The 57,671-nt window shown below is 58.7% G+C and carries 48 protein-coding genes and 1 pseudogene (1 of these 49 running past the window's edge); 29 read left to right on the forward strand and 20 right to left on the reverse strand.

Going from position 1 to position 57,671, the window contains the following annotated elements; translation table 11 throughout:
- Window positions 1-235: 235 nt before the first annotated feature.
- Window positions 236-1,513 (reverse strand): serine/threonine transporter, encoded by a 1,278-nt coding sequence (locus GIV35_RS09290; RefSeq protein ID WP_213154262.1) that lies wholly within the window; start codon window positions 1,511-1,513, stop codon window positions 236-238.
- A gap of 550 nt (window positions 1,514-2,063) precedes the next feature.
- Here GIV35_RS09290 and GIV35_RS09295 point away from each other — a divergent pair.
- From GIV35_RS09295 to GIV35_RS09315, 5 genes are all read left to right on the forward strand, one after another.
- On the forward strand, window positions 2,064-2,564 hold the full coding sequence (locus GIV35_RS09295) for a DUF4822 domain-containing protein (RefSeq protein WP_057703502.1): 501 nt from the start codon (window positions 2,064-2,066) through the stop codon (window positions 2,562-2,564).
- A 53-nt stretch (window positions 2,565-2,617) separates the two neighbouring features.
- Window positions 2,618-3,052 (forward strand): hypothetical protein, encoded by a 435-nt coding sequence (locus GIV35_RS09300; RefSeq protein ID WP_034126010.1) that lies wholly within the window; start codon window positions 2,618-2,620, stop codon window positions 3,050-3,052.
- Window positions 3,053-3,196: 144 nt separating this feature from the next.
- A complete protein-coding gene (locus tag GIV35_RS09305) occupies window positions 3,197-4,150 on the forward strand; it encodes a 2-hydroxyacid dehydrogenase (protein ID WP_236265331.1) in 954 nt (317 codons plus the stop codon).
- Window positions 4,151-4,279: 129 nt separating this feature from the next.
- Window positions 4,280-5,347, forward strand: a complete 1,068-nt coding sequence (locus GIV35_RS09310; protein WP_034126012.1) for a phosphotransferase family protein — start codon at window positions 4,280-4,282, stop codon at window positions 5,345-5,347.
- A gap of 21 nt (window positions 5,348-5,368) precedes the next feature.
- Window positions 5,369-6,136 (forward strand): SDR family oxidoreductase, encoded by a 768-nt coding sequence (locus tag GIV35_RS09315; protein WP_034126013.1) that lies wholly within the window; start codon window positions 5,369-5,371, stop codon window positions 6,134-6,136.
- Window positions 6,137-6,177: 41 nt separating this feature from the next.
- Here the strand turns inward: GIV35_RS09315 and GIV35_RS09320 are convergent, their stop codons facing one another.
- Together GIV35_RS09320 and GIV35_RS09325 are read right to left on the reverse strand one after the other, a co-directional pair.
- Window positions 6,178-7,923 (reverse strand): hypothetical protein, encoded by a 1,746-nt coding sequence (locus GIV35_RS09320; RefSeq protein WP_236304396.1) that lies wholly within the window; start codon window positions 7,921-7,923, stop codon window positions 6,178-6,180.
- Window positions 7,924-7,950: 27 nt separating this feature from the next.
- The gene (locus GIV35_RS09325) at window positions 7,951-11,319 is read right to left on the reverse strand and encodes a calcium-binding protein (protein WP_236265328.1); all 3,369 of its coding nucleotides are present in this window, start codon (window positions 11,317-11,319) and stop codon (window positions 7,951-7,953) included.
- A 197-nt stretch (window positions 11,320-11,516) separates the two neighbouring features.
- Between GIV35_RS09325 and pdxR the strand changes: the two genes are divergently transcribed.
- Together pdxR and GIV35_RS09335 are read left to right on the forward strand one after the other, a co-directional pair.
- Window positions 11,517-12,950 (forward strand): MocR-like pyridoxine biosynthesis transcription factor PdxR, encoded by a 1,434-nt coding sequence (pdxR, locus tag GIV35_RS09330; RefSeq protein WP_198716395.1) that lies wholly within the window; start codon window positions 11,517-11,519, stop codon window positions 12,948-12,950.
- Between the two features lie 84 nt (window positions 12,951-13,034).
- Window positions 13,035-13,436 carry a cupin domain-containing protein gene (locus GIV35_RS09335; RefSeq protein ID WP_019820196.1) on the forward strand — a complete coding sequence of 134 codons (402 nt, stop codon included), beginning with the start codon at window positions 13,035-13,037 and terminating at the stop codon, window positions 13,434-13,436.
- A 66-nt stretch (window positions 13,437-13,502) separates the two neighbouring features.
- On the opposite strand, the gene GIV35_RS09340 is transcribed toward GIV35_RS09335, so the two are convergent.
- Complete coding sequence (locus GIV35_RS09340; protein ID WP_054921304.1) at window positions 13,503-14,132, reverse strand: DNA-3-methyladenine glycosylase I; 630 nt, start codon at window positions 14,130-14,132, stop codon at window positions 13,503-13,505.
- A gap of 215 nt (window positions 14,133-14,347) precedes the next feature.
- On the opposite strand from GIV35_RS09340, the gene GIV35_RS09345 reads away from it, so the two are divergent.
- From GIV35_RS09345 to GIV35_RS09355, 3 genes are all read left to right on the forward strand, one after another.
- On the forward strand, window positions 14,348-15,673 hold the full coding sequence (locus GIV35_RS09345) for a C4-dicarboxylate transporter DctA (protein WP_169855370.1): 1,326 nt from the start codon (window positions 14,348-14,350) through the stop codon (window positions 15,671-15,673).
- A 158-nt stretch (window positions 15,674-15,831) separates the two neighbouring features.
- Window positions 15,832-16,533 (forward strand): FadR/GntR family transcriptional regulator, encoded by a 702-nt coding sequence (locus GIV35_RS09350; protein WP_236265666.1) that lies wholly within the window; start codon window positions 15,832-15,834, stop codon window positions 16,531-16,533.
- Between the two features lie 16 nt (window positions 16,534-16,549).
- Complete coding sequence (locus GIV35_RS09355; RefSeq protein WP_223024489.1) at window positions 16,550-17,236, forward strand: GntR family transcriptional regulator; 687 nt, start codon at window positions 16,550-16,552, stop codon at window positions 17,234-17,236.
- Between the two features lie 183 nt (window positions 17,237-17,419).
- Here the strand turns inward: GIV35_RS09355 and GIV35_RS09360 are convergent, their stop codons facing one another.
- Complete coding sequence (locus GIV35_RS09360; RefSeq protein WP_105227007.1) at window positions 17,420-22,288, reverse strand: NAD-glutamate dehydrogenase; 4,869 nt, start codon at window positions 22,286-22,288, stop codon at window positions 17,420-17,422.
- A gap of 482 nt (window positions 22,289-22,770) precedes the next feature.
- On the opposite strand from GIV35_RS09360, the gene GIV35_RS09365 reads away from it, so the two are divergent.
- Entirely contained in the window at window positions 22,771-23,124 is a 354-nt protein-coding gene (locus tag GIV35_RS09365; RefSeq protein ID WP_202691906.1) for a hypothetical protein, read from the forward strand.
- 627 nt (window positions 23,125-23,751) lie between these two features.
- Here GIV35_RS09365 and GIV35_RS09370 read toward each other — a convergent pair.
- Window positions 23,752-24,132 (reverse strand): RidA family protein, encoded by a 381-nt coding sequence (locus tag GIV35_RS09370; protein ID WP_014718423.1) that lies wholly within the window; start codon window positions 24,130-24,132, stop codon window positions 23,752-23,754.
- A 71-nt stretch (window positions 24,133-24,203) separates the two neighbouring features.
- Window positions 24,204-25,472: a beta-ketoacyl-ACP synthase II gene (fabF, locus tag GIV35_RS09375; protein WP_236304639.1), complete on the reverse strand. Its 1,269-nt coding sequence runs from the start codon at window positions 25,470-25,472 to the stop codon at window positions 24,204-24,206.
- Between the two features lie 107 nt (window positions 25,473-25,579).
- On the opposite strand from fabF, the gene GIV35_RS09380 reads away from it, so the two are divergent.
- On the forward strand, window positions 25,580-26,056 hold the full coding sequence (locus tag GIV35_RS09380) for a winged helix-turn-helix transcriptional regulator (RefSeq protein ID WP_105226810.1): 477 nt from the start codon (window positions 25,580-25,582) through the stop codon (window positions 26,054-26,056).
- Window positions 26,057-26,060: 4 nt separating this feature from the next.
- On the opposite strand, the gene GIV35_RS09385 is transcribed toward GIV35_RS09380, so the two are convergent.
- The 3 genes from GIV35_RS09385 to GIV35_RS09395 form a co-directional block, all read right to left on the reverse strand.
- On the reverse strand, window positions 26,061-26,930 hold the full coding sequence (locus GIV35_RS09385) for an isocitrate lyase/PEP mutase family protein (RefSeq protein ID WP_072446687.1): 870 nt from the start codon (window positions 26,928-26,930) through the stop codon (window positions 26,061-26,063).
- A 110-nt stretch (window positions 26,931-27,040) separates the two neighbouring features.
- Window positions 27,041-27,709, reverse strand: coding sequence for a DUF3313 domain-containing protein (locus tag GIV35_RS09390; protein ID WP_236265803.1), 669 nt, complete (start codon window positions 27,707-27,709; stop codon window positions 27,041-27,043).
- Complete coding sequence (locus tag GIV35_RS09395; protein WP_034127413.1) at window positions 27,709-28,020, reverse strand: hypothetical protein; 312 nt, start codon at window positions 28,018-28,020, stop codon at window positions 27,709-27,711. Before GIV35_RS09395 ends, GIV35_RS09390 begins: the two co-directional genes overlap by 1 nt.
- A 165-nt stretch (window positions 28,021-28,185) precedes the next feature.
- Between GIV35_RS09395 and GIV35_RS09400 the strand changes: the two genes are divergently transcribed.
- The 9 genes from GIV35_RS09400 (at window position 28,186) to GIV35_RS09440 (ending at window position 39,405) form a co-directional block, all read left to right on the forward strand.
- Window positions 28,186-28,896 (forward strand): response regulator, encoded by a 711-nt coding sequence (locus tag GIV35_RS09400; protein ID WP_419789570.1) that lies wholly within the window; start codon window positions 28,186-28,188, stop codon window positions 28,894-28,896.
- The gene (locus GIV35_RS09405) at window positions 28,893-30,221 is read left to right on the forward strand and encodes an ATP-binding protein (RefSeq protein WP_105226813.1); all 1,329 of its coding nucleotides are present in this window, start codon (window positions 28,893-28,895) and stop codon (window positions 30,219-30,221) included. The genes GIV35_RS09400 and GIV35_RS09405 overlap by 4 nt, the downstream gene beginning before the upstream one ends.
- A gap of 279 nt (window positions 30,222-30,500) precedes the next feature.
- A complete protein-coding gene (locus GIV35_RS09410; RefSeq protein WP_198715761.1) occupies window positions 30,501-31,457 on the forward strand; it encodes an ABC transporter substrate-binding protein in 957 nt (318 codons plus the stop codon).
- Between the two features lie 22 nt (window positions 31,458-31,479).
- On the forward strand, window positions 31,480-32,811 hold the full coding sequence (locus tag GIV35_RS09415; RefSeq protein WP_223023617.1) for an LLM class flavin-dependent oxidoreductase: 1,332 nt from the start codon (window positions 31,480-31,482) through the stop codon (window positions 32,809-32,811).
- Between the two features lie 101 nt (window positions 32,812-32,912).
- On the forward strand, window positions 32,913-33,752 hold the full coding sequence (locus tag GIV35_RS09420) for a helix-turn-helix transcriptional regulator (protein ID WP_200647871.1): 840 nt from the start codon (window positions 32,913-32,915) through the stop codon (window positions 33,750-33,752).
- A gap of 36 nt (window positions 33,753-33,788) precedes the next feature.
- On the forward strand, window positions 33,789-35,171 hold the full coding sequence (locus GIV35_RS09425; protein WP_105226817.1) for an aspartate aminotransferase family protein: 1,383 nt from the start codon (window positions 33,789-33,791) through the stop codon (window positions 35,169-35,171).
- A 146-nt stretch (window positions 35,172-35,317) separates the two neighbouring features.
- On the forward strand, window positions 35,318-36,697 hold the full coding sequence (locus tag GIV35_RS09430) for an APC family permease (protein WP_236304320.1): 1,380 nt from the start codon (window positions 35,318-35,320) through the stop codon (window positions 36,695-36,697).
- A gap of 153 nt (window positions 36,698-36,850) precedes the next feature.
- Entirely contained in the window at window positions 36,851-38,341 is a 1,491-nt protein-coding gene (locus GIV35_RS09435) for an aldehyde dehydrogenase (protein WP_105226819.1), read from the forward strand.
- A 131-nt stretch (window positions 38,342-38,472) separates the two neighbouring features.
- A complete protein-coding gene (locus GIV35_RS09440) occupies window positions 38,473-39,405 on the forward strand; it encodes a cupin (RefSeq protein ID WP_236265676.1) in 933 nt (310 codons plus the stop codon).
- Between the two features lies 1 nt (window position 39,406).
- Here GIV35_RS09440 and GIV35_RS09445 read toward each other — a convergent pair whose 3' ends face one another.
- From GIV35_RS09445 to GIV35_RS09455, 3 genes are all read right to left on the reverse strand, one after another.
- Window positions 39,407-40,312, reverse strand: coding sequence for a LysR family transcriptional regulator (locus GIV35_RS09445; RefSeq protein ID WP_236265675.1), 906 nt, complete (start codon window positions 40,310-40,312; stop codon window positions 39,407-39,409).
- A gap of 117 nt (window positions 40,313-40,429) precedes the next feature.
- Window positions 40,430-40,690: a metallothionein gene (locus GIV35_RS09450; RefSeq protein ID WP_236265674.1), complete on the reverse strand. Its 261-nt coding sequence runs from the start codon at window positions 40,688-40,690 to the stop codon at window positions 40,430-40,432.
- A gap of 56 nt (window positions 40,691-40,746) precedes the next feature.
- Window positions 40,747-40,974, reverse strand: a complete 228-nt coding sequence (locus GIV35_RS09455) for a hypothetical protein (protein WP_003191203.1) — start codon at window positions 40,972-40,974, stop codon at window positions 40,747-40,749.
- Between the two features lie 217 nt (window positions 40,975-41,191).
- Here GIV35_RS09455 and GIV35_RS09460 point away from each other — a divergent pair, with 217 nt between their 5' ends.
- The 3 genes from GIV35_RS09460 to GIV35_RS09470 all read left to right on the forward strand — a co-directional run bounded on the left by GIV35_RS09460 (window position 41,192) and on the right by GIV35_RS09470 (window position 44,055).
- A complete protein-coding gene (locus tag GIV35_RS09460; protein ID WP_223023614.1) occupies window positions 41,192-42,919 on the forward strand; it encodes a hydrogenase maturation protein in 1,728 nt (575 codons plus the stop codon).
- Window positions 42,920-43,062: 143 nt separating this feature from the next.
- Complete coding sequence (locus tag GIV35_RS09465; RefSeq protein ID WP_223023613.1) at window positions 43,063-43,671, forward strand: dTMP kinase; 609 nt, start codon at window positions 43,063-43,065, stop codon at window positions 43,669-43,671.
- Window positions 43,672-43,806: 135 nt separating this feature from the next.
- Window positions 43,807-44,055, forward strand: a complete 249-nt coding sequence (locus GIV35_RS09470; RefSeq protein WP_014718439.1) for a CsbD family protein — start codon at window positions 43,807-43,809, stop codon at window positions 44,053-44,055.
- 72 nt (window positions 44,056-44,127) lie between these two features.
- On the opposite strand, the gene GIV35_RS09475 is transcribed toward GIV35_RS09470, so the two are convergent.
- On the reverse strand, window positions 44,128-45,558 hold the full coding sequence (locus tag GIV35_RS09475; protein WP_236304321.1) for an amino acid permease: 1,431 nt from the start codon (window positions 45,556-45,558) through the stop codon (window positions 44,128-44,130).
- 105 nt (window positions 45,559-45,663) lie between these two features.
- On the reverse strand, window positions 45,664-46,698 hold the full coding sequence (locus GIV35_RS09480) for a histone deacetylase family protein (protein ID WP_236265750.1): 1,035 nt from the start codon (window positions 46,696-46,698) through the stop codon (window positions 45,664-45,666).
- Window positions 46,699-46,817: 119 nt separating this feature from the next.
- Here GIV35_RS09480 and GIV35_RS09485 point away from each other — a divergent pair, with 119 nt between their 5' ends.
- Both GIV35_RS09485 and GIV35_RS09490 read left to right on the forward strand, forming a co-directional pair.
- Window positions 46,818-47,318, forward strand: coding sequence for an Lrp/AsnC family transcriptional regulator (locus GIV35_RS09485; protein WP_216091352.1), 501 nt, complete (start codon window positions 46,818-46,820; stop codon window positions 47,316-47,318).
- Between the two features lie 258 nt (window positions 47,319-47,576).
- Entirely contained in the window at window positions 47,577-48,740 is a 1,164-nt protein-coding gene (locus GIV35_RS09490) for an epoxide hydrolase N-terminal domain-containing protein (protein ID WP_236265752.1), read from the forward strand.
- A gap of 1,111 nt (window positions 48,741-49,851) precedes the next feature.
- On the opposite strand, the gene GIV35_RS09495 is transcribed toward GIV35_RS09490, so the two are convergent.
- Both GIV35_RS09495 and GIV35_RS09500 read right to left on the reverse strand, forming a co-directional pair.
- Complete coding sequence (locus GIV35_RS09495; protein ID WP_236265749.1) at window positions 49,852-51,348, reverse strand: FRG domain-containing protein; 1,497 nt, start codon at window positions 51,346-51,348, stop codon at window positions 49,852-49,854.
- A gap of 392 nt (window positions 51,349-51,740) precedes the next feature.
- Window positions 51,741-52,328 carry a hypothetical protein gene (locus GIV35_RS09500; protein ID WP_236264565.1) on the reverse strand — a complete coding sequence of 196 codons (588 nt, stop codon included), beginning with the start codon at window positions 52,326-52,328 and terminating at the stop codon, window positions 51,741-51,743.
- Window positions 52,329-52,408: 80 nt separating this feature from the next.
- Between GIV35_RS09500 and GIV35_RS09505 the strand changes: the two genes are divergently transcribed.
- Window positions 52,409-53,566, forward strand: a complete 1,158-nt coding sequence (locus GIV35_RS09505; protein WP_236264564.1) for an ATP-binding protein — start codon at window positions 52,409-52,411, stop codon at window positions 53,564-53,566.
- Between the two features lie 2 nt (window positions 53,567-53,568).
- Complete coding sequence (locus tag GIV35_RS09510) at window positions 53,569-55,803, forward strand: hypothetical protein (RefSeq protein ID WP_236264563.1); 2,235 nt, start codon at window positions 53,569-53,571, stop codon at window positions 55,801-55,803.
- 139 nt (window positions 55,804-55,942) lie between these two features.
- Here GIV35_RS09510 and GIV35_RS09515 read toward each other — a convergent pair whose 3' ends face one another.
- Together GIV35_RS09515 and GIV35_RS09520 are read right to left on the reverse strand one after the other, a co-directional pair.
- Window positions 55,943-56,266: a hypothetical protein gene (locus GIV35_RS09515; protein ID WP_236264562.1), complete on the reverse strand. Its 324-nt coding sequence runs from the start codon at window positions 56,264-56,266 to the stop codon at window positions 55,943-55,945.
- An 11-nt stretch (window positions 56,267-56,277) separates the two neighbouring features.
- Window positions 56,278-56,706: pseudogene (locus tag GIV35_RS09520) on the reverse strand (site-specific integrase); the annotation flags it as partial.
- Between the two features lie 227 nt (window positions 56,707-56,933).
- On the opposite strand from GIV35_RS09520, the gene GIV35_RS09525 reads away from it, so the two are divergent.
- The gene (locus tag GIV35_RS09525) at window positions 56,934-57,488 is read left to right on the forward strand and encodes a hypothetical protein (protein ID WP_236264560.1); all 555 of its coding nucleotides are present in this window, start codon (window positions 56,934-56,936) and stop codon (window positions 57,486-57,488) included.
- 90 nt (window positions 57,489-57,578) lie between these two features.
- Here the strand turns inward: GIV35_RS09525 and GIV35_RS27460 are convergent, their stop codons facing one another.
- A protein-coding gene (locus GIV35_RS27460) for a methyl-accepting chemotaxis protein (RefSeq protein ID WP_442962632.1) crosses the window boundary here: on the reverse strand, window positions 57,579-57,671 show its final stretch. Its footprint extends 771 nt past the window's final position; only the last 93 of its 864 coding nucleotides appear in the window; its start codon lies beyond the right edge, outside the window; the stop codon is at window positions 57,579-57,581.

A 57,671-nucleotide genomic window follows, 5' to 3' on the forward strand; every position in this document is an offset into this window, starting at 1 on the left:
GCAAGCCAGCTCCCACATTGGATCGCGGGGCATCAGTTATATCTGTGTCGGCTGCCAGGCCGTCACGGGAGCAAGCTCCCTCGCCACAGATTTAGCGTCGTGCCGAAGTTGTGTAGATACCTATGCTGCGATGGCGTCAGTTCAATCACCTCTCTAGTGACTGATACAACGCTATCGCAGGCAAGCCAGCTCCCACACTTTTAGAGCCGTGCAGTCAGATAGACCGCATCAGGGCTCAAGCAATCAGCGAATACACCAATGCCGTAATGGCAACCAGGCCAACTGCAGTCACAAACACATTCGACGCCTGCCCACGGTACTTGGCCATGGCCGGCACTTTGCGGATGGCGTACATCGGCATCAGGAACAGAATCGACGCAATCACCGGCCCACCCAGAGTCTCGATCATGCCAAGGATGCTCGGGTTAAGCGTGGCGACGATCCAGCACACCACCAGCATGAAGGCGGCGGTCATGCGGTCCAGGGTCTTGGGTGCCGGACGGCGGCCAGTCTTGACCACCAGGCCCTTGAGGCCCTCGCTGGCGCCGATGTAGTGGCCCAGGAACGACTTGGCAATCGCCACGAACGCAATCAACGGTGCGGCAAAGGCAATCGTCGGGTTATCGAAGTGGTTGGCCAGGTACGACAGGATCGACAGGTTTTGCGCTTTCGCTTCCGCCAACTGCGCGGGCGACAGGGTCAGCACGCAACTGAACACGAAGAACAGCACCATCGCCACCATCAGCAAGTGCGCGCGGGACAGGATCTGCGAACTGCGCTCCTCGGCGTGAGCGCCATACTGGCGCTTCTGGTCCACCGCAAAGGCCGAGATGATCGGCGAATGGTTGAACGAAAACACCATCACCGGAATCGCCAGCCACAGCGTGTTGAGCAAGGCTGAAGGCGCGGGGACTTCACTGGCGGTGCTGAGGATGCCGCCGGTCCAGTGCGGCACCAGGTACACCGCCAGGAACAGCAAGGCCACAATAAACGGGTACACCATCAGGCTCATGGCCTTGACGATCACCTGTTCACCGCAGCGCACAACGGCGAGCAGGCCGAGGATCAATACAAACGCCAGGATCGCCCGGGGCGGCGGCAGGATGTGCAGTTGGTGCTCCATGAAGCTGCTGACGGTATTGGTCAGCGCCACGCTATAGATCAGCAGGATCGGGAAGATCGCAAAGAAGTACAGCAAGGTGATCAGTGCACCGGCCTTGATACCGAAATGCTCTTCCACCACGTCGGTGATGTCGGAACCTTCGCGGCCGGACAGCACGAAACGGGTCAGCCCACGGTGGGCAAAGAACGTCATCGGGAAGGCCAGCACCGCCAGGATCACCAGCGGCCAGAAGCCCCCCAGGCCCGCGTTGATCGGCAAGAACAAAGTACCGGCGCCAATGGCGGTACCGAACAGCCCGAGCATCCAGGTGGTGTCCTGGCGGCTCCAGCTTGTGAGCGTTGCAGGTGTCGTTGCATAGCGTTCGTCGACGCTATTGGCCTGATCATTCATCCGGTCGGATCTCCGCATTCACACGGCCAGGACGAGTCAGAAAAACCTGACAGGCAGCGCCCTGACCTTAACAGGGGCGCGATTGTCCGGGATTCTTGTGAATAAGCAAAGACTTAGCTGAGGAACGGCAATGCAGTGCAAAGGCTGGAAGGCGGTCCATGGGCAGCTCAGTTGAGTCAACGCCAGATGCGCACCGCCTTTACCCACCTCACGAGTGCCCCTGCCGGGTGGCATTGGGAGGGTCGATCACGCAAGGCCGGCGAAGCTGTGTTTAAACAAACCCAGTCGCTCAGAGTTCTCCAGTGGCAAGCCGCTGACAGAAACCCAACGTCAATTAAAATTACGCACTCTTACATATAAGAATGCTCTTACAGACAGTTAATCAACGCATCTGGACTGAAACTCTAATTATTGCGACTTTTGTTACAGGGGTTTTCCCAAGCATTGAGACCCCCTCCTATCACGTCTATATTCCAGCTCAGCTCAAAAAACAAAGTCCTCTAAACCCACGACAGCAGAATTAAAAACCTCACTCGCCAGGAGCGACTTGATGAAAAAACACAACCTTATTTTCTCACTGATACTTGCCACCGGAATGCTCAGCCCATTGGCCAGCCAAGCACAACCGGCAGTAGAAAACTCCGACGCAAGTGCCCTGGGCACATCCCCCCGCTGGCTGACGACAAAAGTTTATATAGAAGGCGCCCCAGAGATCGATGTAAAGGACAAGTACCCAGGTGTCGTTGGAATATCAGCGTGGGACCCTGAACGTAATCGCTACGAATTTTTCTACACCGATACCGGGCTATCAAAATATGACAACGGCGGCGGCGGTTACTTCATGGTAACAGGGGACAAGAAAAACCATATCCTGATACCCGATAAAGGTGCAACGAGAACCATCGTCAGAAAACTTGAGACGTTGAACAATCAGGAGTTCACTTATTCTCGTGAAGTTCCGCGCGACATGATCGACGCCAACCCTCTTGTTCGAATACATGTGGTTCATGCGCCCTATACCGGATCAGTAAAAACCACCCCCACCCACTAACCCTCAACACTCACCCCACGAGTAGCGACAATACTCATAAAAGGCCTCACTCAATGAAAACGCTATTAAAGCCTTTATTGGCGTCTGTTTTATTGTTCTCTACCCTTGTTGCAGGCGGCCTTCATGCGCAGGCTTCCACATCAGGAAAACCTGTCGCCATCAGCGCTGACAATGCGGTGCTGCTGACCGTTTTCCTCAAACATGACCAATCTCGCAACTTGAACGAAATAAGAACAAAACTCACCGAACAGGAACTCTTTAAAGTATTCCCTCCTGAAGGGGTAGAGATCGTCAGTTGGACCATCGCCATGGGGATCGGCCACGTCATCGTTCTACGCTTCCCCGCCTCGCGCCTGCGGGAGGTCAATCTCGCCATCGAACGCTCTGCATGGGGGCCCTTCAGGACAGAGTTCTTTCCTACCTACGATTACATGGACATCGTAGCGGCCGAACAGAGCAAGGTACGCAAGCCCGCACCTGCTAAATAATTCGCCCGCGTGCAAACAGCGTCTCCCGCTCGCCGAGACGCTGGCACTTTTCGCAAAATCAGTGGCGCTTTCTCGGGCCCTCGGCATTTCGCGCAACAAAAATGCAGCATACTCCGAGCATCGAACTCACCGGAGAGCTGCCCCATGCCCACCACCGTTCTGGTCCTGGTTGAAACCATCAACGAGTACCTGCAAATCATCGAGAGCAATGACTTTCATGTGATTCTGGCGCCGACGCCCGCCGAACGCGCTCAGGCGATAAAGTTGCACGGTGGGCAGATCAAGGCCGTGCTGACCCGTGGCCCGCTGGGGCTGTACGCCGATGAAATCGCGGCACTGCCGTTGTTGGAAATCATCTGCGTGATCGGTGCCGGCTACGAACACGTGGACCTGCAGGCCGCGAGCAATCGTGGGATCGTGGTGACCAACGGCGCCGGGGTGAATGCGCCGTCGGTGGCCGACCATGCCATGGCGTTGCTGCTGTCGCTGGTACGTGGCGTTCCCCAGACGGATGCGGCGGTGCGGCGCGGGGAATGGCCGAAAGTGATGCGCCCTTCCCTGAGCGGTAAACACCTGGGGATTCTCGGGCTGGGTGCGGTGGGGATGGAGATTGCCCGGCGCGCCGCCCTGGGGTTCGGCATGGAGGTGAGTTATCACAACCGCCAACCCCGCGATGACGTGGATTACACCTACTGTGCGACGGCTGTCGAGCTGGCGCGTACCTCGGATTTCCTGGTGCTGGCTACGCCCGGCGGTGCCAGCACCCGTCACCTGATCGACCGTCACGCCCTGGACGCCCTGGGGCCGCACGGTTTTCTAGTCAACATCGGCCGCGGCAGCGTAGTGGTGACCGCCGACCTGGTCGCCGCGCTGGAGCAGCGCCGCATCGGCGGTGCCGCGCTGGACGTGTTTGACGATGAGCCTGCAGTGCCCGATGCCCTCAAGCGCCTGAGCAATACCGTACTGACGTCCCACGTGGCCGGCCTGTCCCCGGAAGCGGCCCATGACACGGTGCAGCGCGTCGCTGATAACCTGGTGGAATACTTTGCCGGCCGCCCCTTGCTTACACCGGTGACCTTGCCAGCGCCCGCAAAATGACCAATCAGGCACGCTGATCACCCTTCAACACGCTAACCTATTAAACCGCCCCGACCTTGTCGCTGGGCGGCTATGCGCATTAGATTAGGAAATAGTCCAAGGCCTTTAGAATAAGCAGAAGGGATAAGCATGGCGCTGAACGACCAATCGACCCAGATTCGCCCAGGCGAAGAACTTGATGCCAGCCTGATCGATCCCTACCTCAAAGCTCATATTCCGGGCCTGAGCGGTACCGTCAAAATCAGCCAGTTCCCTGGTGGCGCGTCGAACCTGACTTACCTGCTGGAATACCCCGACCAGGAATTTGTGCTGCGTCGCCCGCCGTTTGGTCACAAGGCCAAGTCTGCCCACGACATGGGCCGCGAATACCGCATTCTCAACCAGCTCAAAGATGGCTTCCCGTACTGCCCCAAGGCTTATGTGCACTGCACCGATGAATCGGTGATCGGCGCCGAGTTCTATGTGATGGAGCGCGTCAACGGCATCATCCTGCGTTCCGACCTGCCGGCTGAACTGGGCCTGGACGCCACCCGCACCGAAGCCTTGTGCAAGAGCTTTATCGACAAGTTCGTCGAACTGCACCAGGTCGACTACCACGCCTGCGGCCTGGCCGACCTGGGCAAGCCCGAAGGCTATGTGGCGCGGCAGATTCGCGGCTGGGGCGAGCGCTATGAAAAAGCCCTGACGCCCGATGCGCCAAAATGGGAGGCGGTACGCGCCTGGCTCAACGACAAGATGCCTGCCGACCACCCCACCTCCAGCATCGTGCACAACGACTACCGCTTCGACAACGTGATCCTCGACCCGCACAACCCGATGCAGATCATCGGGGTGCTGGACTGGGAGCTGACCACCCTGGGCGACCCGCTGATGGACCTGGGCAACACCCTCGCCTACTGGATCGAGGCCGCGGACCCGGCGCCGGTGCAATTGATGCGCCGCCAGCCGAGCAACGCCCCCGGCATGCTCACCCGCCGCCAGTTTGTCGACTACTACGCCGAGCGCTCCGGCATCCAGATCGACAATTTCGATTTCTATTACACCTACGGCCTGTTCCGTCTGGCCGGGATTGTGCAGCAGATCTACTACCGCTTCTTCCATGGCCAGACCCAGGACAAACGCTTCGCGCAGTTCATCCACATGAACAAACTGCTGGAGCAGATGAGCCTGAATGTCATCGGCAAATCAGCGCTCTGAGTGCAACTACAAGGAACCCTCATGTCCAAGACCAACCTGTTCGACCTCGATGGCAAGATTGCGTTTGTTTCCGGCGCCAGCCGTGGCATCGGTGAAGCCATCGCCAAGTTGCTGGCCCAGCAAGGCGCCCATGTGATTGTCTCCAGCCGCAAGCTGGAGGGTTGCCAGCACGTGGCCGATGCGATCATCGCCGAGGGCGGCAAAGCCACGGCCATCGCCTGCCATATTGGTGAAATGGAGCAAATCACCCAGGTGTTCGCCGGCATTCGTGAACAGTTCGGCCGCCTGGATATCCTGGTCAACAACGCCGCTACCAACCCGCAGTTCTGCAACGTACTGGACACCGACCTGGGCGCATTCCAGAAGACCGTTGACGTGAATATCCGTGGTTACTTCTTCATGTCGGTGGAAGCCGGCAAGCTGATGCGCGAGAACGGCGGCGGCAGCATCATCAACGTAGCCTCGATCAACGGCATCTCGCCGGGCGTGTTCCAGGGCATCTACTCGGTGACCAAGGCCGCCGTGATCAACATGACCAAGGTATTCGCCAAGGAGTGCGCGGCGTTCGGTATCCGTTGCAACGCGTTGCTGCCGGGCCTGACCGATACCAAGTTCGCCTCGGCACTGGTCAAGAACGATTCGATCCTGAAAGTTGCCCTGGCGCAGATCCCGCTCAAGCGCGTGGCTGACCCCAGCGAAATGGCTGGCGCGGTGTTGTACCTGGCCAGTGACGCATCGAGCTACACCACGGGCGTTTCGCTCAACGTGGACGGTGGCTTCTTGTCCTGAAGCCGCCGGCACTGTCGGTGGCGAACGGGCTCGCCTGTTTGTCACCGCGCACGTACAGCGCTCATGTCGATCTTAAATAGCACCAGTTTGCCATCTGGCAGGGTCGCACCAATGACCTTGAAAAGCCGTTGACGTGCCAGTGCATCCGCAACCTGCTGCCCGGCACCTGGATCGTGACTGTCCAGTTTGCTCAGGACCCGTGTGACCCAGCCATCCTCCATCTGGAAGTGCTGATTGACCCTGGCCATGCTGACGTGGCCGGATTTGGCATGTTTGACTTCAAGCACATAGACATCGCCCGCCGGCCCCATGAATACCAGATCGAAGCCATTCTGGCTGCCGCCGTAGGTCCCACCTGGAATGATTCGATAGCCATCATTTTTAAGTAACTCACGGTACATTTGCTCATTGGCCGCCCCACGCTGCCTGGTCTGCTTAATGTCCAACGCCCTCCATTGATCAAAAAAATCCTGCTCATCCCCGCGCCTGCCGCGATAGGGATAATGAAGCTGATCATTGACGGCAACGGCCTCTAGATTGAACGTTCCCTCACGACGAGCCGCCACGGTGGCCATGCCTTGAAACGCATCAAACTGCACAACACCCGGTGGTAGTGCGACGCCCTCAGCCCTGGCGTGCATCCCGAGCAACAGGCGCTCATACGGGTAGCCATGGGTCCAGATGTGTGCATCAATCATGCGATCTCGCTGCTGCACGGGCGCGTTGCGGATACGCGGGTTATCGAATGCAATCATCTGCCGCGCATATTGGCGCATATAGCAGTACGTCTGCTTGTCCACGGTCGACATCAAGCCCTGGCTCATATCACTGGTAACACCGGAGTAGCCCAGCGATTTTCGGGCGGCGTTAATGATTGCGCCGATGCTGTCCAGGCGCATTTCGGGCACCCACGATGCCCGGCTGCCGCCAGTATCCAGGTAAATACCCGGCGCGCTGTTGGAACCATTCGGGATCAGTTGGTATTTATTTCTCGTGCTATCAAGCTCGACGCGAACCAGCACGCTCCCCACCTCCAAATAGGCGACGGCCGGGTCACCAGAGAGCTGAATCATCCCGTCTTCGCTGATGGAGCCGCGAGGCTGCAACACACCACTCGCATTCTGCATGTAGAGCCTGTTATCGCCTGCCTTGTAGTGGTCCAACGAAAACAGTTCATCACCGTAGTAGTTTTGCCCGCCAATGACGTACTGTTTTTTCCCCGGGATAGGAGTCCCCGTCGCTGCACCAGCACCTCGCGCATCGTAGAGCTGCAGATCCCACTGCGGATCTCGCGGCCCGGGTGTTGGCATCGTCACTGGCGTGACTATCGGAACACTGGAATGCGCTGCGGTCGTCACGTTTGCCCAGGTTGAAGTATTCCCAACCCTCTGTACCACAGCTGAGCCGGCAGCCAGTTGATGCGCCAAGCGCGGGTGATAAGTACCACTGGCCGGCTGATGGATCACTTGCACCGTTTGCCCGGTATCCAGATTGACGTAACTGCGGCCGTTCACATCATGCATACCCTCGGCATTGACGGCTCCAAGCGTATCGCCTGTCACCCATACAGCCGTTGGCGCTGGCGGCCCAGGCAGATCCAAAGCACTTATTTGCGGGACCCCAAGCAAACCACCATTGCGGTATCGCGTGCGCTGCGCGCCTTGATACGCCGGCTGAGTGGTACTGGTCGGGCGGCCATAGTCCCTGACCATGACAGTGTCGGCACCGTCACCGGCACGCCCAGAGGGTCGGCCGGCAGTTCTGGGCGATTGCGGTTTTTGCTGCATAAATAAAAAATCCCTTTTAATGATCAATCAGACTGGGTCAACACCGCTGAACCGCAAGTGCGCAGACGTTACGGTACGCAGCGGATCAACATCCGCCCCCCAGCAATCTCGGCCTGAATCGTAATGAACGCCTGACACCGTGCCGTCGCTCAGCTCCAAGCCGATAACGCGCAGTTTATGCGCCATCAAGGTTGACCACTGGCGAGAGCGCCGCAACGCTTCCCAGACCTCGGCTACAGTCTGATAAGGGGAGGCATCCAATTGCGCGAGATAGATGCCCCCCAGGTCCTGGCGGATGTCGTATTGCTCGCCCTGCTTGGTGAGTACGCTGACTTGTTCCAGCGGTACCGAAGGGTCTGTCACGGGGGGCAGCATCACCTTCACACTGCCGAGGGTCAGCGTGTTTTCGATCAAGACGATGTGCGCCCGCTCAATCAGCTCGCCAAGCTTGGCCGTATTGATCCGCCAGAACGATGCGTCCGACTTTTTTGCCAGCGCGCCCGGCGTGGACAGGTAGATCGTTGAGCCTGTGCTGGGCACCACTTCATAGGTCGACGCCCGCCCCATCAACGAGTAAGACTTTTGATAATGCGGTGGGGCAGGAATAACGACTTTCTGCGGCGACGATTGCAACCAGACCCCCTTGGCGCTATGCGGTCGAAAAAAACCGTGTATCCCGGGCCTTTTTACCAATGCCGAGCTGCCATCGAAGGTATTGAAACCTGGTGAGGCGCGGTCCTGGCTATAGGTTTGCTGGGCCGCCTGTATCCGGTATGAGACGCCATCATTCATGACCAGTACAAACTGGCAGTCCAGTTTGAGGCTGACCGCGATGATGTTTGACGTCACGTTGGTGCGTATCGAGGATCGATCACTGGCATATTCGCAGAGCACCAACTGACTGCCGTCGGTGAAACTGATGGTTAATTTCACGTCGCTATAGGTCAGCGAATCGAAGTGAACCAACCTGCGTAGGGTCACACGGTAACCGGCCAATACCTGGAGAATCTCCTGCGACGAATAATCCACGTACAACACGCAAGCAGTCGCGTCGCTTTTAAGGCGAACTTCGACCACCTTTCTGTGTGGCCCACGTTCGATGAAACAGCGGGTCGAACGCCCATGGGGCACCACGAACGTTCCGGCGTTCAACACCCTGTCCAGGCTGACGTCCTGGCCACCCGCTCTCACGGCGACGGTTACGTCGGCGTCCTCGTTGCCAACCAATGTCGGTTCGAGAATCGGCTCAAGCATGTAGCCGTCCTCCGTGAGAAACAGCAGGCTGTGCTTGTTCAACCAGCGCCGGTCATCACCTTGCGTATAGAGCTGCTCAAGCTTGATCACGTGCTGCGGCAGTTCGCCATTAACGCCCCGCCAGACCACAATGACCAACGCACACCCCTGGATGCCCCAATGGGCGATAGCCGAGAGAGGCCAGCGCATCTCGATCACGGCACCCTCCGCCCAGTCCTGCTCGTATAGCGAGACCGTGCCGCGGTTGGTGGCCAGAACATAACGGTCCTTGCCCGCTCCGCCGTCCACCCAGGCGTTGGAACCCAGCACGATCACCGTATCATTGCCCTGCGCGGCCTCGATCCGATCGCCATCGCCGTTTGCGATTATCGTATTGGCCTGTTCCGAACCCTTGACTTGGCTGGCAACCCCGGCTGGCGTGGCGATATTTTCTATCGAGTCGAGGCTGATCGAGTGATGAGGCAGCGGTTTGTCGATATCTTTGCGCCGCACGACGGTGCCCGCCTGCAGGTCGATGGCATAACCCTGCGTCTGGTGCTCATAGATTGCCGAGTTGGACAGGTAGAGCGTATCGCTGCCTGCCTCGCCACGCAGCTGACTGGCCGGGCGATGTGCGTCGGCCTCGTCCAGTGTGCCCGTCGGCATGTTATAGCTGAATACGTCGTCCCTGGCGCCACCGGTCAGCTGCTTTTGGCCTTCACCGAACTGAAAAATATTGGGGATCTCAGCGAAGCCTTTGACATCGTCATTGCCGCCCCCCAACCGCCAAAGCACCGCGGAATTCGCATCACCCTGACCAAGCACCACACCAGGCAGACGGCCAACCGAGGCGCTGGAAGCATCTATTTGATCATTCTGGTCGACGACCATCGGCTCGGTGGTGTCGATGTAGGGATCCTCACCCTCGGCTTCGTTCCATCGATGCTTCCAATGCCGGACCGGGCTCAGCCGCACCTCAAACCCACCATTGACTACCGCCTGTACGGTGCCTCTGAGCGCCCCCCTGAGCCAGGTCTCGGCCTGATTGGTCAGGTGCTGCGCATACCAATTTTCCATCCTGGCCAGGGCGAACCGCTCACGTATTTCTTTCTCCGGTTCCTTGCCCTGAAATGCCAACCAGCCCGTGTGCAGCCGCTCGAAAACACTCAGCTCGATATAGTCATCAATTTCATCCACCTGACGAACCGCCGCATAGAGTTGCGCGCCAAACATCAATACGGCGGCGGCGGCAATACCCAGCGGGCCGGCCACGCCGAATCCAGCCAACGCTGCAACCCCCAGGGCCACACTGACGCTGGCGCTCACGATACTGAAGCCGGCGTTGACGTAATGATCAAGCGCTTCCTTGCCAGTGCTGTTCGCCGCCTTATGCAGCGATTGCTTGGCATTGTGATAGTCAAACGGCAACGTCAGCACCAGAGCGAACAGGCCGGCGCCCCGTCGCAGGATCTGGCCAAGAGAACTGGCGCTGAAACCTGCTAACACCTTATGCCCGTTTTCCAGCAGTCGTCTGCCCAAGTGCTCCAGCGCCAACTCCAATGCCGTGCCCGTGAGGTTGGCAAACAACTCTGCGCCTGTGACTACCGCCTCATTGATATCGCCGGTCTTGATCGCTTCGGCCAACGCATTGATCGCACTGTAGTACCCGTAAACCTCAAGCCCGGCGCCCATTACCGCCAAGCTTCGGCTTTTCTTCGGCTCGACCCAACCAGGCATTCCCTCCAACTGCACCGCTTGGTTGAGATTGGTTTTCTGCACTGAACGTAACAGCCTATCGAGCTTGCCCACTGCACCGGGATTGTCGTCTCCCGACTTGACCACCAGTAAAGGCGCAGCTTGTGTAGAGCGCAACGCCGCGAATTCAAACAACACAGCGGCACTGCTGTCACTGACAGAACTACTCCCGCGAAGATAACCCTGCAGTCTGGACGCCGAGAACCGAATTGAATCCAGCAGCGTCTGATCTGCCTCGCGTACCGCCAGACGATGGGTCTTGACCGGTTTTCCCGCCACCTGGGCACCCATGGCGGCCAGGTCTATACGCGAGACAGTCAACTCGCCAACCACCAGCGGTCCCAGGCTCTGGTCCAGGGCGAGCAAGGTCTCGCGCCTCTTTTTAGTATGTGTTTTCGATGTCGTCATGAATCCGGCTCCCTATGCCATCACGTTGAATAACGCGGGCGGCAGGCAATCGGTGCCTGCAATAGGGGAAATCATGGTGGCCGGTAATAGCCAGGCGACGGTAGATGCTTATACGCAGGGGCGACTGACTCACAGATATTTTGAGCCCGCACCGCAAGCGAGTAATCTTGGCGCGGAGTGAAGCCTTGGGATGAAACATGGAACTGCACGTGGTAATCAATGGCCGCAAGGACCTGGCCGAACAGCTCTACCAGCAGTTGCGCAAAGCCATCGCCACCGGGCAGCTGTCGGCAGGCGCACAACTGCCCCCCAGCCGACTGCTCGCCGAACAACTGGGCATCTCGCGCAAGACGGTGTCGGACACCTACGCCACCTTGACCTACGAGGGCCTGCTGGTTGGCAAGATCGGCCGCGGCACTTTCGTCAATGCGTGGGCGCCACAGCCCGGCCGCGTGCAAACCGCCACCGACCTGGCGTGTGCTGCCAACCTGGGTAAATGGGCGGCACTGCCCTCACCCATGGGCCACCCCGCCCGCGAGGAGATCCTGCGCTACGAATTTATCGGCGGCGCGACGACACGCCACCAATTCCCCCAGGATGAATGGCGGCGTTGCACCCAGGATGCGTTGCGTCGCATCGCCCAGAACAATGGTTTTTACAGCCAGCCAGAAGGAGTGCCCGCCCTGCGCGAAGCCATCGCCGGGCATATCGCATTTTCCCGTGGGGTCAAATGCGGCGCCCGCGATATCGTAGTCACCAACGGTGCACAACAGGCGCTGGACCTGCTTGCCCGCGTGGTGCTTGAACCTGGCAGCCTGGTCGCGATGGAAGACCCTGGCTACAGCCCCGCACGCCAATTGTTCGTCGCGATGGGCGCCCGCGTCGCCAGTGTTGCCGTCGACGAACAGGGCCTGCAGGTCGACCAGATCCCGGATGGCACCCGCCTGATCTATGTGACGCCGTCGCACCAATTCCCCCTTGGCATGCCCATGAGCCAGGCGCGGCGCGAGGCCCTGCTGGACCGCGCCATTGCGCTCGGCGCGATCATCATCGAAGACGATTACGACAGCGAATTCCGTTACGAAGGCCGTCCCACCGACTCCCTGCAAAGCATGGATACCCGCGGCGTGGTCACCTACGTCGGCACCTTTTCCAAAACCCTGTCGCCGGAGCTACGCCTGGGCTATGCGGTGCTGCCGCCGGCCATTTATGGTGCTGTGCTCAAGGCCAAGCAATTGACCGACCAGCACAGCGCTACCTTGCCGCAGTGGGCACTGGCCAAGTTCATCAGCGAAGGCTACCTGCTCAAACATATTCGCCGCTGTCACGGCGTCTACGCGGGGCGTCGCGAACGCATCCTGCAGCGTCTGGCGGGCGATCTGTCGCCGTGGTTCGAGGCAGTACCGACGGTGGCGGGCTTTCACCTGGCGGCCCTGTGCAAGGTGCCGGTGAATATTCCATTGCTGATGGAACGGGCGCGTCAGGTCGAGGTGGGTTTATATCCCTTGGACGTGTTTTTTCACGACCGCCCGGTGCGCTCGGGGCTGATTCTGGGGTTCGGCGCCATCGAGACACTGGATATCGACCCGGCGCTGGACAAGGTGCGGGATATTCTCCTGCAGATTGGGTAGGCGGTTTTCCGGCGCATTGGTCATTGGTGGCCAGCCCTCGGCGGCGTAGGGTGAAGCGGTCTTTCACCCGATGGAACCCTCATCATGAAACGCTTGTTCGCTGCCACACTGATGCTCGCCTCCCTCAGTGCATTTGCCCACGACCCGGTCTACAACAAGGAAACGCTCAAGGTGCTGCAAGAGCACGCCTTGACCAACGTGCCGGGCAAGAAAACCATCATGCTCACCGTGGACTACGCCCCCGGCCAGGCCACCGTGCCCCACAGCCACACCGGCACCGCCGTGGCTTATGTGCTCGAAGGCGAGATCACCTCGCGGGTCAATGATGAAAAGGCGATCACCTACAAAGCCGGGCAATCGTTCTACGAACCGGCCGGCTCGCGGCATTTTGAGTCAAGCAATGCCAGCCAGACCCAACCGGCCAAGCTGCTGGTGGTGATGGTGCTGGATGACAAGGCTGAGGTACTTACCCCACTTCCCAAGTAATCAGCAACACCACAAAACCCATGTGGGAGCTGGCTCCCACAGTTTTTAACCTGCTCTGCCAGTGATTCAGGGACGTTTGAACAGGTTGCGCTGGTGTTCAATGCGCGGGCGGCACTCACAACCCTCCAGATGATCATTGACCATCCCCATCGCCTGCATCAACGCATACATCGTGGTCGGGCCGACAAAGGTCCAGCCGCGTTTCTTCAGGGCTTTGGACAAGCGCACCGAAGCCGCTGAGGTCGGATTGGCCGTCCAGTAAGCCATGTCCACCACTGCCGGCCGCTCTTGCGCGTCGGGTTCGAACGCCCACAGCCAGCGCGCCAGCGAACCGGTCTCCTCCACCAGTTCACAGGCCCGGCGCGCGTTGTTGATGGCCGAGACGATCTTCGCGCGATTGCGCACGATGCCCGGGTCGCTCATCAACCGCTCGATGTCCGCCTCACCGTAGTGCGCCACCCGGCGAAAATCAAAACCCTCGAACGCCTGTCGAAAGTTTTCGCGCTTGCGCAGGATGGTGATCCACGCCATCCCCGCCTGAAAGCCCTCCAGGCAGATCTTCTCGTACAAGGCGATGTCATCCGCCACCGGCACGCCCCATTCGTGGTCGTGGTAATGCAGGTAAGCAGGCGCTGCAGTGCGCCAGGCGCAATACATGCGCCCTGCTTCGTCGGTTGTCAGCCCTGATTGGTCCATCCATCACCTCGTATGCCGAGGACGATGATACGCAAAAAAAATTAATCCCCGCCAACCGCTCAAGCATCGTACTTACCGACCAACTGGTCAGACCGGGACCTGCCAACCGCCAAATATTTACTTGTGATTTGAAAAAAACCGAGCGTAGACTGGCCCCGCACTGGACTTACCGGTAAGACCACAACAATTAAGCCCTGGAACCACCAGGGCACCGAATAGAGATCCCTCCCATGCTCAGATGGTGCTCGCGTTCGATTTTCCTGCAAGTCGTGATTGGCCTGATGCTCGGCATCGCCTGCGGCCTGGCCCTTCCCGAATTCTCCTCGCAACTCAAACCCTTGGGTGACGGCTTTATCAAGCTGATCAAAATGCTGATCGGCCTGATCGTGTTCTGCGTGGTGGTCAGCGGTATTTCCGGCGCGGGCGACTTGAAGAAGGTCGGACGCATCGGCCTCAAGTCGGTGATCTATTTTGAGATGCTGACCACCGTCGCCCTGGTGCTCGGCCTGATCATGGCATTCAGCACCGGCATCGGCAGCGGCGCCAATATTCATCTGGAGCAACTCTCTTCCGCCGGTTTGAATGAACTGGCCGACAAGGGCCAGCACATCCGCGGCACCAGCCAGTTTCTGATGGAGTTGATCCCCAACTCGGTAGTCGGCGCCTTTGCCGACAATAACGTGCTGCAAGTGCTGTTGTTTTCGGTACTGTTCGGCAGCGCGCTGAACCTGGTGGGCGAAGCGGCCAGCGGGATTTCGCGACTGATCAACGAATTGAGCCATGTGATCTTCCGCATCATGGGCATGATCGTGCGCCTGGCGCCGATTGGCGTATTCGGTGCCATCGCCTTCACCACCAGCACCTATGGCCTGGACTCACTGCAACACCTGGGCAGCCTGGTGGGGCTTTTCTACCTGACCTGCTTTGCCTTCGTGGCGGTGATCCTCGGGCTGGTGATGCGCCTGTCGGGCCTGCGCATGTTGCCGCTGCTCAAGTACCTGCGCGAAGAACTGCTGATCGTGATGGGCACCGCGTCGTCCGATGCGGTGTTGCCACAGATCATGCGCAAGCTGGAACATTTGGGCATTGGCAGCTCCACCGTGGGTTTGGTAATCCCCACCGGATACTCGTTCAACCTCGACGGTTTCTCGATCTATCTGACCCTGGCCATCGTCTTTATCGCCAACGCCACCGGCACGCCGCTGTCGATGACCGACTTGCTAACCATCCTCCTGGTATCGTTGATCACCTCCAAGGGCGCCCATGGCATTCCAGGCTCGGCGTTGGTGATCCTGGCGGCAACGCTCACAGCGATTCCGGCGATTCCGGTAGTCGGCCTGGTGTTGGTGCTGGCGGTGGACTGGTTCATGGGCATCGGCCGTGCGCTGACCAACCTGATCGGCAACTGCGTCGCCACTGTGGCGATTGCCCGTTGGGAAAAAGACATTGATATCCAGCGCGCCAACAAGGTGCTCGACGGCCAGCAAGGCTATGCCTTCCAGGCCAAGAAGCCGGTGCTGCCGGCGCATCAGGAGTTCTAGGACAACAACCATCCAATGTGGGAGCTGGCTTGCCTGCGATGACTGAGTGTCAGGCGATACATTGGGTGCTGACCCACCGCTATCGCAGGCAAGCCAGCTCCCACATTGGACCTTCGCCAGACTGAATACTGTATGAGCAACATCAAGGAGCCTTCGACGTGATCAGCACCTCAACCGTCGTCAATTCAGTGGTAGAAAAACTGCGCGCCGCCTTGGCGCGAGGCCAGTGGCGCCGCGGTGAAATGCTGCCCGGTCAACGCGAACTGGCCGAACAGCTGGGCATCAGCCGCCCGAGCCTGCGTGAGGCTGTGATCGTGCTGGAGACCCTCGGCCTGGTGCGCTCCATGCCGGGCAAAGGCGTGGTCGTGCTGGAAACCAGCGTCAACGAGCCGCAATCGAGCGACGCCGTGGCCGATGCCAGCCTCGAGGACATCCTGCAACTGCGCTACACCCTCGAACCTTTCATCGTCGGCCTGGTGGCCCAATCGATCAGCAGCAAGGAAATCGGCCAACTGCGCCTGACCCTGATGGACATGCGCGAAGCCCTGGATGCCGGCGATGCCGAAGCCGGCATGAACGCCTATATCGACTTCCATGAAGAACTGTTCGCCCTGACCTCCAACCCGATCTTCCAGAACGTGGTGCAGCAAACCAGCACCGCGCTCAAGCAAAGCGCCCAGGTGTTGCGTAACTCCCCGGAGCACCTGGCCGAACGCCTGCAAGAGAACGAAGCCGTGGTACGCGCCATCCGCAACAAGAACAGCGCCCTGGCCAGTGCCGAAATGCGCCGGCACATCCTGCAGGAAGGCCTGCGCATGGGCATTCGCTTGAATATCCCGGACGACCATCTGGGCAGTTGATTTTCGGAGACCGGCCATGAACGCTCACGCCCTGCAACGCGATTCCACCCTCACCTCCCTACGCTGGGTGCCCGAAAAAAAGCCCTCGGTGGACGATATCTACCCACGCTTGTTCGACGCCATTCTTGAGCAACGCATTGCGCCCGCCAGCCGCTTCACCGAAGAAGGCCTGGGCGAACTCTTTGGCGTGAGCCGCAGCGTGATTCGCCGGGTGCTCGCCAAGCTGTCCCATCAGCAAGTGGTCATCCTGCGCCCCAACCAGCGCGCCCAGGTCGCCGCGCCGGATGCCCAGCACACACGGCAGATTCTGGAAGCACGGCGCCTCACCGAAATGACCGTGGTGCAACTGGCCTGCGCCCAGGCCACAGCGATGCAAATTCGCCAACTGCGCGAGCTGATTGCACACGAGCGCAACGCCATTGAGCGTGACCAGCGGGGGCCGGCGATCCGGTTTTCGGGAGAGTTTCATCTGCAACTGGCGCACATGGCAGGCAATGCGCCGTTGGCACAGTTTCTCAACAGCCTGGTGCCGTTGACGTCGTTGATCATTGCGCAATTTGAAACAAAGGCCTGCACCTATTGCGCGTGGCAGGAGCATGTGGCGATTGTGGATGCCGTGGAACAGCGCGACGCCCACACGGCTGTCGCCCTGATGACCCAGCACCTGGATCACCTGGAAACCCGACTACTCAAACACCACTGACTCCAAGTGAGTAAAGTGAAAACTGTGGGAGCTGGCTTGCCTGCGATAGCGGTGTACCAGTGACCAAATGATTAACTGACCCGCCGCTATCGCAGGCAAGCCAGCTCCCACATTGATCGCATTCCAGATCAAATAAAAAGCCCCCGCATCTCACGATGCGGGGGCTTTTGGTTTAGCGAGTCATCAAGCCGGTTGCAACACCGACTGGCCACTCAACGCCAGGTCCAGCAACTCACGGTTGGCCACCGCGTACATGGCGTAGTCCGTGCCCACCGCGGCACGAATTTCCACCATCATGGCACGCCAGCGATCCGCCATGTCCTGATGCTGCTCAAGCCACAGGGCCACGCGGGCTTCCATGTCTTGCGGCGCATCGGCCATTTGCAGGACCGAAATGGTGATCGCCCGTTGCTGCCAGTCCACGTCATCGCGGAAGGCTTCGCGGGCCTGGGCCTGCCAGTTGTTGGCCACTGGCAGATCACTGATCTGCTGCAGGTACCATGGCAAGTCCAGGGCGCTGCCCACGGCGAAGTAAGCCTTGGCCACTTCGGCGGCGTCATGCCCGGTCACGTCGGCGGCTTCGATGATCGGCAGCAAGGTGTACAGGTGGGTAGTGCCTGCAACCATGCGTGCCAACAACTCCGGTACGCCGGCCTGGGTGTAGGCCTGGTAGCGGTTCTGCCAGCCTTCGCGGGTCGGGCCTTCCAGCAGTTCGTCGAGCTTGAGGCCCAGCGCCGCCAGGTGCGGACCGAAGTGCGCGGTATCGCGCCCGGCGTCTTGCTCGTTGCGACGGCTGCGCAGGAACCAGCGCGTAGCGCGACGGCCCAGGCGCATCAACTCGTCCATCAGCTCCAGTTGCACGTCAGCGGAAACCTGGTGGTCCAGGGCTTCAATCTGACGGAACCAGTGCGGGAGATGGAAGATGTCCCGCACGATCACATAAGCGCCCGCCACGTTCGCCGGGCTCATGCCGGTCGACTCTTTGAGTCGCTGAACGAAGGTGATGCCCATGTGGTTGACCAGATCGTTGGCGATCTGAGTGCTGACGATCTCGCGCTTCAGACGATGGCGACGCATGGCTTCGCCGAACTTGGCCACCAGGCTCGGTGGGAACGCGGTCTCCATGTCACGGGTCAGGTACTCGTCATCCGGTACCAGCGACTTGAGCAGTGCTTCCTTGAGGTCGATCTTGCTGTACGAGATCAGCACCGACAGCTCCGGACGGGTCAGCCCCTTGCCAGCGGAAGCGCGCTCGGTGAGCTGCTCTTCGGTCGGCAGGTACTCGATGGCGCGGTCCAGCTTGCCACGGCCTTCCAGGTCGCTCATCAGGCGCTTGTACTCGGCAGCGCGCTCGTAAGCCTTGCGCGCAGCCAGGGACAGAGCCTGGGTCTGCTTGTAGTTGTTGCCCAACACCAGGTTGCCGACTTCGTCGGTCATGCTCGCCAGCAGCTGGTTGCGCTGCTTGTCGGTCATGTCACCGGCCTGCACCACTTCGTTGAGCAGGATCTTGATGTTCACTTCGTGGTCGGAGCAATCCACGCCACCGGCGTTGTCGATGAAGTCGGTGTTGGAACCGCCGCCATTGAGGCCGAATTCCACCCGGCCCAGCTGGGTCATGCCCAGGTTACCGCCCTCGCCCACTACCTTGCAGCGCAGCTCGTTGCCGTTGACGCGCAGTGCGTCGTTGGCCTTGTCGCCCACATCGGCATGGCTCTCGGTGCTGGCCTTGACGTAGGTACCGATACCGCCGTTCCACAACAGGTCCACCGGCGCCTTGAGCAAGGCGTTGAGCAGTTCGGTCGGGGTCAGCTTGTCGGCCTGGATGTCGAAGCGTTCTTTCATCTGTGGCGAGATGGCAATGCTTTTCGCGCTGCGCGAGAAGATACCGCCACCTTCAGACATGATGCTGGTGTCGTAGTCGGTCCAGGCCGAACGCGGCAGTTCGAACAAACGCTTGCGCTCGACGAAGCTGGTGGCCGGGTTCGGGTTCGGGTCAACGAAGATATGCAGGTGGTTGAACGCTGCGACCAGTTGCAGTTTGTCCGACATCAACAAGCCGTTACCGAACACGTCACCGGCCATATCGCCGACACCTACCACAGTGATGCTGTCTTCCTGCACGTTGATGCCGCGCTCACGGAAGTGACGCTGTACACCGACCCACGCGCCCTTGGCGGTGATGCCCATTTTCTTGTGGTCGTAACCAGCCGAACCACCGGAGGCGAACGCATCGCCCAGCCAGAAGCCGTAGTCGATGGCAATGCCGTTGGCGATGTCGGAGAAGGTCGCAGTGCCCTTGTCCGCCGCCACCACCAGATACGGGTCATCGTCGTCATGACGCACGACGTTGGCCGGCGGCACCAGCGCGCCGTCTTTCAGGTTGTCGGTGATGTCCAACAGGCCGGAAATGAAGATGCGGTAGCAGGCGATGCCTTCGGCCGCGATCTCGTCCCGGCTGCCGCCCAATGGCAGGCGACGCGGCAGGAAGCCGCCCTTGGCGCCCACCGGCACGATCACCGAGTTCTTCACTTGCTGGGCTTTTACCAGGCCAAGCACTTCGGTGCGGAAGTCTTCTTCACGGTCGGACCAGCGCAGGCCGCCACGAGCCACGTTGCCAAAGCGCAGGTGCACGCCTTCGACCCGCGGCGAGTACACGAAGATTTCAAACTTCGGCACTGGCTTGGGCAGCTCGGGGATAGCACGCGGGTCGAACTTGAAGCTGAAGTACGACTTGTTCTGGCCGTTGGCATCGGTCTGGTAGAAGTTGGTACGCAGGGTGGCCTTGATCAGGTCCAGGTAGCGACGCAGGATGCGGTCTTCGTTGAGCACCTGAACGTCGTCCAGGGCGCTGAGGATCGCTTGCTCCAGGCGTTGCTGCTTGTCTTCCAGGTCGTCGGCAGTGAGCTTGCGCGCCAGGTAGAAGCGGGTCTTGAACAACCGGGTCAACTCGCGGGCGATGTCGGTGTGGTTGTTCAGGGTGCTGGCGATGTAACCCAGGTCGAAGCCCAGGCGAATCTGCTTCAGGTAACGGGCATAGGCACGCAGCAGCGCCACGTCGCGCCATGGCAGGCCGGCGGTGAGGACCAGGCGGTTGAACGCATCGTTCTCGGCATCGCCATGCACGATGTGCACGAATGCATCCTGCAGGGTGTCGTTGAGCTGCTGGATATCCAGGTTCACGCCTTCGGCGGCGATGAACGCAAAGTCATGAATCCAGAACTCACGGCCATTGGCATGGCGCAGGCGATACGGGAACTCGCCCAGCACACGCAGGCCGAGGTTTTCCAGAATCGGCAGCACGTCGGACAGCGCCAGCGGCGTGTCAGCGTGGTAGAGCTTGCAATGCAGCTCACGCTGGCCGGAGACCTGGCCCAGCGGCTGATAGAAGCTCATCACCAGCGGGTTGGCTTCGGTCAGGCTGTTGAGGTGCTGCATGTCGACCACAGCCGAATGCGCGGCGAAACGCTCGCGGTAGCCGGCCGGGAAGCCTTTGGGGAAATCCGCCAGCACGTTGGTGCCCTGGGCTTCGCCGAAGCTTTCCACTACCAGGCTGGCGTAGTCGTCCTGCCAGCTGCGGCAGGCCTGCACCACTTCTTTTTCCAGTTGCAGCGGGTCGATGTCCAGGCGGTTCTTCGGGTCAACCCGCAGAATCAGTTGTACACGGGCAAGCACGGACTCGGAGAAGAAGGTCCAGAACTCGCAGTCCGAGGCCTTCAGGCGGTCCATCAGCACTTGCTGGATCTTCTGGCGCACTTCGGTGGAGTAGATGTCGCGTGGCACGTACGCCAGGCAGTAGCAGAAACGACCATAGGGGTCTTTGCGCAGGAACACGCGGATCTTGTTGCGCTCCTGGATCTGCACGATCGACATCACGGTGCTGAACAGCTCGTCGACCGGAGTCTGGAACAGGTCGTCGCGGGGCAATACTTCCACCACCTGGGCAAGCTCTTTACCCAGGTGCGCCTTGGCCTGGAAGCCCGAACGACGTTCGATTTCCGCGACCTTGCGACGGATGTAAGGGATCACCCGCACGCTTTCGCCATACACCGAGGAGGTGTACAGGCCCATGAAACGGTGTTCCTTGATGACCTTGCCGTCGGCGCTGATCTCGCGGATCGACACGTAGTCCGGGTAGGCCGGGCGGTGCACGCGGCTTGGGTGGGCGGCCTTGGCGAACGACAGTACGGTCGGCTCGCGCAGGTAGGCCACGGCGTAGTCTTCGATGCGCAGGTCTTCGGCGGTGAGGCCGGCGCGCAGCAGCTTGGTCAGACCGAGGAAGGAGCTGGCGTCATATTCGATATGACCGCCGTCCGCCTCGTCACGTACCACGAACTCTTCGTAGCCCAGGAAGGTGAAGTGGTTGCCCACCAGCCATTCGAGGAAGTTCTTGATCTCGGCTTTTTCTTCGCCGTCGATGGCGAACGCGCTGGCGTCGATACCAGCCAGCAGGTCCTGGACCTTGGCTTTCATCGGTTCGAAATCGGCCACGGCCACGCGTACTTCGCCCAGCACCTGCTCAAGCTCTTTGCTCAGCACGTTCAGTTCGGCGGCATTGGCGCAGCGGTCGATCTCCAGGTACATCAGCGATTCTTGCAGGATGCCTTCGCCCTGGGTGCCCTTGGGCAGGATTTCCAGCAGCTCGCCCTTGCTGCCACGACGCACGCTGAGCACGGTGGTTTGCAGGGTATGGATGCTGTAGCCCCGGCGGTTCAGCTCGGTGCGTACCGAGTCGACCAGAAAGGGCAGGTCATGGTGCAGCACTTCGACCGCAGTGTGGGTCGATTGCCAGCCATGACGTTCGTAATCGGGGTTGTAGACCCGCACTTGCGGTTGGGTGTGATCAAAGCGCTCAAGCAGGCGCCAGGCAGACAGGGTGCAACCGGCCAGGTCGGAAAGGCGACGCTGGGTCAGTTCGTCCAGAGAAATGATGCCGAAGAATTGTTCAGCGAACAGCGCCACTTGTGGCAGTGCCTGTTCACTGAGGTGCTGCGCCAGTGCCGCTTGCAGTTGATGCTGGAAGTCGGCCTTGCTGGCTGCGGTGAAGAACGCCATCTGTGGTACTCCGCTTGGGCTTGTTATTGATGAAAGCGTCGCGTGTTATCCCCTTGCGGGGAGACCGTCAGCTCTGTTCGCTGGTGTGCTGACAAGCACCATAAACGAATCAGGGTGACAGGTGGGTGAAGCTGGACAGGACAGTCAGGTCACATACAACTTCCATACGGCATGCCGTTGGCCAGATGACGATACGACGGGCAGGTCAGGCGCCTGGCACAGGGCACATCCGTTGCGCAGCTTAACGAGTGTAGGAAGAACGCTGCTTGCAACGCTGCGACATATTCGGTCATCGGTAAGCAGGGTGCCGGTTGCAACTTGGGCAACCTCGGATTTTCGGTAGAAAATCTTGCTACTTTGCACACCATCAGTACCAGAAATGACCGATCCGGCCCGTCAGGTCATGCCCAACTTCCGACACAGGATGAAGCACAAAATTCGCCGCAGTGGCACAATTGCCCTCCCCTACACAGGATTGCCCCATGCTGCAGCTGAAAACCGACGCCCTGATGGCCACCCCGTGCGACGACGAAGAAGACAACATGGCCATGCTTTGCTGTCACGGCAAGAACGGCGAAATGTTCATGCTCACCCGTTACCCGGATGAAGACGAAGTGGAGCTGACCTGGGACTACGAACCTTCGACCCTGGATGGGCTGAAAGTGACGTTGGGCGACACCACCTTATTGATCGAACTGGCGGCCGGCGATGCCGATGCCCTGGGCGGCAAGGACCAGCTGGAGATCACCCACGGCACCGCCGCGTCAGACATGGCCGAAGTGCAGCAAACCCTGCAGAACATCCTCACAGGCACCGGCACGTTCATTCGGACTTGAAACCGGCCACTTGAAACTTCGGCACGACGCTAAATCTGTGGCGAGGGAGCTTGCTCCCGTGACGGCCTGACAGCCGACGCTGATCTGGCTGAGGCACGGCGATCCAAATGTGGGAGCTGGCTTGCCTGCGAAGACGGCCTAACAGTCAACACAGTTGAACCGGGTACATATCCGTTATTTAGGTAACGGCCACCTAGGGTTCCGCTCTGACAGCGGCTCACTTTTGAAAAGCGCAAAAGTAAGCAAAACGCTCTTGCCCCACCACTCGGCACCTCGCCTAGGCTCGGTGTGCCCGTAATCCGCCAGTGATTTGGGGGGCCGCCGCCACGCGCCATCCATGGCGCGGGGCGGCTAAACCGGCATCCCTGCCGGTTTACCCCCCAAATCCCTGTCGAATTCCGGCCAGCGTGGTTTGACGGGGCGCTTAAGATCAAGATCAAAAGCAGATCAAGAGCAAGAGCGGCTCGCTTCGCATCGTAGTTACCGTTGGCGGGTACAGCCCACAAAGTTGTGTAGATACCTATGCTGCGATGGCGATGGAACATTCACCACCGCTATCGCAGGCAAGCCCACCTTTTTGACCGCGTTCGACATTTCGATCAGATCGGCGCTAACGGCGCCACAGATTCAAGCCTTGGCAGCCATCGCCGTCACTTCCACCCGCATACCTTCCACCGCCAAGGCGGCAACGCCCACTGCCGCCCGCACTGGCCAGGGCTTGGCGAAAAAGCGCTTGTAGACCTCGTTGAACGCAGCACGGTCGGCCATGTCAGTGAGGTAGATGGTCAGGTGCATAACCCGGTCCATCGAACTGCCAGCCTTTTCCAAGGCAACTTTCAGCGCTTGCAGGGTGCACTCGCTTTGCAGGGTGATATCGCCCAGCTCAAGGCTGCCATCGGCATGGGTGGGAATCTGGGTGGAGACCAGGATGCCGTTGAAGCCGATCACGTCGGAGGAGATGGAATCGGCGTCTGGGTCAGGGGTATAGGACAGGTCGTGGTTGGCCATGGGCACCTCGTGTTGGCAGGAACAGAAAGGCGCCATGGTCGGTGAAATTCAGCCCAGGGGCAAACCCCGGCTTATGTCCAGCGTCGGAACAGTACGCTGGCGTTCACGCCGCCAAAGCCGAAGCCATTGGACAGCGCATATTCAATCGGCATGGGCCGCGCCTCATCGCGCACCATGTCCAGGCCGTCGGCGAGGGCGTCCGGGTTTTCCAGGTTGAGTGTCATTGGCGCGATCTGGTCACGCAGGGCAAGCACGGTGAAGACGGCTTCGATGCCCCCCGCAGCACCGAGCAAGTGGCCGGTGGCGGATTTTGTCGAGCTGATGGCCGGGCTGCCGCCAGTACCGAATAGCGTCCTGATCGCCGCCAGCTCGCCTTTGTCGCCCACAGGTGTGGAGGTCGCGTGGGCATTCAGGTACTGCACCTGCGACGCCTCGATGCCCGCCTGGCGCAACGCTTGAGTCATTGCCCGGCGCGCACCGTCACCGTCTTCAGGCCCAGCGGTCATGTGATAGGCGTCTGCACTGGTGCCATAGCCCACCAGTTCGGCAATCGGCTGCGCACCCCGCGCCAGGGCATGTTCGAGTTCTTCAATTACCAGAATGCCGGCGCCTTCGCCCATCACAAAGCCGTCGCGCGCCTGATCGAAGGGGCGCGAAGCGCGCTGCGGGGTGGCATTGAAATCGCTGGACAGCGCTCGCGCCGCGGCGAAGCCGGCAAGGCTGACGCGATGAATCGCCGCTTCGGCACCGCCGCATACCGCGACGTCGACTTCCCCGGCGCGAATCATTCGCGCTGCGTCGCCGATAGCCTGAACCCCGGCGGCACACGCGGTTACTGGCGCACCCAGAGGGCCTTTCAAGCCATAGTTGATCGACACATGCCCGGCGGCCATGTTGCTCAGAAACGATGGAATGGTGAAGGGCGACAAACGACGCGGGCCCTTGCTGTCAGTGGTGCGCACCGCATCGGCAATGGCCGGAAAACCACCGACACCGGAGGCGATGATGGTTGCCGTGCGTTCCTGCTCCTCGGGTGTTCTGGGGGCCCAATTGGCCTGCTTCAGGGCTTCATCCGCCGCCGCCAGGGCAAACAGGATAAAGCGGTCCATCTTGCGCTGTTCCTTGGCTGCCAATAGTCGATCAGGATCAAAACCGGCTTCGGGGTCTTGCAACACACTCTGCACCTGGCCGCCGATGGTGACCGCCAGATCACCGATCAACTCTTGCGGCAAGCGGCGGATGCCCGACTGCCCGTCCAGCAAGCGCTGCCAAGTGGATTCCACGCTCGACCCCAGCGGTGTCAGCGCGCCCATGCCCGTCACGACGATACGTTTACTCATGCTCAATCGACTCCTGTTGCTTGAAGGATACACAGCGTATGGACGTCACTATCATCATGAAAGTAACATGGCGTCATACAAGTTTGTACTCGCACACAGGAATACTTATGCAGCGCAAATCCCTCATCAGTGCCGAATGCCCCATCGCCCGTAGCCTTGAACGGGTAGGGGAGTGGTGGAGCATGCTGATCATGCGCGACGCCTTGCACGGCTTGCGCCGTTTTGACGAGTTCTCGCGCAGCCTGGGCATCGCGCCCAACATGCTCACGCGCCGCCTTAATGGCTTGGTAGACGCGGGGATGCTGGAGCGCCGCGCCTACAGCGAGCGGCCGCCACGCTACGAATACGTGCCGACGGCCAGAGGCGAAGACTTTCGTATGGTGCTAATGGCGTTGGTGGCGTGGGGCAATCGGCATTACGCCGAGGAGGGCATCAGTGTCGAGGTAGTGGACCGTGAGACGGGCCGACCGGTGCAGCCGATGATGGCGACGGAGGAAGGGGCGTGGGTGGCGATGGATCAGTGCGTGGTACAGCCCGGCCCGGCCGCCAGCGCAGGAATGCGCCAACGGCTGAGCCGTGAGTGATTGATTACTCTTTTACATCCATGAACTCTTCGGCCCACGCCACATAGCTCTCAGGCAAGGTGTAGGTGTGGGTCAACTCCGTCGCACTGAGGTTCGAGGTGCTGTGGGTCAGCTGACGCTGGGCACGCAGGCTGTCGTAAGTGGCCTTGATCGCGGCGAAATAGGCGCCATGCCCGGCCACCACGATGCGTACGCCCAGGCTGGCCAGGCGCTCGCTGTCGTGCAGTTGTGGGTTGCCGTAGGTCACCAGCATCAGCGGAACGCTGAGGTTCTCAGCGATCTGCTCCAGGTGGTCGAAGTCCTTGACGCCGACCATGCAGATGCCGTCAGCGCCGGCCTTTTCGTAGGCCTTGGTCCGTGCAATCACGTCGCGGGTGGGCAGCACGCCGGCGTTGGTGCGCGCAATGATCGACAGCGCCGGGTCGACACGCGCCTCTAGCGCGGCCTTGACCTTGCCGATGCCTTCTTCGACGGAAATCAGGTCCGTGGATTTACGCCCGAATTGCGCGGGCAAGAGGGTGTCTTCGATGGTCAGCGCTGCGACGCCGGCACGTTCCAGTTCTTCGACGGTGCGCATCACGTTCAGGGCGTTGCCGTAGCCATGGTCGGCATCGGCGATGAAGGGCAACTGGGCCACACGGCCGATGCGGGTGGCTTGCTCGACGAACTCACTCAGGGTAATCAACGCAAAATCGGGAGCCGCCAGCACCTGCAGGGAGGCCACCGAGCCGCCCAGGATTCCCACTTCAAACCCCAGGTCGGCCGCGATGCGGGCAGACATGGGGTCGAATACGGAGGCGGTTTCAACGCACAGGGGCGTTGCCAGCAGGTCACGGAAATTACGGCGTAGCGCTGAGTGAGAAATCTTGGGCATGGTCTTTCCTGGCTTTGGTCATCGTCAAGTGACGATCAATGTCTATTCGTGGTGCCGGGAGATTACCACGCAGATGCCCCTGTGATTATGACGTTTGAGCGCGGCGAGGGTTATCGAGCGACTGCACTGTACGACGTACCCAGGTCGCGAGCCCAGCCGTCGAGCACGTCCTTGACGTTGTCGGCGGTCATGACTTGCTTGTCATTGGCCAGGGGTGCGCCGGTGCCTTTACGCACCATGGCCGCCACGACATCGCCGGTCGAACCATCTTCCAATGACAGCTCCGTGGCGATTTCAATGTCTCGATCGCGGATGCCAGTGGCGGCGCTCACGCCCGCTGCGACCAGGGTGATCGGCAGCCACTCATAAAACCGCAGCCCCTGTGGGCTGGTGGCGATGCGGGTGATGGCAGGCCGTACTGTGAGGGTGTCAGGGCCAGGTTTTGAGGCCAGATAAACGTATTTGCCAAGTTCCGAGCGCAGTACCAGGTCGTAGTAGCCGGTGACGTGGGAGAGCGTGCTTTGGGGGATCTGGGCGCTGGGTTCAACAGCCGGGAAAAACTGGCTGGGCGCCAGGTAGACCTGCTTGTAGCGGCCGCGCTTCAAGGCCGGGCTGATCCAACTCAGTACGGTCTGGCCCGACGGGCTCTGCTGTTCTTTCAGCAGGCTGTAGTCATGAAGAAAGCCGGTATACCGCTCGGGTTCGACCTTGTTGCTGCTGCAAGCCATCAGGCTCAGGGTGGCCGCCATCAGGAGCAGGAGTGAGCATTTACGGGCTATCAATGGGTTGCCTGTTCGTTTGGAGTGTCGTGTGACGATTCGATATGCAACTGACCATGGGTCATGATCCAGTGGACAAGCTCGGCGATGGGAATGGAGTGGGCGTACTCGACCCAGCGCCCGGCGTCGGGGCTGTAGTGTTCGAAGTAGCGGCGCAGCACGATACGGTCCAGGTCCGCGTTCAGCCCCAGGCAGGATTCCTGGAACAGCATCGGGCTATCCTGAGCCGGGGAAGAGGTGCGCTGGCTCAGTACCAATGGCCGCGCATCGCCTGCTGCTTGCTCGGTGTACCTGCTGCTCGAAACTTTCATAGGCGTCTTTCGTGAGTGGGAGGTGTGCAGCATGCCCGACAGGTTTTGCCCAAAGATGTGCGGGTTGTGTCCGTGGCGAAGGAATGTTGCTCGATTGAAATAAATGACCCCGGCGCCGGAATGGTTTTAGATGTCGTTCTTTTTTTGGCCTGGGAATCTGTGAACGTGAGCAGACTGCTGATCGTCGATGACGACGTGGAAGTGCTGGCATTGCTGAAGAAATTCTTCGTCCAGCACGCCTATGAAGTCGACGTGGCCGCCGACGGCGAGGCCATGTGGGCGGCCATAGCACAACAGCGGCCGGACACGATCATTCTTGATCTCATGTTGCCCGGCGAAGGCGGCCTCAGCCTCTGTCAGAAAGTGCGGGCGCAGTTCGGCATCCCTATCATCATGCTCACGGCCATGGGCGAGCTGAGCGACCGCATTGTTGGCCTGGAACTGGGCGCCGACGACTACCTGACCAAACCCTTCGCCCCGCGCGAATTGCTGGCCCGCCTGCGCGCTGTGCAACGGCGTGCGGGACAGCCGGTCATCGCGGCCGACGAGCGCTCACGCCCGGTGATTGCCTTCGCCGGTTGGCATCTGGATATCACCTGTCGCGAGCTGCGTTCGCCGGAGGGCGTCATGATCCCGTTGTCCGGTGGCGAGTTCGACCTGCTGGTAGTGTTTCTCGAACACCCGCAGCGCATTCTCACCCGCGACCAGTTGATCGACCTGACCCATGGCCAGGGCCACGACGCCTTCGACCGCAGCATCGACGTGCAGGTCAGCCGGCTGCGGCGCAAGATCGAGTCCGACTGCAAACGCCCGGACCTGATCCGCACCGTGCGCAATGGCGGCTATCTGTTCACCGCCCCGGTGACCCGCGCATGATTCGCCGCCTGCTGCGCCGCGACACCCTGAACCGGCGGATCGCCCTGACCATTCTCGCCGCGATGCTCGCCTCACTGGCCCTCAATGCCTTGTTCGTGCAGGTGGCCGGGGTGTGGGCGCGTCCGCCCATCGACCGCACGGGGTTGCTGGAGCAGATGGCCGCGACGTTGAAAGTGATCGAGGCCGCGCCTGCGCCGTTGCGCTCGCACCTGGCGGCAGCGGCCAGCGATGCCCGGTTGCAGGTGACGTGGCATACCGACCCCGTGGATTTCGGCCTGCCCAGCGGCGGCAACGTGCTACAGGCGGGCGAAGTCCCGGGGATACAGGCGTTGTTTGGCACGGGGCGCACCATTCAGGTGTACAGCCCGGACGATTGGCCGCGTGGCAGCCCCGACGCGCATTATGTCGCGCTGGTGCAGTTACTTGATGGCAGCTGGTTGTCCTTCATCCCACCCGAACGCAGTTGGGGCCTGAGTGCACCCACGCGGATTGCGGTGATCATCATCCTGGGGTTGATCGCCACCTTGCTGGTCGCCTGGGTGGCCACCCGGCAATTGGCCAAGCCGTTGCAGCGTTTCGCCAGTGCCGCCAGACGCTTCGGCGGCGATCTGCGCGCACCGCCGATCGACATCGAAGGCCCCGACGAAATACGCCAGGCCACTATCGCCTTCAACACCATGCAGGCGCAGATCCAGCACTTCATCGGCGAACGCACCCAGATGCTGGCAGCCATTTCCCATGACTTGCGCGCGCCTTTGACGCGGATACGCCTGCGCTGTGAGTTCATGGAGGATCTGGACCATCAGCACAAGCTGATTCGCGATGTCGAGGAAATGCAGTCGATGATCAATGCCGCGCTGGCGTTTTTCCGCGACGATACGGTGCTGGAGCACAGCACGGCATTCGATCTGTCTGAACTGCTGCAAACCATCATCGACGACTATCGCGACCAGCAGCTGGCGGTCGACTTCCGGGGGCCGCCCCATCTGGTCTATCACGGCCGGCCATTGGCGCTTAAACGGGTGGTGGTCAACCTGCTGGAAAATGCCGCCAAGTATGCCCGGCACCCCAGCATTGCTCTGAGTGTTGACGACCAGAGGGTGTGCATCGAAGTCAACGATGAGGGCCCGGGGATTCCCGAGGCGGACCTGGAGCGTGTGTTCGACCCGTTCTTTCGTCTCGAGACCTCACGCAACCGCAATACCGGTGGGGTGGGGCTTGGGCTCTCGGCGGCGCGGGCCATTGTGCGCGAGCAGGGCGGTGAGCTGAGCCTGAGCAATCGACGTGGTTCCGGGTTGGCGGCTCGGGTTGAATTGCCGCGCTAGCGTGATGCGATATGCGCATTATTAATGAATTAGGTTATGCGTTATTAGTATTTTACATCTCGCCTTCAGCCCCACGAAAATAGCCCGGACACCCAAAAACCTGTGGCGAGGGAGCTTGCTCCCGCTGGGGCGCGAAGCGGCCCTGCTCTTTGTCAGGAGCATGGGGCCGCTACGCAGCCCAGCGGGAGCAAGCTCCCTCGCCACAGATAAAAGCTTTTTAAAACCGAGACCGTGCGTGCGGATCGACTTGAATGCCCCACAGGGCATCTGGAGACGAACGTGCGTTACCTCAAAACCCTGGCGGCCGGGTTGGCCGCCTCTTTGCTGTGCCTGACGGCGCAGGCCCAAACCCTGGTGGTCGGCGACCAGAGCTACAACGCTCAGGCCGTGATGGAAGCGGCGGGGGTGCTCGATGACCTGCCTTACACGCTGGACTGGAAGCAGTTCACGGCCGGGTCGCCGGTGGCCGAAGCGCTCAACGTCGGCAGCCTGGACCTGGGACTGCTCGGGGATGCCCCGGTATTGTTTCTGGGCGCCTTGGGCGCACCGATCAAGGTGATCGCCGTCAGCCGGCAGAATCTCGACGGCGTAGCCATCCTGGTAAAAAAGGACTCGTCGATCCACAGCCTGGCCGATCTGGCAGGCAAACGCGCTGCGATCTGGAAAGGTTCCTGGAGCCAGCAACTGTTGCTGACCGCACTGGACAAGGCCGGGGTTGCGCGCGATTCGCTGCAATGGCGCTACCTCAGCGCCCTGGATGCCTCCCACGCGCTGGAAGGCGGCGCCGTTGACGTGATCGCCACCTGGGAACCCTATGTCACGCAACAGGAACGCCAAGGTGCGCGGGTGCTGGCAACCGCTGAAGACTTGATCCCGGCGCAGAGTTTCATTGCCGCCAACGCCAGTGCTGTCGAGGTCAAGCGTGAACCCATCAGCGACTTCCTCCAGCGCCTGAAAAAAGCCCGCGACTGGGCCCGCCAAAGCCCGGCCAACGCCAACGCGTATGCCGATGCCTGGGCCAAGCGCACCCGCGCTGATGCCGACATCGCTCGCGTCTGGTTTGCCCGCGCACGCACCACCGTCGAGCCGCTGACGCCTCAGGCGCCCATCGAGGCGCAAAAGACCGTGGACTTTTTTGCCGGCCTGGGCCTGGTCAAGTCTTACTCGGCCGCCACGTTGTTCGACCCTTCATTTGCAGCCGCCTTGCAGCCCGCCGTCGCCACCACCCAGCCCTGACCGCTTGAAGGACTACTGCGCAATGACTAAAAGACAGCTCAAACTGGGCGCCCTGACCATGGGCTGCGGTGGACCGGGCCGCCATAACCTGTGGCTTGATCCGCAGTTGCCGGCCGATGCCAGCGTCAACGTCGATTGGTACATCGAGATAGCGCGCCAGGCCGAGGCGGCGCTGTTCGACCTGCTGTTCATCGTCGACAGCCAGTTCATCACCGAAGGCTCGCCTTCCCATTACCTCAATCGTCTGGAGCCGCTGACCTTGCTGTCGGCACTGGCCGTGAGCACGCGGCATATCGGCCTGGTCGGTACGCTGACCACCTCGTATAACTCGCCCTATAACGTCGCCCGGCGCCTCGCCTCCCTGGACCTGATCAGCAAAGGCCGCGCCGGCTGGAACGTGGTGACCAGTGGCGATGCCGGTACCGCCGGCAATTACAGCCGCGACGAACATTACGACTATGCCACCCGCTACGGGCGTGCCGCCGAACACGTTCAGGTGGTACAGGGGCTGTGGAACTCTTACGAAGACAATGCGTTTGTGCGTAACCGTGCCACTGGGCAGTTTCTCGACCCGAGCAAGCTGCACAGCCTGAATCACCAAGGCGAACACTTCTCGGTGGTGGGCCCGCTGAATATCCAGCGCTCGCCCCAAGGCCAGCCGGTGATTTTCCAGGCCGGCGACTCGGAGCAAGGCCGCGACCTGGGCGCCGCCACTGCCGATGTGATCTTCACCCACGCGGCCAGTATCGAGCAGGGCCAGGCGTTTTACCGCGATATCAAGGGCAGGGCGGCACAACGGGGGCGCGATCCGGAACAGGTACTGATCATGCCCGGTGCGGAAATTTATGTGGGCGACACCGATGCCCATGCCCGGGAAATCGAGCAGCACTACCATCAGCTCGATCACAGTTTTGCGCTGGCACTCAAGGAGTTCGGGCGCAATTTTGGCTGGCACGATTTCAGCCAGTACGACCTGGATGCGCCGTTCCCGCAAGAAAGCCTGGAGGCCGCGCGCAGCAGTTTTTTCACCGCTGCCAAACGCATCGCCGACCAGGCGCGGGAGCAGGGCTTCAGCCTGCGCCAGGCCGTCGAGTTTGGCCGGCAATTGCGCCCAGGCGCGTTCGTGGGCAGCGCCGCCACGGTAGCGCAGAAAATGGCGGATTGGTTCGAGGCACGGGCGGTGGACGGGTTCAATATCTACATCGGGCACCCTGGGCAATTTGATCGCTTTACTCAGGAGGTGATCCCTTTGCTGCAAGAGCGCGGTGTTTATCGCACGGCCTACGAGGGCTCGACCTTGCGCGAAAGCCTGGGCTTGGCGATTCCGAGGTTCCAGCGCACCCCCTCACCCTAACGGGTGATTTCGATGGCTTTGCGGGTATGGGACTATCACTTCAGTCCCCGGCGCCAGTGACCTGGTGTCGCACCCAACCGTTATGACGGCGAGTCTTCGAAGTGGATAATGATCGACTGTCTTCAGCCCAGTGGTTCGAACAAATAGCCAGGGTGACCGAGAGCATCGGGCACGCGGGGTTTGCCGCCACGTTGTTCGATGCCCTGGGGTGTATCCACCCCATTCAAGCCACGACCTTGTACCTGTACCCCCACGACGGCATGCCCAGCGCATTGTTCGAACTGGACGGGCCATGGCTGCCCCAGGGCAATGTGCGCCAGTACCTCTCCGGTTTTTACTTGCTCGACCCGTTCTACGGCGCCTGCGTGGAGGGCGCCGCTTCCGGCTGCTACGACCTTGCCGATGTGGCCCCCGACCACTTTGAGCACAGCGAGTACTACCAGTCGTTTTACCGGCATTCGCACCTGGAGGATGAGCTCAACTACATCCTGCAGGCGAGCAACGGCTTGAGCCTGGCAGTGTCGCTGGCCTTTACGCAAAAGCTCGACGCGGCCACCACCGAGCAATTCAAGCGCATAGCACCTTGGGTATTGGCAGTGCTGGGCAAGCACTTCGTCGGCCTGGAGGCTCAGGGCGCGCGTTTCGAAAGCCTGCTGGAACAGCGTATTCACTCGGCACTCAACAACTTCGGCTCCTCGCTGCTCACCGAACGCGAATGCCGGATCACCCAGTTGATCCTGCGCGGTCACTCCACACGTTCGCTGGCCGAGCGCCTCGGGGTCACCGAAGACACCATCAAGTCCCACCGCAAGCACATCTACAGCAAGCTCGACATCGGCACGCAATCGGAACTGTTTTCCCTGTTTATCGACTCGTTGGCCGAGGCCCAGGGCGGGCTGAGCAAAGACCCCCTCGAACGCTACATGAGCAAAGGCCGTTGACCGGCCGCATGACTACCCACAACAAGAGAAAAAGCCATGAACCTACCCTTTGAACCGCAACGCCAGACCCAGGACTATCAGGCCTCGGACGCGGCCCACCATATCCATGCCTTTGTGGATCAAAAGGCGCTGAATGCCGAAGGCCCGCGCGTAATGGTCCGCGGTGAGGGCCTGTACCTGTGGGACAGCGAGGGTAAGCGTTACCTGGACGGGATGTCGGGCCTGTGGTGCACGCAGCTGGGTTATGGGCGCAAGGACCTGACGGCTGCGGCTGCTGCGCAGATGGATCAGTTGGCGTACTACAACATGTTCTTTCACACCACCCATCCGGCGGTGATCGAGCTGTCCGAGTTGCTGTTCAGCCTGTTGCCAGGGCACTACAGCCATGTGATCTACACCAACTCCGGTTCCGAAGCCAATGAAGTGCTGATCCGCACCGTACGCCGCTACTGGCAAGTGCTCGGCAAGCCGCAGAAGAAGATCATGATCGGTCGCTGGAACGGCTATCACGGCTCCACCCTGGCGGCGTCTGCCCTGGGCGGCATGAAATTCATGCATGAAATGGGCGGCTTGATCCCGGACGTCGCGCACATTGACGAGCCTTATTGGTACGCCCAGGGCGGTGAGTTGAACCCGGCCGAGTTCGGGCGGCGCTGCGCCCTGCAACTGGAAGAAAAGATTCTGGAGTTGGGCGCGCAAAACGTCGCCGGTTTTATCGCTGAACCTTTCCAGGGCGCCGGCGGCATGATTTTTCCGCCAGAAAGCTACTGGCCAGAGATCCAGCGTATCTGTCGCCAATACGATGTGCTGCTGTGCGCTGATGAAGTGATTGGCGGTTTCGGTCGTACAGGTGAGTGGTTTGCCCATCAGTATTTCGGCTTCGAACCCGACACGTTGTCGATCGCCAAGGGCCTGACCTCAGGTTACCTGCCCATGGGTGGTTTGGTATTGAGCAAGCGCATGGCCGAAGCCCTGGTGGAGCGGGGCGGGGTGTTTGCCCATGGCCTGACGTATTCCGGGCACCCGGTTGCGGCGGCGGTGGCCCTGGCCAACCTCAAGGCCTTGCGTGACGAAGGGATCGTGCGCCAGGTGAAGGACGACACCGGGCCGTATTTGCACAAGCTCCTGCACGAAGTCTTTGGCAACCACCCGCTGATCGGCGAGATCCAGGGCACCGGCCTGCTGGCAGCCTTGCAGTTTGTCGAGGACAAGGCCACGCGCAAACGCTTTGCCAATGAAAACGACCTGGCCTGGCAATGCCGCACTTTTGGCTTTGAAGAAGGCGTGATCATCCGCTCGACCCTGGGCCGCATGATCATGGCGCCGGCCCTGGTAGCCAGCCGCGCGGAGCTCGATGAGCTGGTCGACAAGACCCGCATCGCGGTAGACCGCACCGCACGGATCGCGGGAAAACTGTGAAGGGCTGAGCCCCTGCATGCCGCTTCGGTTGACCAGGGTGGGCGCCCCATAGCGGCCTGCCCACCGCTCCCAATGGATGATTCATCAAAGGTGTCGATTTGATCGAACGCCGCGGCGCCCTGCATTCCACTTTCCAGGAGTCAGCAATGAATACAATAACAAACGTAGCCGATACTCCCGCCCATCAGACCCCAACCCAACCAACCTCATCGCGCCGCTTTCGACAACCCCTGGGCCTTGTCGGGCTGGTACTGTTCGGCCTGGCGTATATGGTGCCGCTGGCGGTGTTCACCACCTACGGTCTGGTCACCCAGATGACCAAAGGGCACCTGCCCACCGCCTACCTGTTGACCCTGGCTGCCATGCTGCTGACGGCCTACAGCTATGGGTGCATGGTCAAGGCGCACCCGTATTCGGGCTCGGTCTACACCTATACGCGCAAGGCGTTTGGCGCCTCCTTCGGCTTTATCGCCGGCTGGACCTTGCTGTTGGACTACATCTTCCTGCCGCTGCTCAGCTATTTGCTGATCGGCATCTACTTGTCCGAATACTTTCCTAACGTGCCCACCGCGGTATGGGTATTGGGCTCCATTGCCCTGGTGACGGCGCTGAATCTGGTGGGTATCGAGTCGATTACCCGGGTCAATTGGGTGCTGATCGTGGCCCAACTGGTGTTCATCGTGGTGTTCGTGGGGTTGTCGATCCACAACCTCAGCGGGCAAGCCGCGCCGGTGTCGCTGCTCGAGCCGTTTCACCATGAAGGTTTCAGCGTGCCGCTGATCATGACCGGCGCGGCGGTGCTGTGCCTGTCGTTCCTGGGTTTTGATGCGGTGTCGACCATGGCCGAGGAGACGCCGGACCCGCGCCGTACCATTCCGCAGGCGATCATGGCGGTGTCGCTGATCGGTGGGTTGCTGTTTCTGGTGGTGTCGTATTGCGCCCAGATGGTCTTCCCGGAATGGAATAGTTTTGCCGATCCCGACTCGGCTTCGGTCGATGTGATGCGCCGGGTCGGCGGCGAGCTGCTGGTGAGTGCGTTTACCGCCACCTATGTGGCGGGCTGTTTCGCCTCCGCGATGGTCTCCCAGGCCAGCGTGTCCCGCGTGCTGTTCGCCATGGGCCGCGACGGCGCGTTGCCCAGGGTATTCGGCAAGCTGGTGACGAAAAAACGCGTGCCGGCCAACGCGATCATGCTGGTCAGCCTGTTTTCGCTGATTGCGCTGTTTATCAGCCTGGACACCGTGGCCAACATGATCAGCTTTGGCGCGCTGTTCGCGTTTTCGGCGGTGAACCTGGCCGTGATCAAGCATTACCTGGGCGACCAGAAGCTGCGCGGTACACGCAACTATCTGCTGTACGCCGCCCTGCCGGGCCTGGGGTTTCTCAGCACGCTGTGGTTGTGGACGAGCCTGTCGGGTATGTCGTTCACCATCGGCCTGGGCTGGATGGGCCTGGGGCTGGTGTGTTTGTTCTGCGTCACGCGTGGGTTCCGGGTACGCATGCCGGAGCTGCAAATGGCCGAATGAACAGGCCCCACCTCGGTTCATCCGTAGGAGCGAGCTTGCTCGCGAAAAACGTCAACGATAACGCGTTCTTCCTGGATGAACGCGGCGCCTGTGAGTTTTTCGCGAGCAAGCTCGCTCCTACAAAAGCCTTACGGCCCAATTCAGGAGTACAGCATGTTCAACCTCGACTATTGGCAGCAACGCGCTGCCCGTCAAACCTTCATCAGCACCGCCCTGATCGACGGCCAGCCCGTAGGTGCACTCTCCGGGGCGACCTTCGACACCATCAACCCGGCGACCAACCGCTTGCTTGCGCAGGTCGCCGCCTGCGGTGCAGTGGAGGTCGACCTGGCAGTACGCTCTGCGCGCCGTGCCTTTAACGACGGCCCGTGGCGGCGCATGCCTCCAGGCGAACGCAAAAAAGTCCTGATCAAACTCGCCGACCTGTTGATGACCCACCGCGAAGAACTCGCATTGCTGGACTCCCTGAACATGGGCAAGCCGGTAATGGATGCCTATAACGTCGACGTGCCCGGCGCGGCCCATGTGTTCGCCTGGTACGGTGAAGCCCTGGACAAGCTCTACGATCAAGTCGCGCCGACTGCCCACAACGCGTTGGCGACCATCACCCGCGAAGCATTGGGCGTGATTGCAGCCGTGGTGCCGTGGAATTTTCCGCTGGACATGGCTGCCTGGAAATTGGCACCCGCCTTGGCGGCAGGCAATAGCGTGGTACTCAAGCCCGCTGAGCAATCGCCGTTTTCCGCCCTGCGCCTGGCCCAACTGGCGCTCGAGGCGGGCGTCCCCGAGGGCGTGCTGAACGTGGTGCCAGGCATGGGCGAGGGCGCCGGCAAGGCACTGGGGTTGCACCCGGACGTCGATTGCCTGGTGTTTACCGGTTCGACCCAAGTGGGCAAGTACTTCATGCAGTACTCCGCGCAGTCCAACCTCAAACAGGTATGGCTGGAGTGTGGTGGCAAGAGCCCGAACCTGGTGTTTGCAGACTGTCAGGACCTGGACCTGGCGGCGGAGAAGGCGGCCTTCGGGATTTTCTTCAACCAGGGCGAGGTGTGTTCGGCCAATTCGCGCCTCTATGTGCAACGCTGCATCCACGACGAGTTCATCGAGCGCCTGATCGATAAATCCCACGCCTGGATGCCCGGCAACCCACTGAACCCTGCCAGCGCCGCCGGTGCAATTGTCGACAGCGGGCAAACCGCACGCATCATGCAAGCCATCGGGCAGGCTCGCGCAGACGGTGCCACGCTGTTGACGGGTGGCCAACAGTTGAACATCGAGGGTTGTTCAAACTTCATCCAGCCGACGATATTCGCCAACGTCACCGCTGACATGCGCCTGTCGCGTGAGGAGGTGTTTGGCCCCGTGCTGGCGGTGAGTGCCTTCGATACCGAAGAACAGGCCATACAGCAAGCCAACGACAGCCTCTACGGCCTGGCGGCATCGGTGTGGAGTGATGACCTGAACCGTGCGCATCGCGTGGCCCGTGCCCTGAATGCCGGTACCGTGTCGGTCAACACCATTGACGCCCTGGACGTGACCGTGCCGTTTGGCGGCGGCAAACAGTCGGGGTTCGGGCGCGATTTGTCGCTGCATTCGTTTGATAAGTACACCCAGTTGAAAACCACCTGGTTCCAGTTGCGTTAACTGCCCCGTTTCGCATAACTGCTGTGCCGTCACAGGCATTCATCCGTCAGCGCGCAATGCCTATAGTCCACTCACCCCGTGCAGCGCTTCAACCGCGCTGCGCGATCCAGCCCAAGACTGAGGTGAGCCCGATGAACCGTGAATTCGACCCCGCACTGACGGATATCAACCAAGTGGACGCTGAGTACTTCGAATACAGCAAGGCGGCGAACCCCATCAGTGCCAACCTGATTTCCCGTATTCCCTACCACAGCTTTCCGGCCTCGCTGTATGACAGTGGCCCCTCCCGCGTGGTACCGCTGGACCTCAGCGACGCCTTGGGCTGCGAAGGCCCTGCGACAGGCCCCGGGCTATGCGCGAACTTCATGCGCCTTAACCGTGGCGACACGCTGACCCTGCAACCCAACGCCACTTCCCAGGTGTTCTACGTGATTGCCGGGGAGGGCAGCGTGGTTCAGGGGGAGTATGAGATTCAATGGTCCAAGGGCTGCTTTATCGCCCTGCCGGGATTACAGCAAGCGCACTTCAGTGCCCGCGAGGATGCGCGTCTTTACTATGTGCACGATGAGCCGTTGCTGCGTTACCTGGGGGTGACACCCCGCGCCGATCGCTTTGCGCCGACCCTGTACCCAGCAGCGCTGGCCAACGCGAAGTTGCGTGAAGCGGCCGATGATCCCAGGGCACAGGACCGCAGCCGCATCAGCATCCTGCTGGGCAACCGTCATTTCCCGCAGACGCGCACGGTGACCCACGTGCTGTGGGCCATGTACGGGATTCTGCCGGCGGGATCGGTGCAGAAACCCCATCGGCATCAGTCGATTGCACTGGACTTCATTATTGATTGCCCCAAGGGCTGTTATTCATTGGTGGGCACCGAGCTGGACGCGGATGGGCAAATCCGTAACCCGCAGCGGGTCGACTGGTCGCCCGGCCTGGCGTTTGTGACGCCACCGGGTTACTGGCATGCGCATTTTAATGAATCGGTTAGCGAGGCGTTCCTGATCCCGATTCAGGATGCGGGGCTGCAAACCTACTTGCGTGCGCTGGATATCCGCTTCAGTTGAGTCACTTCCAGTCCGGTGTTTCGCCCAGTCGTTCAACGATAAAGTCGATAAAACACCGGACCTTGGACGATACGATGCGCTTGGGCGGGTACACAAACCACACCGCAAACGCCCGCTCCACGCCCTGGATGTGCCATTCGGGCAGCCACACTGCCAAGTCGCCGGCCTCGATACTTTGCGCCACCAGCCAGTCCGGCAACAGCGCAAAGCCCAGGCCCTGGCGCACGGCGATGAGTTGCGCGTCCAGGTCATTGATTCGAATAACGCCGTCATGCTGCAACGGGAGCGCGCGGCCGGCGGATACAAAACTGATATCGCCGGTGGTCGCCGTGCCCAGCACCGCAGGCACACCGGCCAAGTCCGTGGGCGTGGACGGAGGAGGGTGCTGCGTGCCAAACGCCGGGCTGACCACCAAGCGGTAGCGACCGTCGCTGAGCTTGCGCGCTTTAAGGCTGGAGTCGGCCAACTCGCCAATGCGTATGGCTAAGTCGACGCCGGCATGAATCAAATTGACCTGGGTGTTATCCAGCACCAGTTCCACGCTGATTTGCGGGTAGCGCACCAGAAAGTCATTTAACGCCGGCAGGATGTGATGGCGAGCAAACGCCGGTGGCAGGTTGAGTTTCAATACGCCGCGGGGATGCTGGTTCAGCGCAGACGTGGCAGCCTTTGCGTGTTCCAGTTCATCCAGCACCCTGCGTGCGTGTACCAGGAAGGTTTGGCCGCCTTCGGTCAGATGCAGCGTACGTGTGGAGCGGTTGAACAGCGCGATGCCCAGGTCCTGCTCAAGGTCCTTCACATAGCGTGAAACCGTTGAGGCCTTGATCCCCAAGCGCTCGGCGGCACGGGAGAAGTTGTTGCCTTCGGCGGCTTCGATGAAGGCGGTGAGCGCGGTGAAATAGTCCAAGGGCAGCCTCAGGGCAGGGCGGTGAGACGTGCAGGTTGTTGAGTTTTGCCGGGGGCTGTCAACTGCTAGACCCTAGAGCCACGATGCAGCCCCCGTTTTCCTAATGGGTCTGAATGATCAAGGCGATATGGGATCGCTTGCAGGAAAGGTTTCTTCGATCGCCTCGTCGAGCTGGCTATCGCTGACGGAGCGGTCTCGCACCTTCACATTCGACTCGCAATGGCAATCGGCACTGGGGCACGCTTGACCCTGTGGGTGCAAGTCGGCGCATGCCTGGCTGCAGTAGGCTTTGCCGTTGCGCTGGTGACGCGTGTCATGGGTCACCTGGCAGGTGCAACCTGGGCAGGCGCAGGTCCAACCTTGAGTTGTCGGGTTCATAGGTCCTCCGAACATTCAGTGATTGATAAACGGGCAGCGGTTTTCTGATACGTAAATCAGGGCTGCTGGTAATGCCCTGGGATGTCATGGCCTTCATCGGCCGGCTTGTTGCGCTTTTGCACCTGGACGTCGCTCAATTTCGCGTCCTTGAGCTCTGCAAAGCGCTGCCTGAGCAGGGACTCGGCCCATTGAGGGTCCAGCGTGTCGGCATCGTGCTCAAGCGTGCGGCTTTGTGGCTGGTTGTCGAGGATGAAACTGATGAGGTAATGCGGTTTCTCGAACATGAATGTGGCTCCGTTACGGTTAACAAGGCGTACCCGAGCAGGGCATGTTCATTTGATGAGTAGGTTGCGCGGTGATTCAGAAAAAATAAGCCGCTTTCATCTATTGATCTCGATCAGGTGGGGAGGCTGGCTCGCTCTATAACCTTGGGCGCTTATCGATGGCCAGGGACGGCTCAACGGGCTGCTCTGGTCGCACATTCTCAAGGAAGAGTCAGCCATGCGATCACTGAAGATCCTGTTGTTATCATCGGCATTCAACGGTTTAACCCAACGGGCCTGGCTGGATCTGCGCCAAGCGGGTCACGACCCCAGCGTTGTGGTGTTCACCGATCAAGCCACGGTGTGCCAGCAGGTCGAGGCGTCAGGCGCCGACCTGGTGATCTGCCCGTTTCTGAAGGACCGTGTGCCGCACCAACTATGGAGCCATCCGCAGCGCCCGGTGGTGATCATCCATCCGGGCATCATCGGCGACCGCGGCGCCAGTGCGCTGGATTGGGCCATCACCCTGCAGGCCCGTCGTTGGGGCGTCACCGCCTTGCAAGCGGTGGAGGAAATGGATGCGGGACCGATATGGTCCACCTGTGAGTTCGACATGCCCGACCAGGTGCGCAAATCCGAGCTGTACAACGGCCTGGTGAGCGACGCCGCGATGGTTTGCATTCGTGACGTCGTGGCGAAATTCGTCAAGGGCTTCGTCCCGACACCGCTCGATTACACCCAACCCAGCGTCATCGGGCGCTTGCAGCCGAACATGACCCAGGCCGACCGCACCTTCAGTTGGTTCGATTGCGCAGGCTTTATCAAGCGCAGCATCGACGCTGCCGATGGCCAGCCCGGCGTGTTGGCAAGCCTTTTGGGCGGGCAATATTACCTCTACGACGCGCACTTGGACGCTCGCCAGGGCGCTCCCGGAGAAATCCTCGCGGTACAGGACGACGCTGTGCTGGTGGCGGCCGGAGATCGCAGCCTGTGGATCGGCTCGCTCAAACCCAAAGGCCCGGAGACCTTCAAGCTGCCGGCACGGCACGTACTGGCGCAAAGGCTGGCCGGCGTTCCGGTGCTGGACAGCTCAATCGCCCGCCAGGCGTTCAACGAGCGGGTCTATCAACCCATTCGCTACCAAGAGTTCGGCCACATCGGCGAACTGACGTTCGAGTTCTACAACGGCGCTATGAGCACCGAACAATGCCAGCGGCTGGTCGCAGCGTTGCGCTGGGCCAAGGCGCGAGATACCCAAGTGTTGCTGATCAAGGGCGGGCGCGGCAGCTTTTCCAATGGGGTGCACCTTAACGTCATCCAGGCCGCCGAAGTGCCGGGGCTGGAAGCCTGGGCCAACATTCAAGCCATCGACGATGTGTGCCTGGAGCTGCTCACCGCCAGGCAACTGGTGATCAGCGGCCTGACTGGCAGTGCGGGCGCAGGCGGCGTGATGCTGGCGCTGGCCGCCGACATTGTATTGGCTCGCGAAGGTGTGGTGCTCAACCCGCACTACAAGACCATGGGGCTCTACGGCTCCGAATACTGGACCTACAGCCTGCCACGGGCGGTGGGCAGCGAAATCGCGCATAAGCTCACCGAAGAATGCCTGCCCATCAGCGCCATCCAGGCCCAGCAGTACGGCATGGTCCAGGGCATCGGGCCCCGCTGTCTGCAGGCATTCGGCCTGTGGCTTTTGCAAGAGGCTGACCGTGCGTTGACCGATGATAAGTACCTTCACGCACGCACGCGCAAAGCCATGCTGGATACTCACCAAGTTGAACGCTGTCGCGAGCAGGAGCTGGCACAGATGCGACTCGACATGGTGGAAAACCGCCAGCAGTTTGCCGAGAAATGCCGCAACTTCGTGTTTAAACGCAAAGCCTGCCAGACCCCGCAGCGGTTGATTGCGCCCTGGGCGTTGAGGTACGAGGCTGGTGTGCCGGAAAGCCGGATGCTGAATGACTGACCGTCGACGCGGGGAGGGCGCGTCGGCCAGTCCAGCCTCGCATTGGGCAATAGGGTCGCCCATAATGGAGGCCAACTCGCCCAACCGCACAGACCCCGAGGCTCCATGGAACTGCACAACCTGAACGATGATGCAGCGCCCGTATGACTCGTGCGCTGTTTATTTCGTTGGATGGGCCCAAGGGCACCGGCAAAACCACGCTGTTGGAGGCCGTTACGGCAGCATTGAGGGCCGACAACAAAAAGGTCGTGCGACTGTGCGAGCGCAAGAGCGATCCCTGTCGAGCGCAAACGATGGCTCTGGTTAACACGTTCGCCCGAGATCCCAGCCGGGATCTGGAACTTGAGGTGTGTGAGCGCTTTGCCGACAGCCGCAGCTGGATTACTCGGAACGTACTGGCCGCGCAGCCACCTGACAGCATCATCCTGATGGATCGCTGGTACCCGTCTGATGCCGCGTTTCGTCGATTGATACCCTTTGCAGACATTCTTGAGCTGAACATTCATCGACAGGTGCAAGTGCCGGACCTGCATGTGGGGGTTGTCACCGCGGCGCAAATATCCTGGGCGCGGGCGGTAGCACGACGGCGCGGGCTGAGCAGTACGGTGATGTCTAAGCTGGAGGAGCAAGTTGCGTGTACCGAGGCGTTTGAGCGAGCGGCTGTGGGGCAGGGGTGGGTGATGTGTCGCAATGAAGGGACGATTGAGGAGGCGATGAGGCGGGTGGTTTCGCAGATATATAAAGTCCTTTGATCTAATTTGATCTGGACCAAGTGAGGTTCATCAATTTGAACTAATCGCTAAGCCTGTCCACCTAACGCTTTGCACGTTGCCTCAAGTCCAGGTTTCTCCTGGGTTACCCAATTAAAAACGAAGGTTTGGTTCATCATGAAGAGCGAACAGGTAGAAGGCGTTGTAGAAAAGGTTGCTGGCAAAGCGCAGAGCGCAGTCGGGAAGCTTTTTGGCGATTCGAAGTTGGAAGCCGAAGGCGCTGGACGCCAGGCTGCCGGTCAACTGACGCAAACCTATGGCGACGCACTGGACAGCGTTTCTACATTCGTCAAAGAGAAGCCGGTTGCTGCACTGGCAATCGGAGCTGTTGCTCTACTGGTGCTGAAGAGATTGCTTGGTCGCTGAACCTCAACAAGATTTCCCTCGTACTCCTTGGAGTTCCGCGCCAGGAGGTACGAGGGCGGTAAGCCATAGCCCTTAAACCAAGCCTTCGCGTTTGTATTGATTTGCCGAACTGTCAGCGGGCTTGGGCTTTCTGGAACAGGTCAACTGGTAAGCAATTGCCAACCACAGGAACCACCCCGGCATGACCATCAAGGCAATTCGGGTGTCTGGTCTCAATGCCAGCAGACAAAGAACAAAGCCCAGAAACGCCAGAGAGAACCAGGCCATCGGCGCGCCGCCAGGCATCTTGTAGGTCGATTTTGCATGCAGGTCAGGACGCCTGTTGCGATAGGCAATGTACGACGCGAGGATCGTCGACCAAGTGAAAATCACCAGAATTGCTGACACGGTAGAGACGATGGTGAACGCGGTCATGACTTCTGGAACGATGAACAGCAACAACACGCCCAGCAGCATCAACAAGGTGGTGAACGCCAAACTCAGCAGAGGCACGCTATTGCTCGACAGACGCCGGAAAATCCCCGGAGCGTTGTCCTGATTGGCCAGCCCGAACAGCATCCTGCTGGATGAAAATACGCCACTGTTGGCCGATGAGGCGGCGGATGTCAGCACCACAAAGTTGACGATACCGGCCGCTGCGGGGAACCCCGCAACCAGAAACAGCTCGACGAAGGGGCTCTTGTTGGGCGAAACCTGTTGCCAGGACGTCACTGCAATAATGCAGGCCAGTGCCAGCACATAAAACAAGATGATTCTGAGCGGAATCGAGTTGATGGCTTTAGGCAGGGTCTTTTCGGGGGAGCGCGTTTCGGCGGCTGCGGTGCCGATCAGCTCGGTGCCCGCAAATGAGAAAATCGCCATCTGAAACCCGGCAAAGAAACCGAACAAGCCGTTGGGGAATGCGCCCTGTTTATCCAGTAAGTGGTTCAGGGACGCGGTGACGCCACTGGGTGAGACAAAGGAGCTGGCAATCAGCACCATGCTCACCCCAATCAGGGCAACGACGGCAATGATTTTGATGATCGCGAACCAGAACTCCACTTCACCGAAGAGCCTGACAGTCAGCACGTTCAAGGCGAACAGTGTTATCAGCATGCCGATGGCTGGTATCCAGGCGGGTACATCAGGGAACCAATACTGAAAAAATCCACCCACCACGACTGCATCACCTATCACAGCAACGCTCCAGCTTAGCCAATATGACCAGCCGAGAAAGAATGCTGCGCGTGGGCCAAGATAGGCACCGGCAAAATCAGCGAAGGTTTTGAAGCTCAAGTTGGAAAGTAACATTTCGCCCATGGCACGCATGACGAAGTAGACGAACAGACCGATGATCATATAGATGAGGATGATCGACGTGCCGGAGAGAGCGATGATCTTCCCGGAACCCATGAACAGGCCTGTCCCGATAGCACCGCCCATGGCCATTAGCTGAATGTGACGATTGCTGAGTGTGCGCTGCAGCGCGGGCTGTTCAACCCGCTCGGACGGAGTCAATTTCATTACAAAACCTCTTGATTTTATGTTTTTGAGTTTTGGTAGAAAAGTGGGAATCACGTGACCTTGATAGAGATGTAATGGCTACTGACGGTAGTGGTTTGCGGAGTTTCAGGCCCGTTTGCTCTCGTAACCATGCAGCACATTGACTGCATTGATCCCGATTTCATCGACCATGTAGCCACCCTCCATCACAAACAGGGCAGGGCAGCCCACGCCGGCTATCAGCTCGCCGATGCCGATGAAGTCTTCGCTTTCAAGCAAAAAGTGGCTGATGGGGTCGTCCTTGAAGGTGTCGACGCCCAGTGAAATAACCAGCACGTCAGGGGCAAATTGCTGGAGTTTCTTGCAGGCGTGGAGCAAGGCGTTGCGGTAGCTTTCCCAAGAGGTGTTCTTCGGCAGCGGATAGTTCAGGTTGTAACCTTCGCCGTGACCAGCGCCGACTTCGTGGCTGTAGCCTGAGTAGTACGGATAGGACACCGTCGGTTCGCCGTGCAGCGAGACAAACATGACATCACTGCGCCCGTAGAAAATATTTTGGGTACCGTTGCCATGATGAAAGTCAACGTCCAATACCGCGACACGCTTGGCGCCTCGGGTAATAGCCTGTTGTGCGGCAATGGCCGCGTTGTTCAGATAGCAATAGCCGCCCATGTATTCACGTGCAGCGTGATGGCCGGGTGGACGGCATAGGGCAAAGGCACTGTCGTGACCTTCATCGATCAGCGCCAGTCCGGTCAGTGCGATATCGGCACTGGTTTTTACCGCTTGCCAGGTGGTGGCGGTAATGGGTGAGCCCGCGTCCATGGCGTAGAAACCCAGCTTACCGTCGATGAAAGTCGGGACTTGCTCGTTGGCCAGATCACGCACTGGCCATACCAGCGGCAACGCATCGTGGGTGCGCCCGGTTGCACACCATTCAGACCAGGCAGACTCCAGAAAAGTTACGTAGCGTTCGCTGTGCGCGTTGACATAGCACGACCGATCAAATGCTCGCGGTTCGATGATCTGGCCAAGACCTACCTGCTTGACCCGATTATGGACGGTATCGGCCCGACTGGGCTGTTCGAAGGACGGCTTGAGCACGCCGTCTTTCAATTCGGTGCCGTGGTGCAGACGGTGGGAATCACTGAAAACTGTAAACATTGTGCGCATCCGTTGATATGAGCCAGTGCAAATATTCTGTTCCGGCTCTGAAGCGCTTTCTTTGCTTTGTTTTCGTGGTTTACTGGATTATTCGGGCGTTTTTACTCAGGAATTACGTAATGCAGAAAAAAACATCCAAACGCATCAGTCTCGACGATACCGACCTGGCGATTCTCGCGTTGCTGCAGGAGGATGCGAGTATTTCCAACTCTGAGCTCAGTGAGCGCTTGTCGTTAAGCCTGACACCTTGTTGGAGGCGGCGTAAGAGAATGGAGGAGGCGGGTGTGATTAAAGGCTATCAGGCGAACCTTGATCGACGAATGCTGGGGCTGGATATCATGGCATTCGTGCACATCCGTTTTTCTACCCACGCCGACCACGCTCCCGATGCTTTTGAGGCGGTGATTGCTCAACTGCCTGAAGTGTTGTCCTGTCACAAGATCACCGGGGATGCCGATTACGTGCTGCAAGTGTTGGCTGAGGACCTTGATAGCTACAGTGACTTTATCGAACAGGTGCTCAGGCGCCAGGTGGGTATTGCGTCCATCCAGTCCAGTCTGGCTTTACGCGAAATTAAGACCAGTAGCCGTATCGCGATACCCAAATCGATTAAGGCGTGAATGGGCAGGGGTTAGATCACGAAGTGGAACCCTGTCTTTAACAGCGATTGGTGCATTTGTATCGTTTTGTATCTGCGCTTTGGATAGATACACAGCGATTCCTTTAAGTCGGTTGATGACACATACGGGATACCTACGGGGCTTTAAATGAACCCATCGAGAAGGCGCAAACCTTCTCCAATGGATGACTCATTTAACTCGCGGCTATCTCTGCGCGTTTCGCGACGTTGTCGACCAATGACTTATAGGAAATTCAAAATGCCTGCAGCTACGTTCGGTTTCACCTGGCGCCATTGTCTGGCTTCTTCCGTGAGAATGGGCGCTTTGGGGTTGGCCCTGATAGCCAGCAGCGGTGGTGCCTGGGCTGCTGGCCCGGCCGCCGATGCGTCAGTTGCCAGCTCGGCCTCGACCCATCCCGAATCGATTAGACCTTATCGAATTCACGTCGATGAAGCGCAATTGACCGATCTGAAAAAGCGCATTGCGGCGACCTGCTGGCCGGACAAAGAGACCGTCAATGACGTTTCCCAAGGCGTGCAGTTGGCCCAGGTCCAGGCGCTGGTGAAGTATTGGGGCAGCGGCTATGACTGGCGCAAGGCCGAAGCGAAGCTCAATGCGCTGCCTGAATTCATCACGACTATCGACGGCGTGGATATTCAATTCATCCATGTTCGCTCGCCAAACTCCAACGCGATGCCGCTGCTTCTGACACACGGATGGCCTGGCTCACAGTTTGAGTTCCTGAAGACGATCGGCCCGCTGACGGATCCCGTTGCTTACGGCGGTAAGGTTGAAGATTCGTTCGACGTGATCATTCCATCGATTCCGGGACACGGTTTTTCCGGTAAGCCAACTGAATTCGAATTGATGGACGACTGCGGCGACAAAGACAAATTGTGGAATGACCTCGGCGAGATGGAGCATCTGGTGCGTGAAGGCGTTGCCTATGCCCGCAGCGTGCATGGCGCCACCGAGGAAGGCCGCCGTACCGATCTTGATTCATTCCTCGACAGCCTCGTGTTCGACTACCAGGACATGGGCAAGGACGTGCAGCTCAGCGGCAAAAGCAACGCAGTGATTCACACTCGGCCCCACGCGCTGCGCCGAGTGCTGGTAAACCTCACGGATAACGCGCTCAAATTCGCCGGTGCCGCGCAGCTGCGGGTCGAGCCGGAGGAGGGCGACAGCCTCTCGGTGACCGTGATGGATCGTGGTCCCGGCATTGCCGAAGAGGAGCTGGCCCGTGTGATTGAGCCATTTTACCGCGTGGAAAATTCGCGCAACCGCAGCACCGGCGGCACGGGCCTGGGCCTGGCTATCGCCCAGCAACTGGCACAAGCCCTCGGCGGCACCCTGACCTTGAGAAATCGCGAAGGCGGCGGATTGTGCGCTGAACTGAGATTACCGACGCGCTTATCGTAGGAGGAGCGAAGCGTCGTTAGTCAACTGTGCTTTGAATCTGGATGTGGAAGAGTTGATCAACGCGAGTTTCATCAAGCGCTTTCGCCAGCGCCAGCGTCAAACCGAGTCGACATCGAGGGCTTCAAGGTACTCGCCGCCAAGCATCATTGAAAGCGCGGCTCCTCAGTCTGAGTTGGACGTACATGAACGGGACAAGCATGGGCAACGGCGCCGCGCCACCAGTTTGCACGAACAGCGGTAGTCGTTGACCTGAAGAGAAACGGCATTATGGACATGGCCCGTTGAGAGAGTAGGCGTAAAAACGAATTCGTCGAATCAGTGACTTACGTACCTCATGAACCTATAAGGCATAACAGTTCATTGAAAAGTGGGCGATGCCAGATGTTCACAAACTGCTCGTAAGCCCACTCCGCTGGGCTCAATGCGCTCAAAATGAATGCCCTTGTTCATCGATTGGTGTTCATGGACGAGGTTTTCCGCTCGTCTGGTCGATTCGACCTTAGGCAGCTACTTAAGCGGTGGCTGGCGGCTAGGGCCTGAACGGCGGCCCTTTTGTATAACGTGCGAGCCTCCTTGGCCAAGTACGTGTTCCAGGCGTTTCGCGCAGCAGTTGATCCGGAGCGGGAGCGAGCACCCGAATATGTGCTCATGCTGCAACAGTCTGTTGACTTGTCCGTAGGCGCGCAGTGGAGGAGCTAGGGGCAGAGCGCCCCGTCGCTCGACGAGAGTGATCGTCCAACCTCCTGTTAAACCTTTGACCCCGCCGGTTACCTCAGTGCTGGTACCCCAATTGGACACTGTGGCAGAAGATCTCAGTGAGGGTCGTAGCCAAAGCGGCAAGCAGTTAGTGATTCGGTCGGACCATACTCACTATAACGTCCTCTGCTTCGTCCCTTTGTGTCCAAACGAGGGTTTGTAGTGGTTAACTAATCCCGGACTCCGGATTAAGTTTTTCCTCGGCAATCGCTGGCGGTAGCCTACCGTTGAATTGATGCGGTCGCCCCCAGTTGTAGCGCTGCATCAGGAAACAAGGCCTTTCGACTTATGCTGCAGCGTATCCCATGGCACATCAGCAGGTCTTGGGATTGCGGATTTTGCAAGTTTCAAATCTCTACGGGAGGCCAAGGACTTCTAAATCGGCTGGGTTGTAAAGCACCAAAGGTCGCTTCATCGCAAGCTGTGATGGAATAATTTCGCGAGCAAAAATGCTTGACAGCTGACTAAAGTCAAACATAAGCCGAGGATCATGAGTTTTCTGAAGCGCGTTTGTCATCGAGGTCACTGATTCCGGATCCTTAAGATTTGAAGTCCATGCGGGATCTAGTGCCTTAAGTAATCGGCTATCTGAGCAGTATGCTTTAGAGTAAGAGTCGCCGGGGTAACCAAATTCGATGTACATAGCATCCGAAACCCACGTCTGGAATGCCCTGTTAACTTTGCAACCTTCAATCGAGTAACAGTCTGGTTTTGAGCATAGGGTAAACAAGGCAGAAATGGCACAGGCAATATCTTCGTTCGTATAAGGGAGATTGCGCATGCCGTTCCATGCTTGACGAGTCGTAGACCTGAGTAGCGTTTCATCTACATCGTCAGGAAGTCCGGTGAAGATCCACTCTACTGCTTGGGCTCGAAGTTCTCGCTGTGTATTCAATGCCCCTCTTATCGAATGCTTAACCTGATCTGCAAGACTGGGGGCTGTGGCCTCGCTACGAAGGGGCAAAGGCATATGGCGGCCAACGGTAGAGTAAAACTGTTCGCTCGGACTAATTCGCCATGGTTTGAGTGCTTCGGCGCCCCACTGTACAGTGGGGCTCAGCGGAGTCATAAATGAGTCTGATTCGTAGGTTTCGGGCGTCTCGATATAGATGTTGCGGAACAGACTTTGCTTTCCTTGCTCTTCTGCCAGGGTGTGGAGCATTGCATAGCTCTCTATACGCCGCTCATTGAAGAAGTACGCGTCGAGTGTTTGCTCCAAAGCGCTTTTGTGTGAGGGATATATCTGTTCGCGTGATGGGAAAGCTGGAGCACCGCTCCAAGGGAAAACGATTCTATCCATATCATAAATTCGATACCACGGATGATTCGCGAACAAGAAATGGCCGTACTGTGATTCCAACCTCCAAAGATTGGGGACGTCGACCGTCACGGGTTCTGCAATAAATGCTATTCCTTCATCCGAAAGTGGAAGGTGAGAATAAAATTCTTTAATGTCTGTAGTGTTTAGACAGTAGATAATGCAATTGCCAGGCTCCTCTGGTGGAGACTGAGTGTCAGATGCAAAGAAGCCTGCAATCGCAGGCTCGGTACTGAAATCAATATAGTTTGTAGGGAAGCCATAATGTTGAAGTACAGCAAACAGAGAATCGACGTGTTCGTCCTGCGCAAGATATGCTAGAGCGGGTTGTTTGGTCACCCACCTCGTGAACCTGATCAACTTTTCATCGAACTGAGATCTAGCCCCCGGATCGGGAAGTACTTTGCGTTCCAGCGACGAGCTTGGTGCCCACTCGCGGAGCTGTCCTCGAAACCAATCGTAGCGTCCTTCAGCCTTGAAGCCCTCAGCAAGCGCCACTGCTTCTTCAACATTCGCCGCTTTAAATACTTTCATCAATATATCCATAAATCTAATTGTGCGGTCGATGATTAAATCGCCTTGCGCCAGCTTGTTCACTAAGCCTGTAAACTAAATTATTTGCTGAAGAGCATCAAGCCAGTTTTCTGGGACTACTAGCGCTAAGTCGTAAAGGTTGCTGAGCGATTTCGAGCAGCATGGCATGCCTGTGATGTAAGCTTTGGTACTGACTTTTCGTTCGCGCCGTAATTCGTGATTCTGGTAGCGGTTTAGCCGACATTGCTGTGGCGGTCGTTTTTGACTTTTTCGGGACGGTGCTGAAGATCGAGAGTCGACAGCAGCTCTATCTGCGGCCGCCACGCGAGGGTAAGCGCCAAGGTCGCGCAGTGTCGCCAAGGGATGTATATCAATGTTAGGTGTGATCCTGACTACTCTTCACTAGTCGCAATGGAGCAGCAGGTACATAGTGTAGTGCTCGGAGCAGGAGAGACGGGCTGTGGTTCAGCCGAGTAGGATGCAAGGGAAGGGGGAGTAGGCGGCATATCATTTCTCAGGAAAGCTGCCGAAACAGCGGCACCTGCACTGACAAGCGCAGCCACCACAGACCCCCACACCTTCCAGCGCTCGGCCAGCATCGCTTCCTTATCGTGTAGTTCGACCGCAATTTCGATCAGCTTGTTAACCACCGATGGGTCAAGGGGCGCCCTGATCCGCTTGCTATTTTCTGGCGAATACAGCAAAACATAAGGCGATACGAGGGGCACTCGATCGACACCGCATTCTTTCAAACGTACTCGATAGAGCTCTGGGTGATTCTTCGCTACTTCAATCCAAGATGTTGCTGAGACTGGCGCGTAGCAGAGCTCTTTTCTAAATCCGTCTTCACTTCGGCTGGTGTTTCGGTGATACGCGAGCACCTGTATGAGTGCAATAACCTCACCTAATCGTCCGTGTTTCAAATACGAGGAAAGCTTCCTGCTCATGCCGATCGCTGAATTTTTCCATTTCGAGTACATTCTCCATAAAATTCCGGCTACCCAAAAGTCAACAGTAGTAGCCGACCGGTACGTAAGCAACGAGGGAACGCGAGGCCTTAATGCAGATCAGCCGTAAGTTAAACCTGTACGACATCGAAAGCCTGTACGACTCAATAGGTAACGATCCACAACTCAGACTGCCGATCAGCATGAGCCATGGTGGAGGGCTAGGGGTAGATGCGGCCCTCGCTCAGTTGATCGTTACCTGGGCCCGGGCCTATGAGCAGTCAGTCCTGCATCTCTACGCCCCGGTTGAGGAGGCTATCGCCCAAATTCCTCAAATTGCCAAAAGCGCCGCTGGGCTCTTCGCGCTCATCATGAGCAGCGAGATCCATGCAGAGGATCACCAGGTTGTAGACCGTCGTGAAGCCCTGCTGGCGATAAAGCCTTTGATTGAGGCGATGTTTGTCGGCGACATCCGTAACACCTCCAGCACCAAAGGTGCTCGACCTACGGCTATCAACTTGTTCAGTGTCAACTTCGCAAAACGGGAATTTATTAAACCTTTCTACTTCGATCACAGCTCGCCACATGTTCAGCCTCACTCATGGTTTTCCCACTTGATTGCACAGTCATCGGAATTAATGACTGCGAAACAAGACAGGGCGACTCTGCTTAAAGCTGGGCTTCCCGAACTGGGGAGTGTTCTGCGAGAGTTGATTGATAACGCTGATCAGCATGCAGTGACTGATGTCGCTGGAATCAAATACAAAAAGGCGCTGCGTGGTACGTCGATCAAACTCAATCGGATCAGCCGCAAAGACGCCTTGGCTTACTCCGACCGAGAGCCTGAACTGGCACGCTTCATACTGAAGCTTTTTTTGAAGTCGGAAACCCTGGACTTCCTCGAAATTTCGGTCATCGACAGCGGACCAGGCCTTGCTAGGCGTTGGCTTACGGCCAAAGAAGGACGTCCGGTCGATAGTCTTGAAAAACTCGACTTCGAAGATGAGCTACGAGCGACATTGGATTGCTTCAGAAGCCATATCACCTCCAAACCCGACTCAGGTGCGTCTGGAATGGGACTTTATCTCGCGCTACAGGCGCTTAACAAACTTAAGGCTTACGTACGAGTACGTACAGGGCGCCTTTCGTTAAATCAGGCTTTTCAAGGAAGCAGTGGAATGATGGAGTTCGAACCGTCAGCCAGAGGTACTAAGGAACGATTGGCCGCCGCTGAAGGCACAGTATTTACTATCTGCATCCCGGTGGGCTGACAATGTTCGATCTCATGGATTTCGAAGCCGAGCTTCGTCAGGACGGCAAGCCCTTGCATCTCGCTGTCTTTTTCACTGGCCCTGACTTCTTCACCGGAAGCCAGATTGCCCACGCCCTGCAGACTCAGTTGCCCCGCCACGTTATGCCGGATGCGTTGCTGTTCCTAGTTCCCAAGTACACGCTTGAAGAGTTCAAAGCTCACAAGGCTGACAAGGCTTCCCCACTGATGGCTCAGTTTGAGCGAAAGGGGCCGGGCTCACCTCAAACATACGGGGTGGGCTTCTACGATGAGACAGGTGCGATCACCGACTATGTGCATGTTTCAGGCATTGATACCAAGGTCGGTGCGGTGATAAAGGCTCAATCGCGAGCCATTGCAAAAGCTGGGCTTGCTAGCTTGGTCAAGCGCTCCGACGTACTGAAGAAAGCACCCGCGGGCTTCTTCTACTCAAAACCCTCGTCTCGCGCCTCAAACTATTTCATCCGTGCTGAGGATCTGCTCTCAGAGGCGCACAATGCCCATTTCTTGGCGTTTGCGTGCTTGCCCCTCATCAAGAAGATCAAAGACAAAGGGCAAGCCCCCCCCGATATCTTGTACGTGGACACAATTGCATTACTGCCATTGGCTTTTTCCTTGCAAATGTACCTCATGCGTTTCAAGCAGCCGCTTTTCGCGGACATTCGATCTTTCCACTCGCATGAAGGCTTGGTCAAGGATGGGCCTTTGCCGAAAGGCGCGTCCGCGATGTGCCTGATCTCGGCCTCCACTCGATGCGGGTTGGCAGATCAGTGGGTGAAAATCAACAGTGCTGACTCGTGTCTTGTGACGACCATCTTGTCGTTCGAGCCTACTTCGGACAGCTGTTCGATCTTGCATACTCTGAAGCAGCCAACGGATTTTGAGGTGCTCAACGAGGGAGACTCTGGTGGCACACGGCTCATCCGTATTCACGGGGAGCGGTTCGTGGCTGAGCACAGCGACACCAGGCTCCTGAACATCACCACTGACCACGCCCCAACGATCCTTCAGCCCAAGTTCTATTTGTATATGGGCGAAGGCCTGTTCAGCTGTTTCAGACAGGACAAGCCTGGCACCCGGTCGCGAACGGTGCATGTCGATAAGAGCAAGCTGATTGAAACCCCAGGGTTCAAGGAATGGTTCGACACCGTTCTGCTGGAAGAAGCGGTGTCATCCACGCGGTGGATCATTCACGATGACGATGAAGCAAGTGCCCAGCTCGCGGACAAAACCATCGCCTACCTCCAACGGTGTGGAGTTAATATCGAAAACAGGGTGTCGTTTGATAATTTCGATGCTGGTACGAAATTCGATGGTTCGGTGATTGTTCTGGCTGCTGCAGTTGAGCGTGGCTCTCGGCTGCAAAGCGTTAGTCGACGGTTGCGTACTGCCCAGCAGAGTGGCACGCGTCTCTACATAGCAGGAGCGCTGTTCGGCCGAAGCTATCAGATGATGAGGGAGCTGCATGCCAATCTGACACAGCCGGCGAAAGACCATAGTCGATTTATCTTCAAAACCTACATCGAGATCCCTGCTGCCGAACTGGCATGCGCGCGACACTGGGAGGAAGAGCGGGATCTACTGCAATCCTTGCATTCGATCAACAGCAAATTTTCTGACCCGATCAGCAAACGAATGGAAGTCTTTAACCAAGCGTCTGCTCAGGGACTGGCGTTGAATCCATTCTGGCCCAGTAGCCAGACTGGTGAGCCGATGACGCTGGCTCAAGGCTTCGCGTTCGTGGATGGCAAGCCCGAGGGGAAAACTAACGTCACGGTCGCAACGTCCACGGACATCTTCCTGACCATCTTATGGATTCTGCAAAACGCCAGGTACGGTGAAAAAGTTGCGAATGCCAAACGCCTGGAGTCAGGTGAGCTCCAACAAGTGCTGTTGTCGCCAGAGGTATTTTCAAGATTCGACGACGGTGTGATTCAGGCGGCGTTCCTTCATGCTGCGTTACCAATAGAGCTGGATTATCGTGCCAATGAAACCCAAAGCCTGGCGATGTCGGACATCATCTATCGCCTGGCCGCAGGTTATGGGTACGAACGAGGAGAGGCGGCCATGGAGTTCGTGATGGCGTTGGCCATCGAGAAGATTCGACTCCATAAGACCGAAGATGCGCGACTCCGACAAAGGCTAATCAAGGTTTTGGAAGACAAAATCCCAGAAATCGTACACCTGCTTGACCCTGAAGCGGGGTCTCCGCTTTAAGTTCATACCTCCGCTCATGCATTTCAGATGCCACCCCCCCTAGCTTATGGCCGGGGGTGGCCTATCTCGCCGCGGTGTCAGTTGAGTCCTATGGCGAAATCCTCAATAGCTTCCTGGCTAACTGTTTAATTTGATACCGCTATTTGGATGAGATATCGCTTTCAGCTAGCCGTCCAAACACTCCGGATGCTTTGAATGCCGTCACCGGTGCGTACTTTTCGAGTGCATATGCAACGAACGCTTTGGCGATTTGCATGATGTCAGGATTCAGATGGAGCGCAGCCCAGTCGATTGTCATTGCGAGTCCACCGTCGTACCACGTCCACGCCGGTAGACGGGTATCGACGTACTTTGGCTGATCATTGGTGCGAGTTCGAATCGCAACCTGAGCCGGCCCCTTGAACACGTAGGCTGGCAAAGAGGAGGAGGGTGACGCGTGTTCTTGATCAACTGATATGGTCACGGCGAACCTCCTTAACAGTCAAGTCGGCTCCAGGCTGCCGAGGCTCGCTGGGCGTTGTGGAGATTGGCCGACTCGGCTAAATAACGACGTGGCATCGTCGAAGTCTCAGACCAACCGCAGACTCGTCGGAGTTCGTCCGTGGCGCGCTCGAGGTCATGCCCACGCTTTTCGACCAAGTAAGCCAAAAACCGATCTGCAAAGGTATGGCGAAAGTCATGCGCAGAAAGTGTAGGCAACAACCCCGGATTAGCCAGTTCAATGGTCAGAAACAACCGATCTAGCACGTTCGACAACGCGCGGATCGACAGCGGGCGGCCTCGATCAGAGATGAACAAATAGCGGTACAGCAATTTCATAGGTTTTCCGTCACGCTTTGGGCGTCGCTCGCTCTGAATATAGCGCTCGTAGACCTCATACAACTGTGTCGAGATGCCTACGGTCCAAACGGGTTTGTCGAATCAGTACCTTATGAGCCTCATGAATATTTCTAACATAGCACCTAGTTTAACATAATATACATTATGCGTACTGTAATATACGGAGCTGGGGGGCAGTGGTCAGATTTGAAGCCTGACGGCGCCTCCTGCTTTCAGCTTGGCGATGCTGATCACTGCGTGCTTGAATGCCGCCCGACAAACGTTGCCTCACCAATTGACGGAGAAATTGCATGTGGCTTTGTACCGAATGGAAAATCGACTGGGACGCTGTAGCTGCTGTGGCGACGGCTGCTGCTGCAATCATCGCACTTATTATCTGGAGCCTTGATAAAGCTCAAAGGAAACGTGAACGGGCCGCAAGCGCGAAGCTCCTAGCTCAGATCATGACAACACCGGTTGGAGCTACCCAGATAGAAATCGCAAAATTCAGATGCTATGTGGTGCCTTCTGATAGCGACCAAACATACTTACTGGACGTGCTAAATGATGAAAACGCCCGAAAAGATTTAGCTGCTCAAGCGTCGAAAATCACCATCGATCTACCATCTCAATTCTTAGATAAAGCTGACATCTTCAGCGAGACAGTCAACAACAGGCTTGCGAATGCATTCTCACAAGTGAACCGTCTAAAAAAGATGTCGAGCCTCCTAGCTGATCTAGCAGACTCGGCGTTAGAAGAAGAAATTTCCCGGCACCTTATGGCGGTTCTCAACCAAATCAAAGAGGCGGAACAGGCCACTGCAGAAGCTTTCCAGGCTCTCTTAAAGGCCGGAAAATCCTCTTAAAGTTTAGGTCTGCCCTACTCCACTTTAATAGCTAAATAATATAACTATGCTAAATGACTATTTAGTATAGTTATATTTAATGGCCCTCCATCAAAGCCTAAACCTATCCACCGACTGCGAAAGCTTCCCCGCCAAACTCGACAATTCATCCGTCGTCGACGCCGTCTCGCCAATCACCCGACT

The organism is Pseudomonas sp. PA-1-6B, assembly GCF_021609545.1.
In the GTDB taxonomy this organism is placed as follows: Bacteria; Pseudomonadota; Gammaproteobacteria; order Pseudomonadales; family Pseudomonadaceae; genus Aquipseudomonas; species Aquipseudomonas fluorescens_BV.

Coding starts and splice junctions, on each gene's coding strand:
- GIV35_RS09450 (WP_236265674.1), bottom strand. CDS start 40,690: ATGAACCCGACAACTCAAGGTTGGACCTGCGCCTGCCCAGGTTGCACC.
- GIV35_RS09310 (WP_034126012.1), top strand. CDS start 4,280: ATGGCGCTGAACGACCAATCGACCCAGATTCGCCCAGGCGAAGAACTT.
- GIV35_RS09320 (WP_236304396.1), bottom strand. CDS start 7,923: ATGCAGCAAAAACCGCAATCGCCCAGAACTGCCGGCCGACCCTCTGGG.
- GIV35_RS09495 (WP_236265749.1), bottom strand. CDS start 51,348: ATGAAAGTATTTAAAGCGGCGAATGTTGAAGAAGCAGTGGCGCTTGCT.
- GIV35_RS09425 (WP_105226817.1), top strand. CDS start 33,789: ATGAACCTACCCTTTGAACCGCAACGCCAGACCCAGGACTATCAGGCC.
- GIV35_RS09355 (WP_223024489.1), top strand. CDS start 16,550: ATGAACGCTCACGCCCTGCAACGCGATTCCACCCTCACCTCCCTACGC.
- GIV35_RS09465 (WP_223023613.1), top strand. CDS start 43,063: ATGACTCGTGCGCTGTTTATTTCGTTGGATGGGCCCAAGGGCACCGGC.
- GIV35_RS09365 (WP_202691906.1), top strand. CDS start 22,771: ATGCTGCAGCTGAAAACCGACGCCCTGATGGCCACCCCGTGCGACGAC.
- GIV35_RS09505 (WP_236264564.1), top strand. CDS start 52,409: ATGCAGATCAGCCGTAAGTTAAACCTGTACGACATCGAAAGCCTGTAC.
- GIV35_RS09455 (WP_003191203.1), bottom strand. CDS start 40,974: ATGTTCGAGAAACCGCATTACCTCATCAGTTTCATCCTCGACAACCAG.
- GIV35_RS09500 (WP_236264565.1), bottom strand. CDS start 52,328: ATGTACTCGAAATGGAAAAATTCAGCGATCGGCATGAGCAGGAAGCTT.
- GIV35_RS09480 (WP_236265750.1), bottom strand. CDS start 46,698: ATGTTTACAGTTTTCAGTGATTCCCACCGTCTGCACCACGGCACCGAA.
- GIV35_RS09380 (WP_105226810.1), top strand. CDS start 25,580: ATGCAGCGCAAATCCCTCATCAGTGCCGAATGCCCCATCGCCCGTAGC.
- GIV35_RS09490 (WP_236265752.1), top strand. CDS start 47,577: ATGCCTGCAGCTACGTTCGGTTTCACCTGGCGCCATTGTCTGGCTTCT.
- GIV35_RS09510 (WP_236264563.1), top strand. CDS start 53,569: ATGTTCGATCTCATGGATTTCGAAGCCGAGCTTCGTCAGGACGGCAAG.
- GIV35_RS09325 (WP_236265328.1), bottom strand. CDS start 11,319: ATGACGACATCGAAAACACATACTAAAAAGAGGCGCGAGACCTTGCTC.
- GIV35_RS09300 (WP_034126010.1), top strand. CDS start 2,618: ATGAAAACGCTATTAAAGCCTTTATTGGCGTCTGTTTTATTGTTCTCT.
- GIV35_RS09335 (WP_019820196.1), top strand. CDS start 13,035: ATGAAACGCTTGTTCGCTGCCACACTGATGCTCGCCTCCCTCAGTGCA.
- fabF (WP_236304639.1), bottom strand. CDS start 25,472: ATGAGTAAACGTATCGTCGTGACGGGCATGGGCGCGCTGACACCGCTG.
- GIV35_RS09290 (WP_213154262.1), bottom strand. CDS start 1,513: ATGAATGATCAGGCCAATAGCGTCGACGAACGCTATGCAACGACACCT.
- GIV35_RS09415 (WP_223023617.1), top strand. CDS start 31,480: ATGACTAAAAGACAGCTCAAACTGGGCGCCCTGACCATGGGCTGCGGT.
- GIV35_RS09405 (WP_105226813.1), top strand. CDS start 28,893: ATGATTCGCCGCCTGCTGCGCCGCGACACCCTGAACCGGCGGATCGCC.
- GIV35_RS09340 (WP_054921304.1), bottom strand. CDS start 14,132: ATGGACCAATCAGGGCTGACAACCGACGAAGCAGGGCGCATGTATTGC.
- GIV35_RS09440 (WP_236265676.1), top strand. CDS start 38,473: ATGAACCGTGAATTCGACCCCGCACTGACGGATATCAACCAAGTGGAC.
- GIV35_RS09395 (WP_034127413.1), bottom strand. CDS start 28,020: ATGAAAGTTTCGAGCAGCAGGTACACCGAGCAAGCAGCAGGCGATGCG.
- GIV35_RS09385 (WP_072446687.1), bottom strand. CDS start 26,930: ATGCCCAAGATTTCTCACTCAGCGCTACGCCGTAATTTCCGTGACCTG.
- pdxR (WP_198716395.1), top strand. CDS start 11,517: ATGGAACTGCACGTGGTAATCAATGGCCGCAAGGACCTGGCCGAACAG.
- GIV35_RS09525 (WP_236264560.1), top strand. CDS start 56,934: ATGTGGCTTTGTACCGAATGGAAAATCGACTGGGACGCTGTAGCTGCT.
- GIV35_RS09475 (WP_236304321.1), bottom strand. CDS start 45,558: ATGAAATTGACTCCGTCCGAGCGGGTTGAACAGCCCGCGCTGCAGCGC.
- GIV35_RS09305 (WP_236265331.1), top strand. CDS start 3,197: ATGCCCACCACCGTTCTGGTCCTGGTTGAAACCATCAACGAGTACCTG.
- GIV35_RS09295 (WP_057703502.1), top strand. CDS start 2,064: ATGAAAAAACACAACCTTATTTTCTCACTGATACTTGCCACCGGAATG.
- GIV35_RS09460 (WP_223023614.1), top strand. CDS start 41,192: ATGCGATCACTGAAGATCCTGTTGTTATCATCGGCATTCAACGGTTTA.
- GIV35_RS09470 (WP_014718439.1), top strand. CDS start 43,807: ATGAAGAGCGAACAGGTAGAAGGCGTTGTAGAAAAGGTTGCTGGCAAA.
- GIV35_RS09435 (WP_105226819.1), top strand. CDS start 36,851: ATGTTCAACCTCGACTATTGGCAGCAACGCGCTGCCCGTCAAACCTTC.
- GIV35_RS09360 (WP_105227007.1), bottom strand. CDS start 22,288: ATGGCGTTCTTCACCGCAGCCAGCAAGGCCGACTTCCAGCATCAACTG.
- GIV35_RS09315 (WP_034126013.1), top strand. CDS start 5,369: ATGTCCAAGACCAACCTGTTCGACCTCGATGGCAAGATTGCGTTTGTT.
- GIV35_RS09370 (WP_014718423.1), bottom strand. CDS start 24,132: ATGGCCAACCACGACCTGTCCTATACCCCTGACCCAGACGCCGATTCC.
- GIV35_RS09485 (WP_216091352.1), top strand. CDS start 46,818: ATGCAGAAAAAAACATCCAAACGCATCAGTCTCGACGATACCGACCTG.
- GIV35_RS09430 (WP_236304320.1), top strand. CDS start 35,318: ATGAATACAATAACAAACGTAGCCGATACTCCCGCCCATCAGACCCCA.